38 protein-coding genes, 1 other RNA gene and 2 pseudogenes (1 of these 41 running past the window's edge) are annotated in these 57,671 nt (G+C 53.4%); 18 read left to right on the forward strand and 23 right to left on the reverse strand.

The genetic code is table 11. The features are described from left to right. Positions 1-265: 265 nt before the first annotated feature. A complete protein-coding gene (locus QEH53_RS13775; protein WP_309023790.1) occupies positions 266-2,863 on the forward strand; it encodes a PVC-type heme-binding CxxCH protein in 2,598 nt (865 codons plus the stop codon). A gap of 26 nt (positions 2,864-2,889) precedes the next feature. Here QEH53_RS13775 and QEH53_RS13780 read toward each other — a convergent pair whose 3' ends face one another. Together QEH53_RS13780 and QEH53_RS13785 are read right to left on the reverse strand one after the other, a co-directional pair. Beyond that, on the reverse strand, positions 2,890-18,648 hold the full coding sequence (locus QEH53_RS13780; RefSeq protein WP_309023791.1) for a putative Ig domain-containing protein: 15,759 nt from the start codon (positions 18,646-18,648) through the stop codon (positions 2,890-2,892). A gap of 188 nt (positions 18,649-18,836) precedes the next feature. Continuing rightward, positions 18,837-19,658: a metallophosphoesterase gene (locus QEH53_RS13785; protein ID WP_309023792.1), complete on the reverse strand. Its 822-nt coding sequence runs from the start codon at positions 19,656-19,658 to the stop codon at positions 18,837-18,839. A 96-nt stretch (positions 19,659-19,754) separates the two neighbouring features. Between QEH53_RS13785 and QEH53_RS13790 the strand changes: the two genes are divergently transcribed. Next, the gene (locus QEH53_RS13790) at positions 19,755-19,973 is read left to right on the forward strand and encodes a hypothetical protein (RefSeq protein WP_309023793.1); all 219 of its coding nucleotides are present in this window, start codon (positions 19,755-19,757) and stop codon (positions 19,971-19,973) included. Between the two features lie 4 nt (positions 19,974-19,977). Here the strand turns inward: QEH53_RS13790 and argA are convergent, their stop codons facing one another. After that, on the reverse strand, positions 19,978-21,291 hold the full coding sequence (gene argA / locus QEH53_RS13795) for an amino-acid N-acetyltransferase (protein WP_309023794.1): 1,314 nt from the start codon (positions 21,289-21,291) through the stop codon (positions 19,978-19,980). 94 nt (positions 21,292-21,385) lie between these two features. Beyond that, positions 21,386-22,126, reverse strand: coding sequence for a hypothetical protein (locus QEH53_RS13800; protein ID WP_309023795.1), 741 nt, complete (start codon positions 22,124-22,126; stop codon positions 21,386-21,388). Between the two features lie 167 nt (positions 22,127-22,293). Here QEH53_RS13800 and QEH53_RS13805 point away from each other — a divergent pair, with 167 nt between their 5' ends. The 9 genes from QEH53_RS13805 to QEH53_RS13845 all read left to right on the forward strand — a co-directional run bounded on the left by QEH53_RS13805 (position 22,294) and on the right by QEH53_RS13845 (position 29,810). Beyond that, the gene (locus tag QEH53_RS13805; protein WP_309023796.1) at positions 22,294-24,060 is read left to right on the forward strand and encodes a proline--tRNA ligase; all 1,767 of its coding nucleotides are present in this window, start codon (positions 22,294-22,296) and stop codon (positions 24,058-24,060) included. A gap of 14 nt (positions 24,061-24,074) precedes the next feature. Continuing rightward, entirely contained in the window at positions 24,075-24,383 is a 309-nt protein-coding gene (locus QEH53_RS13810) for an ATP-dependent Clp protease adaptor ClpS (RefSeq protein ID WP_309023797.1), read from the forward strand. Then, the gene (locus QEH53_RS13815; protein ID WP_309023798.1) at positions 24,370-24,891 is read left to right on the forward strand and encodes a hypothetical protein; all 522 of its coding nucleotides are present in this window, start codon (positions 24,370-24,372) and stop codon (positions 24,889-24,891) included. The genes QEH53_RS13810 and QEH53_RS13815 overlap by 14 nt, the downstream gene beginning before the upstream one ends. A 3-nt stretch (positions 24,892-24,894) precedes the next feature. Then, on the forward strand, positions 24,895-25,389 hold the full coding sequence (locus tag QEH53_RS13820) for a hypothetical protein (protein ID WP_309023799.1): 495 nt from the start codon (positions 24,895-24,897) through the stop codon (positions 25,387-25,389). 56 nt (positions 25,390-25,445) lie between these two features. Then, positions 25,446-25,628, forward strand: a non-coding RNA gene (gene ssrS, locus QEH53_RS13825) — 6S RNA. Between the two features lie 71 nt (positions 25,629-25,699). Beyond that, positions 25,700-26,038: a hypothetical protein gene (locus QEH53_RS13830; RefSeq protein ID WP_309023800.1), complete on the forward strand. Its 339-nt coding sequence runs from the start codon at positions 25,700-25,702 to the stop codon at positions 26,036-26,038. A 131-nt stretch (positions 26,039-26,169) separates the two neighbouring features. Further along, positions 26,170-27,069: an aldo/keto reductase gene (locus tag QEH53_RS13835; protein WP_309023801.1), complete on the forward strand. Its 900-nt coding sequence runs from the start codon at positions 26,170-26,172 to the stop codon at positions 27,067-27,069. A gap of 62 nt (positions 27,070-27,131) precedes the next feature. Next, the gene (locus QEH53_RS13840) at positions 27,132-29,324 is read left to right on the forward strand and encodes a DNA polymerase domain-containing protein (RefSeq protein ID WP_309023802.1); all 2,193 of its coding nucleotides are present in this window, start codon (positions 27,132-27,134) and stop codon (positions 29,322-29,324) included. Positions 29,325-29,348: 24 nt separating this feature from the next. Continuing rightward, complete coding sequence (locus QEH53_RS13845; protein WP_309023803.1) at positions 29,349-29,810, forward strand: cupin domain-containing protein; 462 nt, start codon at positions 29,349-29,351, stop codon at positions 29,808-29,810. Positions 29,811-29,893: 83 nt separating this feature from the next. Here QEH53_RS13845 and QEH53_RS13850 read toward each other — a convergent pair whose 3' ends face one another. Together QEH53_RS13850 and QEH53_RS13855 are read right to left on the reverse strand one after the other, a co-directional pair. Next, positions 29,894-30,652 carry a hypothetical protein gene (locus tag QEH53_RS13850; RefSeq protein WP_309023804.1) on the reverse strand — a complete coding sequence of 253 codons (759 nt, stop codon included), beginning with the start codon at positions 30,650-30,652 and terminating at the stop codon, positions 29,894-29,896. Further along, positions 30,649-32,313 (reverse strand): FAD-dependent oxidoreductase, encoded by a 1,665-nt coding sequence (locus QEH53_RS13855; RefSeq protein ID WP_309023949.1) that lies wholly within the window; start codon positions 32,311-32,313, stop codon positions 30,649-30,651. Before QEH53_RS13855 ends, QEH53_RS13850 begins: the two co-directional genes overlap by 4 nt. 53 nt (positions 32,314-32,366) lie before the next feature. Here QEH53_RS13855 and QEH53_RS13860 point away from each other — a divergent pair, with 53 nt between their 5' ends. Next, positions 32,367-32,900 (forward strand): shikimate kinase, encoded by a 534-nt coding sequence (locus tag QEH53_RS13860; protein ID WP_309023805.1) that lies wholly within the window; start codon positions 32,367-32,369, stop codon positions 32,898-32,900. Continuing rightward, positions 32,897-34,099, forward strand: coding sequence for a tRNA epoxyqueuosine(34) reductase QueG (gene queG, locus QEH53_RS13865; RefSeq protein ID WP_309023950.1), 1,203 nt, complete (start codon positions 32,897-32,899; stop codon positions 34,097-34,099). Before QEH53_RS13860 ends, queG begins: the two co-directional genes overlap by 4 nt. 36 nt (positions 34,100-34,135) lie before the next feature. Here queG and QEH53_RS13870 read toward each other — a convergent pair whose 3' ends face one another. Next, positions 34,136-34,534, reverse strand: coding sequence for a thioesterase family protein (locus QEH53_RS13870; RefSeq protein WP_309023806.1), 399 nt, complete (start codon positions 34,532-34,534; stop codon positions 34,136-34,138). Between the two features lie 97 nt (positions 34,535-34,631). Next, complete coding sequence (locus QEH53_RS13875; protein WP_309023807.1) at positions 34,632-35,819, reverse strand: glycosyltransferase family 4 protein; 1,188 nt, start codon at positions 35,817-35,819, stop codon at positions 34,632-34,634. A gap of 216 nt (positions 35,820-36,035) precedes the next feature. Here QEH53_RS13875 and QEH53_RS13880 point away from each other — a divergent pair, with 216 nt between their 5' ends. Further along, entirely contained in the window at positions 36,036-36,905 is an 870-nt protein-coding gene (locus tag QEH53_RS13880) for a phosphopantetheine-binding protein (RefSeq protein WP_309023808.1), read from the forward strand. Positions 36,906-36,950: 45 nt separating this feature from the next. Then, a complete protein-coding gene (locus tag QEH53_RS13885; RefSeq protein ID WP_309023809.1) occupies positions 36,951-38,240 on the forward strand; it encodes a beta-ketoacyl-[acyl-carrier-protein] synthase family protein in 1,290 nt (429 codons plus the stop codon). Positions 38,241-38,246: 6 nt separating this feature from the next. Here QEH53_RS13885 and QEH53_RS13890 read toward each other — a convergent pair whose 3' ends face one another. From QEH53_RS13890 to QEH53_RS13910, 6 genes are all read right to left on the reverse strand, one after another. Continuing rightward, the gene (locus QEH53_RS13890; protein ID WP_309023810.1) at positions 38,247-38,639 is read right to left on the reverse strand and encodes a DUF1318 domain-containing protein; all 393 of its coding nucleotides are present in this window, start codon (positions 38,637-38,639) and stop codon (positions 38,247-38,249) included. 28 nt (positions 38,640-38,667) lie between these two features. Beyond that, on the reverse strand, positions 38,668-38,868 hold the full coding sequence (locus QEH53_RS13895) for a hypothetical protein (RefSeq protein WP_309023811.1): 201 nt from the start codon (positions 38,866-38,868) through the stop codon (positions 38,668-38,670). 80 nt (positions 38,869-38,948) lie between these two features. Continuing rightward, complete coding sequence (locus tag QEH53_RS13900; RefSeq protein ID WP_309023812.1) at positions 38,949-41,882, reverse strand: YdbH domain-containing protein; 2,934 nt, start codon at positions 41,880-41,882, stop codon at positions 38,949-38,951. 82 nt (positions 41,883-41,964) lie between these two features. Then, positions 41,965-42,807: an HAD family hydrolase gene (locus QEH53_RS13905; RefSeq protein ID WP_309023813.1), complete on the reverse strand. Its 843-nt coding sequence runs from the start codon at positions 42,805-42,807 to the stop codon at positions 41,965-41,967. A 52-nt stretch (positions 42,808-42,859) separates the two neighbouring features. Continuing rightward, on the reverse strand, positions 42,860-43,339 hold the full coding sequence (locus QEH53_RS24195; protein ID WP_345785725.1) for an Rrf2 family transcriptional regulator: 480 nt from the start codon (positions 43,337-43,339) through the stop codon (positions 42,860-42,862). Then, positions 43,321-43,563, reverse strand: a complete 243-nt coding sequence (locus QEH53_RS13910) for an Rrf2 family transcriptional regulator (protein ID WP_309023814.1) — start codon at positions 43,561-43,563, stop codon at positions 43,321-43,323. Before QEH53_RS13910 ends, QEH53_RS24195 begins: the two co-directional genes overlap by 19 nt. A 511-nt stretch (positions 43,564-44,074) precedes the next feature. Between QEH53_RS13910 and QEH53_RS13915 the strand changes: the two genes are divergently transcribed. From QEH53_RS13915 to QEH53_RS13925, 3 genes are all read left to right on the forward strand, one after another. After that, positions 44,075-44,467, forward strand: coding sequence for a hypothetical protein (locus QEH53_RS13915; RefSeq protein WP_309023815.1), 393 nt, complete (start codon positions 44,075-44,077; stop codon positions 44,465-44,467). Between the two features lie 436 nt (positions 44,468-44,903). Continuing rightward, a complete protein-coding gene (locus tag QEH53_RS13920) occupies positions 44,904-45,449 on the forward strand; it encodes a PH domain-containing protein (protein WP_309023816.1) in 546 nt (181 codons plus the stop codon). Next, positions 45,446-46,960, forward strand: a complete 1,515-nt coding sequence (locus tag QEH53_RS13925) for a PH domain-containing protein (RefSeq protein WP_309023817.1) — start codon at positions 45,446-45,448, stop codon at positions 46,958-46,960. Before QEH53_RS13920 ends, QEH53_RS13925 begins: the two co-directional genes overlap by 4 nt. 318 nt (positions 46,961-47,278) lie before the next feature. Here the strand turns inward: QEH53_RS13925 and QEH53_RS13930 are convergent. The 9 genes and pseudogenes from QEH53_RS13930 to QEH53_RS13975 all read right to left on the reverse strand — a co-directional run. Next, positions 47,279-48,753, reverse strand: a pseudogene (locus QEH53_RS13930) (N-6 DNA methylase). Between the two features lie 518 nt (positions 48,754-49,271). Continuing rightward, on the reverse strand, positions 49,272-49,475 hold the full coding sequence (locus tag QEH53_RS13940) for a hypothetical protein (protein WP_309023820.1): 204 nt from the start codon (positions 49,473-49,475) through the stop codon (positions 49,272-49,274). Continuing rightward, entirely contained in the window at positions 49,420-49,722 is a 303-nt protein-coding gene (locus QEH53_RS24200) for a Fic family protein (RefSeq protein WP_345785723.1), read from the reverse strand. The genes QEH53_RS13940 and QEH53_RS24200 overlap by 56 nt, the downstream gene beginning before the upstream one ends. Continuing rightward, on the reverse strand, positions 49,722-50,747 hold the full coding sequence (locus QEH53_RS13945; protein WP_309023821.1) for a DNA-binding protein: 1,026 nt from the start codon (positions 50,745-50,747) through the stop codon (positions 49,722-49,724). The genes QEH53_RS24200 and QEH53_RS13945 overlap by 1 nt, the downstream gene beginning before the upstream one ends. A gap of 129 nt (positions 50,748-50,876) precedes the next feature. Continuing rightward, positions 50,877-52,238 carry a restriction endonuclease subunit S gene (locus QEH53_RS13950; protein WP_309023822.1) on the reverse strand — a complete coding sequence of 454 codons (1,362 nt, stop codon included), beginning with the start codon at positions 52,236-52,238 and terminating at the stop codon, positions 50,877-50,879. 318 nt (positions 52,239-52,556) lie between these two features. Next, positions 52,557-52,919 carry a GxxExxY protein gene (locus QEH53_RS13955; protein WP_309023823.1) on the reverse strand — a complete coding sequence of 121 codons (363 nt, stop codon included), beginning with the start codon at positions 52,917-52,919 and terminating at the stop codon, positions 52,557-52,559. Between the two features lie 112 nt (positions 52,920-53,031). Further along, positions 53,032-55,889 (reverse strand): annotated as a pseudogene (locus QEH53_RS13965) (DEAD/DEAH box helicase family protein). A gap of 105 nt (positions 55,890-55,994) precedes the next feature. Continuing rightward, on the reverse strand, positions 55,995-57,359 hold the full coding sequence (locus QEH53_RS13970) for an alkaline phosphatase family protein (RefSeq protein ID WP_309023826.1): 1,365 nt from the start codon (positions 57,357-57,359) through the stop codon (positions 55,995-55,997). A gap of 77 nt (positions 57,360-57,436) precedes the next feature. After that, positions 57,437-57,671: the final stretch of a 3-dehydroquinate synthase gene (locus tag QEH53_RS13975; RefSeq protein ID WP_309023827.1), read on the reverse strand. It continues 923 nt past the right edge of the window; 235 of the gene's 1,158 nt are visible here — the last part of the coding sequence; its start codon lies beyond the right edge, outside the window; the stop codon is at positions 57,437-57,439.

Genomic DNA, 57,671 nt, shown 5'->3' on the forward strand with positions numbered 1-57,671 from the left:
GCCGCCGATGGTAGTTGGACGTCATGTCCTGCGAGAGTAGGTTATTGCCAGATTACGGCCCCCGTTTCCCAAAAGGAGACGGGGGCCTTCTTGGTTTCTAGAGGTGACTTACCGTTAAGTTAAGAAAAACTGCCTCAGAGATCTTGGCGGATTGCTAAGGCGGCAAGATTTTGCATGTTTTTGACGCATGTTTTCATTACCCCGTTTTTGTATTGTACCATTCTTTATCGCGTCCAGCTATTCGCTAAATGCTCAACCAACTCAGGTGCCGACTAATATCCTCTCGACGGTGGGCGATTTGGAAGTGACGGTTTGGGCTAGTTCTCCGGACTTAAGGAATCCAACTAATTTCGATGTCGATCGAGACGGCAGGATTTGGGTCGCGGAAGGTGTGAACTATAGGTGGAGCAAGGGCAGGGATCCTAAAGGGGATCGCATTGCTGTGCTGGAGGATTCCGATGGAGATGGAAAAGCAGATAAGAGCTGGACCTTCGTACAGGAACCAGGGTTGATAGCCCCGCTCGGCGTCGCGGTTATTGATAATAAAGTCTATGTTTCTAACACTCCCGACCTCATCGTTTACACGGACGTAGACAGGAATCTCGTTTTCGACCCTCGGGTAGACAAACGTGAAGTTCTAGTTACTGGATTCAACGGCGTTAATCACGACCATTCACTTCACTCCGTCACTTTTGGGCCAGACGGACTGTTATACTTTAACCACGGAAACAGCGGTGCTCTGGTAACCGATCGTGGGGGCAAAACCATTAGAGTGGGCAGCGCCTATGACGGACTTCTCAGTGGCGAGTCCGAGCCTCTTTACGGGATTTATCCCAGAGAGTATGCGGGGGCGAAAAGCGATGACGGCCACGTGTATGTGGGTGGTTTCGCTATGAGAATGAAAGAAGATGGCACTAACTTAGAGGTGATTGGTCACGGCTTTCGAAACTCCTACGAACAGACAATAAACTCAGCCGGTAACATTTTTCAGAATGACAATGACGATCCGCCAGCCTGCCGTACGAGCTACCTCTTGGAGTACGGGAACACGGGCTGGTTCTCAAGAGATGGGCTACGTTATTGGCAAGCGGATCGACGTCCAGGGCAAAATATTCCGACGTCACAATGGAGACAAGACGATCCGGGCGTGATACCCGCGGGCGACGTTTACGGGGCAGGAGCTCCAACCGGCATCGCTTATTATGAAAGCGACGTCTTAGGAAAGGACCTACGCGGAATGCTGCTAAGCTGCGAGGCAGCTCGTAATGTGGTGTTTGGCTATTTGCCAGAGGTGGATGGAGCAGGTTTCAAGTTGGAACGTTTCAATTTCTTAACTTCGAACAAGGAGGAGGAACTCGCAGGCACAGACGGCAAGGGCGGGCGTGTCTCTGAAGAGATCAAAACGTTCTTTCGACCTTCGGATGTCGTGGTTGGTCCGGATGGCGCCATTTATGTCGCTGACTGGTTTGATCCACGGGTCGGTGGCCATTCAGATCAGGACAAGACAGCGAGCGGGACGATTTATCGCATTGCCCCTAAAGGCTTTATGCCGGAGGTCCCAGAGTTCGATCTTTCTAAGACTGACGGACAAATCGAGGCTTTGAAGAGCCCAGCTGTGAACGTCCGGGCGCTTGGGTTCAAAGCACTGAAGGCGAATGGAAACGACTCTGTCTCGGCAGTGGAAGAACTGCTGGACGGTGAGAACCCATACATTCGCTACCGGGCGATCTGGTTGCTCGCGCAGCTCGGGTCACAAGGAGTTTCCGTTGTAGAGTCTTTGGCCGGAGCGGAAGATGCTACGGTGCGCGCAACGGCGTATCAGGCGCTGAGAGCGGTCGATGGTTATGACCATCTTAAAGTCGCCAAAAGCTTGGCTTCGGACGAGTCAGCAGAAGTAAGACGAGAGATTGCGGTTTCGATGCGAGATGTCCCGTTCGAACTTTCTAAAGGAATTTTGCTTGATTTAGCCAAGTCTATTGACGGAACGGATCGGATGGCTCTGGAAGCTTGGGGAATCGGCTCTATGGGGAAAGAGGCGGAAGTCTACGAATTAGTAAACACAACTCTTGGGGAAGAGGATCCTATTAATTGGAGTACGAGGTTAACCTCCCTACTCTGGAGGTTGACTCAAGAGGGCTCTGTGCCGGGATTTTATGAGAGAGCGTCTTCAGAAGAACTCACCGAGACAGATCGCTTGAACGCATTGACTGCAATTGCCTTCACCTCATCACAGGAAACCGTCGAGTCCTTGTTTGACCTAATTGACGATGAGGGAATCGTCGGTGAGACAGCGAAGTGGTGGTTGTTGAACCACAGAAACTCTCGCTATGCGGGGTTTGGTGTGAGTGAGAGGTTAAAGGCGGAGGGTGTATACGACCCTGAAACTATTGTGGTTAGCGGAAGCGTCATTCCGCAACCCAGTGAAAAGAATTATCTCCCGGTGGATGACGTTATAGCACTTGAGGGAGACGTTGAACGTGGCGCCGCAAAAGCAAGCGCATGTTATGCGTGTCACAAGGTGGGAGAAGCCGGTGTTGAGTATGGGCCGGATTTAAACGGTTGGGCCTCAAGGCAAAGCAAAGAAGCAACCATACGTGCAATTGTTAATCCATCCGATGACATCGCTCATGGTTTCGGCGGCAGGGAAGTGATTCTAAAGAACGGAACGATCATTCACGGTCTTATCGAATCCCAAGGAGACCCACTGGTGATTCAGTCTATGGGCGGAGTCCGGCAAATGATCCCTGCCGATAGAGTTGATAGGATAAACTGGTATAACCGTTCCCTTATGCTCTCTGCTGACCAACTAGGACTGAGCGAACAGGACGTCGCCGACATTGTCTCCTATTTGGACTCGATTTAGGGAGCTGGGCAAGACTGGAATCGTATTCAAAAAGTAGGAGTGTCCGTTATATCGGTATCAATATAGAGGTGAGTATTAGAAATCGAATCATATAGGTGGTTGTAGTCTACCCCGTTTATGGTCTCGGTTCCTTGGCTTAGGTACGATTCATCGTATTCGACAGAATCGTCAGAATCGCCGTTGATAAATAGGCTATTGTTCTCGTCTGTAAGATCCAAGACATCTTCGGCGCTTAAGCGTATGGAGTTGGATCCTGAACCTCCGATATTGAATTGCTCAATGTTAGACAGTTTGGAGGTGTCAATAGCGGTAAAGTCCAGGTGTTGATTGCTCGCTTCAAGTATCAAACTATCGTATCCATCGCCTAAGTGGTATTGGTCGGCGTGATTGATCATTTGGGTAGTTACGGTGTCGTCTCCGCCACCAGAATTCACCTGATCCTCTCCCCAGCCTGTATCGATGGTGTCGTCTCCCGATCCCGTGATGATTACGTCGCTTCCATCGCCTCCGTATACGGTATTATTGCCATCGCCTGCGTCGACGTAGTTGTTTCCTCCGAGTACATCGATCGTGTCATTTCCAGATCCCGTTGTGATGTTATCATCGCTCCATGTGCCTGTAATGTTTTCGTCGGGATCCTTGGATACTACTTCCATGGAGAAGGTATCAGAAGCGGTGGTGGTCCCGTCGGAAGCGGTCAGCTTGACCTCGATTGTCGACGATGCTTCCCCGCTCGGATCACCAGAGAAGGTCATGGTTCCCGGATCGAATGTTAGCCAAGTGGGTAATGGAGATCCGTCACTCAGACTCGCTGAGTAGCTTAAACTATCCCCAGCATCCACGTCGCTAAATACGTCAGACTCGACCGTATAGCTAAACGAAGCGCTGTCGGCTGTTTGGTCTGCGAGCTCACCGGCCCGGGCACTTTCGTCGGGTCCGTTGCCGCTGTTGAAGGCACTCGGAGAATAATTCGCGTCGGTGGTGAGTACCAATTTGTCAATCGCGACCCCATCTTCTCTCGCCCAGATGTTGATTGTGTGTTCTCCGGGTTCGGTTACGGTGATAGCAACGCGGGCTGAACTGCCTGTCTCGGAATTCCCCCAGCCGTTGGATCCTTCGGTGAAACCTGTGATACCGCCTGCACCGGTAACCTGCTCGTTGTTTAAACCGATGTGTAAAGAATCGTCGGATCCCCAATCGCCACCGTCGACGGTCGCGTCAGCTTTTACCCAAACATAGTAGGTGCCCGGGGTATCGAAGTTGACCACGTACGAAATCTCGGAGCTAGCCTCGGCACCAGTCTCTTGGAGAAGGTCGGCGTCACCGCTCGCCATGTAGACGCCGTCGAAAGAACCCGAGTGGTCATCCCAAGTGTCTTCTCCGCGATCGGTTTTCTGGTGATAGTTTTCGGCCTCGATAGAGACGAGGCCGGAGCTTTCTTGAAATGCTTGGATGGGGCCGTCGTTGGTGTTCGCAGTCGTGACATCGAAAGTCTCAGATACGGATGCGCCCGATTCATCAGTAGCTGTCACCTTGAGAGAGATGGTACCGACGTCGGCATTGTCGGGCGTTCCGGAGAACGTACCGGACTGGGCATCGAAGGAAAGCCAGTCGGGGAGTAGTGAGCCGTCAGCGAGGGTCGCGATGTAGGTTAATGAGTCGCCTGCGTCCTCGTCGATAAATGTGTTCTCCGGAACGGTAAAGGTGAATTCGCTATCTTCGGTGGCACTCTGATCTGCGATAGGCGTCGCAACTGGTCCGTCATTTGTATTATTTACCTGAATACCAATTGTGCTGCTGGCAGTCGAACCTGCCTCGTCGGATGCTGTGACCGAAACAGAGATTGAACCGACGTCTCCATTTTCTGGAGTGCCTGAAAGCTCTCCGGTTTGGGAGTCGATTGACAACCAATCCGGTAGAGGCGCGCCACTTTCAAGAGTTGCGGAGTAGGTGAGGCTTCCCTCTGCATCCGCGTCCGAGAAACTTTCCGAAGCGTCCAAAGAGAAAGTCGAGTCTTCATCTATTGTTTGGTCTGACAAACCTATCGATTCAGGACCTTCGTAGACGTTAGTCACATTGATTGTGATCGTTTCCTGATAGGTGACACCCGCTGAGTCCGTCACTTGTAGGGTCACTTCGTGAGAAGATTGACTCTCGGCATCGAGGAAAGCTGCATCTTTTAGCTTCAGTATCCCATTTTCTATTTCGAAAAATCCTGATGTATCATTCGCTATGCTATAATTTGCAGTGTCGTCGGCGTCTGGATCAGTGCTTGAAAGCTGAGCAATTAAAATTCCCGGTTCATTTTCTAGAACATTAGCCACAATGTCTCCGTTTCCACCTGTCGAGATAGCTGGTGGCGTAGTCGAATAAGTAGCGGATACAGAAGCACTTAGTCCATCAGCACCATCATCGTCTAGGTTGGTTAGGACCAATTCGTTGTCCCCGTCAATTAGCGATGGGGTATTGAACACTGCACCCTCGAGACTCAGTTCCTCGTAGCTGGTCGAGGTTTTAGAACGAGTACCTAAGACCTGTAACTGCCCGTCTGTGATCACAACTTTTATTCTAGCCAGACCATTTTCGTTCGCTACCCACGAATTGGACAAAGTAGAGCCATCTTCGAACTTCAACATGCTTTGTGAAGACGAATCAAATACGTTTGATTGAAGCTGAATCGTTTTTTCTGAAATCGCTTGCCCGTTGATCTCCAGCTTCAACGAGTTGTCGACAGTATTGAGCTCAAGTACAATCTCTCGATTTCCATTGGTTGAATCGCTCAGATCTACCACTGAAGTTACTTCTCCACCTCCGTCTCCGATGGAAATAGAGTCGTTCGTAACATTTGCGCTTAGCGTTTCGGATGGCATTTCGGAAAGAGAAATGCCTGTAGGATTGTCGTTAGTGTTGTCTACCTGGATATCGAAGGTATCGGCAGCAGTGGATCCTGCACTGTCGGTAGCGGTGACCGTGACGGAGATAGAACCGACGTCTCCGTTTTCTGGAGTGCCCGAGAGTTCGCCCGTGACCGAGTCAATGGAGAGCCAGCTTGGGAGTGCTGATCCGTCTTCGAGGGTGGCTGAGAACGTAAGCGTGTCGCTTGCATCTTCATCTGCAAAGTTTGCGGAGACATCGAGAGAGAAGGCTGCATCCTCGTCGATCGTCTGGTCTGAGATCATCGTAGCAGTTGGTCCGTCATTTGTGTTCTCGACTATCAGGACAAAAGTATCCGTCGCGGTCGCACCAGTACTATCGGTGGCTGTGACCTGCAGTGAAATTTCGTCTACTTGGTCGTTGCTCGGAGTTCCTGTGATTTCTCCTGTGGCGGTGTCGATTTCCATCCAATCAGGAAGTGGATCGCCATTCGCCAAGGTCGCTGAAAATGTTAGGGTGTCGCCTGCGTCTACATCCTCGAAGTTGGCGGAAGCATCAAGAGTGAACTGACTGTCCTCACTTACGTACTCGCTGGTGAGACCGACTCCTTCCCCATCGAGCTGGATGTTGTCGATCGAAAAGAACTCTGTCGCGTCAGTGGTTCTCGCTTCGAAACTAATGACAATTTCACCGGCTCCGAAAGTGTTACTAGACAAGGAAATGGTTGTACTCCCGTCTCCGGAAATACTTCCGTTCTGGTCCACCAAGGTCGCGGTTTGACCGTTGGAAGTAACCTTTAGGACAAAATAGTCACGCCAATCACCGCTACTCTCCATCGCTCCTTCGCTCTTCAGGTCAAACGTCAATTGAAGTTCGCTATGTTCGGATATATTAATCGGATCGGACCGCAGGATAACTTTTGAACCCTGATCTCCCGCGGTACTCGATGATTTTCCAAAACTGTATTCTCCCTCTGAAACTCCGTGGTTTTCTTGATTCTCCGCGGCAGAGTCATCGGTCGACCAGCGTGCTCCTTCTGTGTCGCCATTTGAGTAGGTTGAGAAATCTTCCTGCCAAATTGTTTTGGTGGTAGAATTGACCGTTGGCCCGTCGTTTGTGTTGTTTACCTGGATACCGAGGGTGTCGGTAGCTGTTGCCCCTTCGGAGTCGGTTGCTGTGACGGTGACGGAGATTGACCCTACGTCTCCGTTTTCTGGGGCGCCGGAAAGTTGGCCGGTTACCGCATCGATTGATAGCCAACTTGGTAGGGCGGAACCGTCTTGTAGGGTTGCGGAGTAGGTTAGGGTATCTCCTGCATCTGGGTCCGCAAAGCTTTCAGATACATCCAGGCTGAAGCTGGCATCTTCATCAGTCGTTTGGTCGGAAAGGGATGTTTCTACGTATGGTCCTTCCTGTTTGTCGGTTATCGAGATCAGATGGTGTTCAGAGTAGCTTGCGCCTGAATCGTCGGTGATCACGATAGTGATAGAGTGGCTCGAATTCGTTTCGTGGTCGAGAGAGGCGTTTTCGGTGACAGTTACTTCACCGGTATTCGAGTTAATTTGGAATTTTCCTTCAGCGTCATCAGAGAGTGAATACGTCAACGAATCTCCTATATCTTGATCTGTGCCGGTAGCTGATAAGACTACGCTGCCTCCTGCCGAATTCTCGTCGATAGCAGTGACCGAATGCGGAACAGTAGAACCGTGAAAGCCTGAACCATTTGCCTGGCCAGAGACTAGATCATGACCATTTCCACTGCTATCCGTCCAAGTCCCATCGGCTATGTTTCCAGCCTGCCAGATCGCTTGTTCCGAGCCGTCGGTTGTTTGAAGCTGCGTGAGACTATTGTCTCTGATTTCCTGTTGGGTTCTTACGTCGTTGAAGATTCTGATCTCTCCGAACTTGCCTTCGAAATTTTGTGCAGCGACGAATCCGGACTCTAAGCTGTCCTGTTCTTGACCAAACACTAGCACTCCGTCTGAACCTAGGGAATAGCCCGTCTCGAATCCTGTTTGTGTAGAAATTAATTCTCCGTCAACGTACACGTTAAGCGATCCGGTTTCGCTCTCCCAAGAGACGGATAGTTGATGATCTGCCCCGTTTGTCAGATTTATATTAGGGGTTTGTATTGTAGTTTGAGTTCCTCCTAAGAAGACACTAATCTCGCTCTCAGCGGTTATACCGACTAGGAGGTCATTCGATTCTCCTGGAGATGCATAGGAGAGTAGCGTGGTTATGTCATTAGCTCCGGATACTGCTAGATCATCAGTCGAAAATTGAATCTCGACAGTGAATTCTGATGCTCCTGAAAAGTATGAGGGTGCGCGATCGACAAGGTACTGATTGTTTGTATCGTCTTCGTTGATCGATGTCATGCGATTCGCGGACTCGATACTCAGGTCGATTGGAGCGTCATTCGTATTGTCGACTTGGATACCGAAGGTGTCTGACGCAGTTGTTCCGGCGGAGTCGGTTGCGGTGACGGTTACGGATAGGGAACCTACGTCGCCGTTTTCCGGAGAGCCGGATAGTTCACCTGTTAACGAGTCTATTGATAGCCAACTTGGTAGGGCTGAACCGTCTTCGAGCGTTGCCGAGTAGGTTAGGGCGTCTCCTGCGTCTATGTCCGAGAAGTTTCCTGAGACGTCGAGTGAGAATGCGGCATCCTCGTCTGTGATCTGGTCCGCGATTGCGGTTGCTGTCGGACCGTCGTTTGTATTGACGACCTGGATGCCAAAAGTATCGGAGGCTGTCGCCCCAGCTGAGTCTGTTGCGATGACAGTAACGGAGATTGACCCTACGTCGTCGTTTTCGGGGGTGCCGGAGAGTTCGCCGGTGGCAGCGTTGATGGAGAGCCAGCTCGGTAGCGCTGCTCCACCTTCGAGAGTTGCAGTATAGGTGAGGGTATCGTTTGTATCGACGTCGACGAAGTTGCCGGACACGTCGAGTGAGAAGGCTGCGTCCTCGTCAGTCGTTTGGTTAGATATCGGAGTGACGGTGGGCACCTCATTTTCGTCAGTCACAGTCACTGTGAACGACTGGACCGAGGTGGAGCCATCTGCAGAACTTGCGATGACTTCGATGGTGTGGCTAGGTGCCGTTTCGAAGTTAATTTTCGAGGCGTCGGCGACCGTAACAACACCGGTCGTTGGATTTATTTCGAATGCTCCGCTTGGATCGCTGCTCAAGGAATAGCTTACGTCGCTATTCGTAACATCGGAGTCAGATGCGGAAGCGGTTATTCCCACTGTATTTCCATTAGAGGAAAACTCAGAAATAGTATTACTCGCATCGTCGGTGTCAGAAACGGCTGATACGTCGGATTCGTCGATGTCGGAGACGGCGAGGGTGAACGTTTCATTAGATGTGGAACCGTCGCTTGAAGTGGCGGTGACTTCTATCTCGATGCTGGCCTCGGTCTCGGCGTCAAAGGACGCTCCTTGGGCGACCTTAACGGTGCCGTTTGCGTCGACGGTGAATCGTGAGTCGTCTACCGAGTAGGCTACTGTGTCTGTGACGTCGGAGTCTGACGCGGATGCGGTAACCCCCACCGTAGAACCTTCGGTCGCGTTTTCCGCAAGGGTGTTGGTTCCCGCGTCGGAGTCGGTTACTGCGGATACGTCCGCTTCGTCGACGTCGTTGACCGCGACAGTGAACGTTTCGTTTGATATGGACCCGTCGGCGGAAGTTGCGGTTACGACTATATCGATGCTGCCCTCTGTTTCCGCGTCGAAAGACGCTCCGCCTGCGACTCGAACTGTTCCGTCGGAATCAACGGTGAACCTTGAATCGTCAACGGAGTAGGTGACGGCGTTGTTTGATCCGTCTGCGTCTGAGGCAGAAGCGACGATTCCGATGGAGTCGGCTTGGGATGCGTCCTCGTTGACTGCGTTGGCGGTCGCATCAGTGTCTGTGACGGCGGATACGTCGAACTCGTTGTCGTCGCTAACGGCGATGCTGTAGCTCTTGGTGGATGTGGACCCGTCGGCTGAGGTAGCGGTGACTTCGATGGTCTCGGAGGTGGTGGTTTCGTAGTCGAGCTGGGTTGCGTCTGCCACGGTGACGACGCCGGTGCTGCCATCGATCGTGAAGGCTCCGTTCGCGTCGTCCGAGAGGGTGTAGCTGACGCCGTTGTCAGTCGCGTCGTCATCCGATGCGAAGGCTGTTATTCCTACGGCGTCGCCGTTGGATGTCGCTTCGGAGATGGTCTCTGCTCCAGCGTTGTTGTCAGATATCGCGGATACGTCTGCCTCGTCGATATCGCTGACCGCGATGGTGAAGGTTTCGTTGGAGGTAGAACCGTCCAGGGAAGTGGAAGTAACGACGATGTCGATGGACGGTTCTGTTTCCGTGTCGAAGGACGCGCCTGCGGCGACCTTGACCACGCCGTTAGCGTCTATCGTAAAGCGGTTGTCGTCCACCGAGTAAGTGATTGAATCACCTGCGTCCGCATCGCTTGCAGACGCGGTTATGCCTACGGTCGCTCCCTCGGTGGCATTTTCCGCGATGGAGTTGGCGTCCGTATCGGTGTCAGTGGTACTGGATACATCAAACTCGTCCACATCCGAAACGTTTATGGAGAAAGTCTTGCTGGATGTTGATCCGTCGGTGGAGGTAGCGGTTACGACGATGTCTATGCTGGCTTCGGTCTCCGTGTCGAAGGACGCACCAGAGGCGACCTTTACGGTTCCGTCAGGGTCTACGGAGAACCTGGCGTCGTCGACTGTGTAGGTTATGGTGTCTGAAGTGTCAGCGTCGGAAGCTGTAGCGACCACGCCGGCTGTGGTACCTTCTGATGCATTCTCTGCGATGGAGTTTGCATCGTTGTTAGTGTCGGCGACGGCGGATATTCCATCGTTGGTGCCTGCGATTGTGACGGTCAGTGTCGAGCTGCTCGAAGCTCCAGCTGTGTCTGTTATCTGGTAGGTTATGGTGTCAGTGAGCGTCTCGCCGACTCCGAGAGCTTGTACGCTGGCAAGTGAGTTATCGATGTTGTAGGTGTAAGCACCATTTTCCGTGATGGAGATGGTACCATACGAAGCCGTACTGTTTGACGTGACGGTGATGGAGTCCTTCGCGTCCGGGTCTGAATCGTTCGTGAGAAGGTTACCAGATATAGTGATTCCGTCTTCGGATGCGGATGCGGTATCGAGGGTGGCGACCGGTCCGTCGTTTGTGTTTTCGACTACAAGAGAAAATGTGTCGGTTGCGCTCGCTCCAGCGGAGTCTGTCGCGGTCACCTTCAAAGAGATCGTGCCGACATTTTCGTTTTCTGGCGTTCCTGAAATGACGCCTGTAGCTGTATCGATAGTAAGCCAATCTGGCAACGAGCTTCCGTCTGCTAAGGTCGCTGCGAAGTTAAGCGAATCATTTGCATCCACGTCAGAAAAGTTGACTGACGCGTCTATGGAAAAGGCTTCGTCTTCTAGGACGGTTTCTCTTGTGAGTCCGATACCGGTGCCATCAAGCGCTATGTTGTCTATGATGAAGCTCTCGGCAGCACTGGTAGTTTTAGCTTCGAAGCTTAACGTTACCTCGCCGACCCCGTACGTCGCGCTGGTTAGCGAAATAGTTTGATAACCGTCAGGATCGGTTGCGATAGAGCCATTGTGCTCGAAGAACTCGAACTTGTGACCTTGCACCGTGGCGAACAGTGAAAAGTGATCTTGCCAATCTCCAGAGCTTTGCATCTCCCCAACGGTTTTAATATCGAAGCGAAAGGTAACATTTGTTTGCTCCGATAGATTAATCGGATCACTCGTGAATACGATCTTCGAACTGGTGTCGTTGGCGGAATCGGTGGCTTGCGAAAACGCGTATTCCCCATTGGTTACACCGTGATTTCCTTGGATCGAGGCTGATGTGTCATCCGTGCTCCAACTGTCGCCTTGCTGTATTCCGTCCGCTAGGTCGTCGAAGTCCTCCGACCAGAGCGACTTTACTGCCGCGTTTACCTGTGGACCATCGTTGGTGTTTTCTACCGTGACGCTAAATGTATCCGAGGCGCTAGCTCCTACTGCATCCGTCGCGGTAACCTTGATTGAGATTTGGCCGACATCGTCATTTGCGGGAGTACCAGAGAGCACGCCTGTTGCGGAATCGATAGTGAGCCAACTGGGAAGTGGTTGCGCATTTTCCGTCGTCGCCGTGTAGGTAATGGTATCGCCAATATCAGCGTCGTTGAAATTGTTACTGGTATCTAGGCTAAATGCGGAGTCTTCAATAGCCGTTTGATCCGAAATTGAAGATGCGACGGGGCCGTCGTTCGTATTTTCTACTTGGATACTGAATGTGCTAGAGGCATTGGCCCCCGCGGAATCGGTCGCAGTGACTGTAATCGAGGCTGATCCAACGTCGCCATTTTCCGGAGTGCCGGAGAGTACTCCAGTCGTCGAGTTTATCGAGAGCCAATCTGGAAGGGCTGTTCCGTTAGCGAGCGTAGCGGAGTAGGACAGCGAGTCGCCGAAATCCACGTCGTCAAAGGACGAGGCTGTGCTGAGCGAGAATGCTGCATCCTCGTCAGTGGTCTGGTCCGCGATCGGAGTAACGGTCGGTGCCTCATTGATGTTTGTCACCGCCACGGAAAAGCTCTCAACCGCAGTGGATCCGTCCGCAGAAGTAGCAGTAATTTCGATAGTGTGGCTTTGCTCTGACTCGTAGTTTATTCCGCTGGAGTCATCGACGGTGACCACACCTGTTATGGGATCGATGGCGAACGTCCCGCTAGGGTCATTGGAAATCGAATACGTAATAGTGTCATTCTTGGCGTCCGCATCTGAAGCGGAAGCGGTAATACCAACCGCTTCGCCATTTGATACGTTTTCAGAGATGGCGTTTGCATTTTCGTCGGAATCGGAAATTGCGGATACGTCGAACTCGTCTACATCGCTTACAGCGATTGTGAACGTTTCATTTGAAGTAGACCCGTCGGAAGATGTGGCGGTGACGACAATGTCGATGGAACTCTCTGTTTCGGCGTCGAAGGACGCTCCGGCAGCTACTTTTACCGTGCCGTTAGTCTCCACGGTGAATCTGGCGTCGTCTACCGAGTAGGTTACGGTGTCAGTCGCGTCGGCATCGGATGCTGCTGCGGTAACTCCAACTGTTGTTCCTTCTGATGCGTTTTCGGCAATGGTGTTAGCGTCGGCTTGCGCGTCTGTGACAGCGGATACATCGAATTCGTCCACGTCTGAGACGTTAACGGTGAAGATCTCGTTGGATGTCGAACCATCTGAGGAGGTGGAAGTAACGACGATGTCGATGGACGGTTCTGTTTCCGTGTCGAAGGAAGCACCTACGGCGACCTTGACTACGCCGTTTTCGTCTACGGTGAATCGCGCGTCGTCCACCGAGTAGCTGACATCGCTGTTAGTAGCATCGGAGTCGGTCGCGCTTGCGGTGATGCCGACGGTCGTTCCCTCGGTCGCGTTCTCGGCGATGGTGTTCGTGTCGGTATCCGTGTCAGTGGTTGCGGATACGTCCGCCTCGTCGATGTCGCTGACCGCGATTGTGAAGGTTTCGTTGGAAGTCGATCCGTCCTGTGAAGTGGAAGTGACGACGATGTCGATGGACGGTTCGGTTTCGGTATCGAAGGAAGCTCCTGCTGCGACCTTGACTACGCCGTTTGAGTCGACCGTGAAGCGAGCGTCGTCCACTGAGTAGCTGACCTCGCTGTTTGTAGCGTCCGCGTCGGTTGCGTTCGCGGTGATCCCTACGGTTGTTCCTTCGGTGGCGTTTTCGGCGATGGTGTTCGCGTCCGTGTCGGTGTCCGTTGTCGCGGATACGTCCGCCTCGTCGATGTCGCGGACCGCGATGGAGAAGGTTTCGTTTGAAGTGGAACCGTCTGTTGACGTTGCGGTGACGACGATGTCGATGCTGCTCTCGGTCTCGGCATCGAAGGAAGCACCTGAGGCGACCTTGACAGTGCCGTCTGAGTTGACGGTGAACCGGGAGTCGTTAACCGCGTAGGTAATTGAGTCGCCTACGTCGGCGTCCGTTGCGGATGCTACAACTCCTACGGTTGTTCCCTCGGCTGCGTTTTCGGCGATCGTGTTCGTATCTGAGTCGGTGTCGACAACGGCGGTAATCAAATCGTTGGTTTTCGCTACGCTTATTGAAAATGTCTGTTCTGCGGTTTGTTCGCCGTCGCTTGCAGTGACCTTGATGTTCAAGGTTCCGACATTGTTGGTGTCGGGGGTTCCGGAAAACTGACCTGTCGTTTTATCGAATGTTAGCCATGCGGGAAGTGGCGAGCCACCGGAAAGGGTCGCTTCGAAAGAAAGTTCGTCCCCGACGTCAACGTCAGAGAAGTTCTCGGAAACGTTGAAGTTGAATTCAGAGTCTTCTTGGCTGGCTTGATCCTCGATGGTAGTGGCTATTGGCCCATCATTAGTATTCGTAACTTGGATGCTGAATGAGGATTCGGCGACTCCCTCTCCATCAGTGGCAGTTACGGAGAGTGATATCTCGCCTACATCGCCGTTTGTGGGCGTGCCTGAGAATTTGCCTGTTTCTTCATCGAAGGATAACCAGCTTGGCAGTGCTGATCCGTCTTGTAGCGTTGCGGAGTACGATAGGATGTCGCCAGCGTCTATGTCAGCGAAGTTACCGGAGACGTCTAGCGAGAATGCTGCGTCCTCGTCTGTTGTTTGGTCTGCTATCGCAGTAGCGGTTGGACCGTCGTTTGTGTTGTCGACTTGAATACCGAAAGTTGAAGAAGCAAGGGCTTCTCCGTCTGATGCAGTGACGGTGACGGAAATGTTTCCGACGTCTTCGTTCGTCGGAGTGCCGGAGAATTGCCCGGTCTCCTCGTTGAATGATAGCCAGCTTGGCAGTGGGTCGCCGTTCTCGAGGGTAGCTTCGAAAACAAGCTCGTCGCCGGAATCGATTTCTGAGAAGCTTCCGGATACATCGAGGGTGAAAGCGGAATCTTCGCTCGAGATTTGATCTGTAATAATGGACGCAACGGGTCCGTCGTTTGTGTTCTCGACCTCGATCAAGAAAACGGAATTGGCAGTCGCTTCGCCATCGGAGGCGGTAACTCTGATCGAGAGTTGCCCTACGTCTCCGTTTGCGGGTGTGCCCGATAGTTCTCCGGTAATAGAATCGATGGAGAGCCAGTTGGGTAGCGGGTCTCCGTTCTCTAGGGTGGCCGAGTAGGATAGCGTGTCGCTTGCGTCGACGTCTGCGAAGTTTCCGGACACGTCGAGCGAGAAGGCTGCGTCCTCGTAAATGGATTGCTCGGAAATGGCGGAGGCAATGGGTCCGTCGTTCGTATTTTCTACGGCGATTGAGAAACTTCCACTGGCCGTTGCCCCGCTTTCGTCGGTTGCGGTGACGGTTACGGAGATTGAGCCGACATCTTCGTTTCCGGGGACGCCAGAGAGCTCGCCTGTGATCGAGTCGATCGAAATCCAGCTGGGCAGTGCGGATCCGTCGGAAAGGGTTGCTGCGTACGTGAGTGAATCAGCGGAGTCGATATCCTCGAAGTGGGCAGCGGCGTCCAAGCTGAACGAGCTGTCTTCTTCGGCATCGACAGGCAGGAAATCGGAGATGACTAGGGGTCCGTCGTTGGTATTCTTAACTTCGACAGTGAATAGGTCGGAAATGGAAGATTCGCCATCCGAGGCAATTACGCGTATGGATAGAGGGCCGACATCGCTATTGGTAGGGGTACCGCTAAACGTTGCGGTAAATGGATCGAAGCTCAGCCACTCGGGAAGTGGTGAATTGTCTTCCTGAAAGGCCGAGAACTCGAGTGTGTCGAAAAAGTCTGGGTCGCCGAAGTTGGAGGATACATCGAGCTCGAACCCAGCATCTTCTGATGTAGTGATGTCTTCAATACCGGCGGACACGACCGGTCCGTCATTCGTATTTTCGATTGTTATGCGGAGGTTCGCAGAGACGCTTTCGACTCCGTCCTTCGCGTGGATCTTGACGTGCACCTCGCCGACATGGGCATTCTCGGGCTTGCCGGATAGCTCGCCTGTTAGCGGATGAATGCTGAGCCACTCCGGAAGTTCACTTCCGTCAGCTAGGGTTGCTGAGTAGGTGAGCTCGTCACCTGAATCGACATCACTGAAAGCGTCCGACACGTCGAACAAGAATGGAGCGTCCTCTTTTGCAGTTTGTTCGGGTATAAACGTGGCTACCGGACCGTCGTTGGTATTCTCGACTTCGATCGAGAAAATAGCGTTGGCGTTTTCTGATCCGTCGGAGGCTACAATTAAAATGGAAAGCGAGCCGACATCTTCGTTTTCAGGAGTTCCAGAGAATATCCCGGTTGATTCGTCGAAGGCCAACCAGTCCGGCAGTTCGCTGCCGTTCATTTGGGTTGCGGAGTAGGTGAGGGTGTCGCCTACGTCGATGTCGGAAAAGGTATGGGACACGTCGAGCGAAAAGCCGCTGTCTTCCTCCACCGTTTGGTCGACGAGAGCGGTAGCGCCGGGCTTGTCGTTGGTGTTGTCCACCATGATCGCAAAAAAGTCGTCTGCGCTTTTCTCGCCATCGCTCGCTGTCACCTGGATGGTGAGCATGCCGACGTCGTCGTTGGTGGGAACTCCGGAAAATTGGCCGGTTGCCGCATCGAACTCGAGCCAATCTGGCAAATCGGATCCGTCGGGAAGCGTAGCTGTGTAAGTGAGCTCGTCGGCGAGGTCGCTATCCTTGAAGTTCGAAGCGACGTTGAAGGAAAACTCGCTGTCTTCGTCGGTATTCTGATCGGTGATGGGCGATTCGAGTTCGGGGGCGTCGTTTTGGTTTCCGACGTGCAGAGCGAACGTATTGGAAACACTTTCGCCTGCTTCATCGGTGGCGGTGACGCGGATTTCGATGTCCGAGTCCTCGCCTTGAGGTGGCGTGCCGTTGAGTTTTCCAGTGGCTTCGTCGATGGAAACCCAATCAGGGAGTTCGCTGCCGTCGGACAAGCTGGCACTGAAGGTTAAACTGTCGCCGAATTCGCCGTCTTCGTCTGAAAAATGAGACCCTGCGTCGATGTCGATGGAATCGTATTCTCCGATGGATACGTCTTGGATCTGTGTAAACGTTGGGCGGTCGTTTACGTTTTCGATCTCGAGCGTGAAGTTAGTGGACGTTTTGGCACCACTTGAATCTGTCGCGGTAATTTGGATACGATGTTCGCCAATGTTCTGGTATGAAGGGATTCCGGATATGAGGCCTGCTTCAGGATCGAAGCTCAGCCATTTCGGAATATCGGCGCTTAGGACAAACGAATCACCAGAGTCGGAATCCGCGAAGAGACCCTCAGGGAGCTTAAAAGAGAATGCAGCGTCTTCGTTGGCGGTTTGAGCTGCGATGGAGAAGGTGGCGACAGGTTCATCGTTGATGCTCTCTATATCTATAGAAGCAGTGGCGGCTTTGGATGGCCAGTCTGTACCGTCGAAGCCGGACCATTGGAAATCTGTATGGCCGTTCCAGTCTTCGTTGGGCTGGAAGGCGAGGTTAGAGACTTCTGCTATAGGAACAATTTGGCCGAGAGCGACCGGTTCTCCCGAAATAGTGAGGGTCCCGTTTCCGGGTAGGGAATCGATGCGGACGGACTCGAGCGTGTCATCGCCATCCACGTCGGAGAAAGCTTGTTCGAACGTCTCTCGCTCGAAGGGGACAGCGTTGTCTTCGCCACCTGAAAGCTGTATGTTAGAAATTTCTGGGGCGTCGTTTGCGTCGCTGGGACGGAGCGTGATCGTGCGTTCGAGTCGGGTGCCTTCCTCGTTTTCGATTCGCACGGTTAGGGAATAGGTCTCAGCTGCGTTCTCAAAGTCGATGGCGGTTCCGTTCTTGAGCTTGAGGGTGGAGCCCTCGATTTCGAAGAGGCCGGATTCGTCTGAAACAATGCTGAAGCTGAAGGGGCCTTCGATCTCGTTTTCAGCACCGATGGCGTCCAATAAGCCGATATTGTACCCAGCTTCGTTTTCGAGGACGTTGCTGTTGCTCAGAGAAAGGGTTACGTTTTCGTCGTTGAAAGGGTCAGGCAAGACCGCGGTGAGCTCACTGCGGTCGATGAGTTTGTCGTCGTCCGAGGGATCGGTTACGACGATTTCGATTTCGACTTGCTCACCAGCGTTGCTCTCATCGATTTCGACAATGACTTCGACTTTGCCGGTTTCTTCGTCGACGACGGTTTCGGAATCCACGACATCGCCGTTACCGTCCAAGACGACTGCATTTACGCGATGGCGTGCGATCTCCACGAATTCGGACACTAGAACTTCGTCGCTAATGTCGATGGTAGTGAGGCGGAGTTCTTTTCCTTCAGAACCCACGGTGACGTGTTTTTGAGCGTCCGACTCGTCTGCCAGGGCTTGGCTCGAAGAGCTTGCGTACAACTTGTTTTGTTCTTCGACGGCAGAAAGCTCTGCGAGTCTGGCTTGCTCATGCTCGCTGTCTTGCGCTCCGAGAGCAGCGAGGGAAAGGCTTTGGAAGTAGTTGCGAAGGCTTTGGTTTTCGCTGCCATCAGCATTTATCTCGAAACCGTCGAATGCAGAGGTGTTTTGCGAGAGGGCACTGATGATCGAGAGTAGGGTGACGCTTTGAAGGGCGACATTGCCGCTCGCTTCCTCGAGCTCGAATTTGATCGCTCGCGGTCCGTCTGTGATTTGCTCCTCGGATGACGCTCGTTGCCATTCAAGGAAATTGCCTGCATTGATCGATGTGCCGTTCGGAAGCTCGAGTTCCGTTTTCTCGGCGAGAAGAAAGTTCTTCAGCAAGTAGGAGGATCCGTCTTTCGTCAGGACTAGCACATCGTGCCCTTGGGGGACCATCTCTGCGATGTCGTCTGGGTTGGTGAGTTTCAATGAATCACCTTGGCTGAAGTCGAGGGACTGACCGTGGGAGAGTTCGAAATTGTTAGCGGCAGAATTATCTCCAGAATAATTGAAGCGGAAGCTCATGTGGTAGTGGTCGATCGAGGTTACTGAATCTGCGCGCGAGGCGCCTATTCCTCATCGGATCTCCCCTTTGAAAACTTACTCTTTTCGGCGGGATTTAGCACAGACTCCCGCAAGCCCGCGGCTTTTTTTCCCTAGCGGTCACTAGGATTAATTACTCACTGAGCGGGTAAATTCCTTCAGCAGACGACCTACAGTTCGAAACTAGCGACGACCTGACCAATTCTGATGTCGTTCTGTCGCTTATGTATTTTGCGAACGGATAGACTATTTTCCTCGATGTCGATGCAGCGGCTGCCGGGCCAAGGAAAGTATGATCCGAGATTGATCACCGTTTGTTGGCCTCGCTTCCAGATACCTGGTTTGTGGGTGTGTCCCACGACGATGAACTTAGGGGATAGTCCGAAACGCTCGGCCAATGAGACGGCTCGGTATGGAACCTCCCTCCAACTTTTGAGGATGCGGAAAGGAGTGGTGGGAGGCCAGGCTTGGTGGAGGAAGATCTTCAGCTTGCCCCAGAGGGTAGGGTTGTACTTTTTGTCATCCTTGTGGGCTCGGGATGTGACGAGCTTGTGGAGGTGAAGATAGTCGTGGAGATCTTGCTCTGTTTTGCCAGTGGCCTCTGGGTCGATGATGGCGGCATGCTTGCGGAGGTTGGCGATGTTCGAGCTCCAAGGGGCAATTTCCGGAAAAAGTCCGTCTCCATGGGTGATGAAGACTTTTCCATCGAGGATGTTGAGTGAGTGGATTTCGGAGATCTCCGGGTCGTGGTTTCCAGTGATGACGCTAACTTTGCAGCCCCATTTTTGCATTTCCGTCTCGAAGCGTTGTTTTTCTCTGATGGCGTCGTAGTGATCCACGTCAAGATCGCCATACTTCAGTTCGAGGGTGTCCCCGTTAAAAATCAGCCAATCAACGCCTTCGGCGAGAGGCGCGAGCGCTGCCAGGTCGTCGATAACACTGGCTCTATGGCCAACGTGCAGATCGGAGACGATGCGAATTTTAGAGGACATTTAATGTTAAAAAGATGAAACGAAGTAATCGGATGCAACCCGAGTCCCTAAAGAGAGCAAGCGGGAAACCGATGGATAGGTGACCATCACTCCACTATGAAAGCTAAGAATTTCGAACAGTTGCTAGGAGGCACGTTTGCCTCAAACCTCTCTCGGGACGCAATGATCGGCCTAAACAGCCTCGGGCGTAGCATCAATGAAAAGTCGGCTGAGGATGAGCTTTTCGAAACGGCCATTCGCAAGGCGAACGACGAACAGCTCCGTAAGCTCGCTCGTCTGCGTATCGACTCTGCTGCATCCAAGCATTTGGATTAGGGCTTTAGGCGAAGCTTTTTAGGAGTACCTTCGACTGACGCTGGTTTGCGTCGTAGATCGCCCGTCTGGTGAGCGGAAGGGCGTCCGGGCCTGCTTCTTCGAAACCGAGAAGGCTCGTGAAGAAGTTCTGAGTTTGCGTGGAGAGAGCGATCACGCGGCGCGCTCCCTCTTGCTCGGCTAGCTGGCAGGCAAAGCGGACGAGCTTTCGCCCGATGCCCTGACGTTGGTAGAATGGGTGCACGAATAGCGAGCTGACCTCCCGTAGCTCCGCATCTTCCCCGAAACGGTCGAGCAGCACGCAAGCCATAATGTTTCCGTCCACCTCGTAGACGTAGTAATTGTGGATCTTCTCTTCGATGGATGCCATCGAACGCTCCATTAGCTCTTCGCGAGCGACACCGCTGCGTGTGAGGTGGTAGACGAGTGGAACCTCGTCTCGGGTCGCTCGGCGGATTTGCTGGTACTCGTTTCCGTAAATGAGCGTTCCAACGCCTTCGTTGGAGAACACCTCTCGAATCAAGCCGTCGTGGATGCGTCCGTCGAGGATGTGGATACGTGAAATTTCCGCTTTTACGCCTCTTAATGCCTGCACGGCTTTGCTTTTAAGGGCTGGCGATAGCTCGCTGAAATGAGGAGCGGCGACGAATTCTTCGAGCTCGGCGACGGGGATTTGCTGGGTCAGGCGTCCGTCTTGGCTGAACCCGTTTTCCTGGGAGAGGAATAGAATCTTGGTCGCGCCCATCGCGATGGCGGTGTCGACGGCGAGGGCGTCTGAGTTGATGCGCAGGGTATGTCCGTTGCGATCGAAGCCGATGGGTTGGATGATCGGGATGATGTTCTTGGAAATGAGATGCCGCAGGAAATCGGCATCGATCTGGTCGGTCTTACCGGTGTTTAGTAGGTCGACTCCCTTTAGGATACCGACGGGCTTTGCCTTGACGGAATTGGTGATCGCGCACTTGAGCTTCGCCTTTGTGAGCGCTTCGAGGATCTGGTGGGAGACGCGGGAGGAGGCGCGGATGGCGAGGTCGAGGGTCGGGCCGTCGGTGGCTCCGCTTCCGTCGACGTTGCTAGGCGTAATGGACTTCGTAGCGGAGAGGTCGGCGAGCTGTTTGCCGATGCCGTGTACAATGACGACATTGATCTGCAAGCTGCGCAGGACGGCGATATCGAGTAGCAGGTTGGGCAGGTTGTCGCTTTCGATGATAGAACCGTCGAGTGCGACTACGAAAGTTTGTCCCAGAAATCTGGGTACATAGTTAAGGATGCCGCGCAGGTCGGTTGGCTTGATCGTCTGTTCGCTCTCGCTTGCGTCCATGGTTCGTAAAGGTGCCGCATTCAAGCGAATGCAGGGGTGGAAGCAAGGAGAGAGTGGGATAGGCTAAATCTCGGTGGGGCAGTGTGGGACTGCTCTAGTTCTCTTCGGTTGAAGTTGGTCCGTCTTCGCGGTCTTCGTCCACTGTCGCCTTGCTGGGGTCGAGATTTTGGATCTGCCATTCGGCTAAGCGGTCCTGATTAATGAAGCTAACTTTTATCGAGTCTGCAGCGATAGGATCGGTGGGTATGAGGAAGGTAGTAGGCGTCGGTTCGCCCTGGAGCAGGCTCGGGTCCACATCCTCCATCTTCTCGACGAAAAGGGTGGCGAGGATGAAGAGTTCACCTTCCTTGTAGAAGGTGAGGATATTGAGCAGCTCGCTCGTGGCGAGTGGCTCGGGTACGTGGAGGCGAATCGGTAAGGACTCGCCCGGAGTAAGGCTGTCTGGAGATTCGGTCCTGATAAACCCAGGAACGAGTACTGGGCGTCCGGCCATATAGTACTTGAGTTGTTCGGGGATGACGAGGTCGAGCGCATCCTCGTATTCGCGGGAGCTGGAGCTAGCGGGTGAGTTAATATTGGCTTCCTCGGTAGCGCGAGTCGTCTTGATACTGTACCAATCGTAGAAGTTCTTTTCCACGATTGCGTTCTTGCGATCCATCATGGCTTGGAAGGGCTCGAAGGCAGTGCCCTCCTTGCGGTACTCGAAGTTGATCCAAGTGTAAACTCCCATGAAGAGCACGATGGCTAGGGCGATCGGCCACATGGGCCACGGCTTGCGGTCCGCGATGCCGCTCGGCAGCTGGTTCTTGGTTTCAGGCTTTTCGGGAGTGCTCATGAGCTTGCCTAGGGAGCGCGAAATGGAGCGGAGTTAAAGCCAGAAATCGAGAGCGAGAGGTTTCAAGCGGGACGGAATCGCATCGTGTGGCCGTTTCCCTTGCGAGCCAGCCATATTTAAGGATTGTGTGGGAGGCGAGGCAGCGCATTTTTTGGCCCTCAATCACCATGGACTACTGGAGCAAGCAATATATCCCAACCCTCAAGGAAAGCCCCGCGGAAGCGGAAATCGACTCGCACAAGTTGCTCCTTCGAGCGGGACTAGTGCGCAAGATAGGCAGCGGCATCTATGCCTTCTTGCCTTTGGGAGCCAAGGCTTTGGATAACGTGAAGCGCCTTTGCTGCGAGGAAATGAACAGGGCGGGCGCCATGGAATTGCTGATGCCTGCAGTTGTGCCAGCTGATTATTGGAAGGCAGGTCCTCGCTGGAGTGCGGCCCGCGAGATCATGTACCAAGTGGCTAGTGCCGGAGAAAATGCGGAATTTCCCGAAGAACCCGCTTTCGTGCTCGGTCCAACGCATGAGGAAATAATCACCCCTCTCATCGGCAGCGAAGCGAATAGCTACCGCGACATGGGAAAAACGTTTTACCAAGTGCAGACGAAGTTTCGTAACGAGATTCGTCCTCGCTACGGACTGATGCGCGCTCGCGAGTTCATCATGAAGGACGGCTACAGTTTCGATGCGACTGACGAAGAAGCCACCGAGACTTACAAGAACATGGCCAAGGCGTACGAGAAGTTCTTCGCTCGCTGCGGCTTGAAGTTCATTTCCGTCGAGGCTGACACCGGTGTAATGGGCGGCGCCTTCTCGCACGAGTTCATGGTGCCTGCTGAAGTGGGCGACGACGATGTAGTCTACAACATCGAGAGCGGTTACGCGGCAAATGTGGAAAAGGCAACCAGCGGAATCATCCCTGCTGATCTCGAAGACGCGGCGCCGGTTGGCGATATCGAAAAGTTTGAGACGCCTGGCGTTAAGACTATCGAAAAGCTCGCGCAGGAGTTTGAAGTCCCCGCCGACCAGCAGTTCAAGACCTTGCTTTTCGTTGGTGACGACAAGCTCTTCGCAGTCGTCGTTCGCGGTTGCGACCAAGTCGAGGAAGCGAAGCTCGGCTCGCTTGGCTATGCTTTGATCCGTCCTGCGACTGTGGACGAGATCTTCGAAGGGATGGGCGCTTATCCAGGAAGCTTGGGCGCGGTGAAGGGCACTATCAAAAACCGCGAAAAGCTCGATGGCGTTTACGCTGACGAGGCAATACGTTTGGTAGGTAACGGAGTGACTGGAGCCAATGAGAAGGCGATGCACTTGAAAAACGTTAACGTCACGCGCGACCTCGACATCGATCGTTTTGGCGACTTCCGCAAAGTACAAGCTGGCGAGCCTTGTCCGGTGTCGGGTAAACCACTCGAAATCCAGCGCGCGATCGAAGTGGGGCACATCTTCAAGCTCGGTACCAAGTACAGCGAAAACGAAGAGTATGGCGCTCTCTACGTCGACAAGGATGGCAACCGGCAGCCTGCGGTGATGGGGTGCTACGGTATCGGGATTTCTCGTACACTGCAGTCGATCATCGAGCAGAAGCACGACAAGAACGGTATCGTTTGGCCATGGTCGGTGGCGCCTTACCAAATCATCATCACCGTTCTGGATCCTGGTATGGAAGAAGCGGATACGTTGGCACTTGAATTGGGGCAGGCTGCGGAAGCCGCTGGAGCGAGCGTGTTGGTAGACGACCGAGCGGAGCGCCCTGGCGTGAAGTTCAAGGATGCTGACTTGATCGGTATCCCGCTGCGAATCACCATCGGTGGTCGTGGCCTCAAGAATGGCGAAGTCGAGATGAAGTGGCGTGATGAAGAGTCATCCCAGAACGTCGCGATCGGGGATGCGGTACGTGTCTTGCTCGAGGGAATCGAGGCGAAGTCGAAACTGTAGACATACGATATTTGATGGTAGCACCTGTAACCAGTGTTGGATCTCCGGCTGCGGATACGCAGACGAAAGACGAAACGGCCCTTTCAGATGTGTGGGGCGTGATTGTGCTCAACGATCCCGTCAACCTGATGTCCTACGTGACTATGGTGCTCGAGCGCGTGTTACGCATGTCTCGGACCAAAGCGGAGCAGCACATGATGGAGGTGCATCACAAAGGTCGTTCCCTCGTTTGGAAAGGCAATCGGGAGAAGGCGGAAGGATACGTCTTCCAACTTCAAGAATGGCACCTGAACGCGATCTTGGAACGTGATGAGACAGATTGAAATAAGGCTAGATCCCGCCCTGGTCGAGTCGTTGCTCAAGACCATCCGACCGGTGCTCGATGCGTTGCAGGACGAATTGGCGACTCCGGCGGAGTTTCCGGACGACGATGAGCTGCTGGAAGATTTTTGGACGAGCGATTTGCTCAATTCCCAGCGAGAGGAGCTAAAGATCATCGAGAATCTCTTTGATGACGAGTTCATGCTCAGCGGTCGGGCTTTGATCGCGGCAGACGAGATGGACAAGGTAATTCGTGCGTGCTCGGCGATCCGACTCAAGCTGCGCGAAAGGATGCTGGAGCCGATCGGCGATTCGCAACTGGAAGAGGGAAACCTCGAAGGTGTCGAGTGGACGGACGAATTGCAAATTGGTTACGCCGCCTACGCCTTGTTCGCGAGCTTGCAGGAGCTGATCATTTCTCAGCTTTCGGAGCCTGTGGAAGACGGGTCGGAGTCGGAAGACGATCCTGACTGGAGCGCGGACGATGAAGACTTGGAGGACGAAAGATAGTAGATGAGCAGTTACTCTTGTATCCACTGCGGCGAGACGGCTGCGAAAAGCCACGACTGTTGCTCCTCTGGGTGCGACCTCGCTCGCCGATTGCCGCGAGGCGAGACGGACTTGCCGGCGACTTGGCAGCTCGGAGTGGCTTTGGCCTGGGGATTCTTAGTGTTCAATCAATTGCTCTTCGCGGGTATGGACCTCCTTGCTCTCTCGAAGAACGAGACGGAGAACGCCGCGAAGTTTGCTGTGCTTTCTCTGGTTGCGGGGGCGGTAGTGCTGTTGGTGAACGGCTTTTTCTTTGTGATTTCGAAGCCTAAGCTGTTCAGCGATTGGCAGGTGCTGGCCATCAGCGCGGGCATTGCTTTCGTGGGCGGATATCGCCTAGGTGAAATCTTTGGCGAACCTCAAGTTCTCGGCTTTTTGCTCGGCAACTTGCTGATCAGTGCGTGGTTAGCTCGCGGGCTGTTTCGCGGTCCGGCGTCAAAAAAGAAGCAAAACTTTTAGGGTCATCGCATTGGGGTTGACGCGTTGCTGGTGTCGCTGAATATCCAAGGTCTTCGCGTACCCTGCGGTGTTCGAGGTGCTGATAAAACGCTCATCGCCTACTTTACCTTTACGGGAGTCTCGAAGGATGGTTGATGCTAAGCCGTAAACCGGAAAGCAGAGGTTGTCCGACGGTCGCCCACTTGTATTTAAACAGGACTATGAGCCCCTTTGGCATACGGCACAATGGTGGGGTACGCGTCTTTTTTTTTACGAAGAGTGATTCATTAGATTGCTCTTTCGCTTAAAGGCTTGGTAGAGGTGGTCTTATATGGACCCGAAAATCTATTCCCTAATCCACGTCTTTTCGATCCTGATGCTCAGCGGCTCGATCTTCTACATCGCTGCTAATCCGCAGAAGCATAAGAAGGCAAAGATGATGGCCATCAACGGTACCGTTGGCCTGATTGCCCTCGTGGGTGCTTTTGGTTTGATCGCCAAACTCGGCTACAGCTATTCGGCGGGTTGGATCATCGTCAAGCTAGTGGCTTGGCTCTTCCTCATGGGACTAGCAGGTATGGCTTACAAGAAGCCAAAGGGATTTGTTCTCTCAGGTCTGATTATCGCGGTCGGCGTGGCGGTTTACATGGTCTACTTTCGCCCGTTTTAGCTTTGCCTTCTCGGCGCAATTTTCTCCGGCCTCGAGGCGTTTCGCCTTGGGGCTTCTTTGTTTCTGTCTGAGCTGAGCGAGGACTTGCCTCAGATTAGAGAAGCTTTCGCAAACCCCAACCCAGCTGATATATGAAGCGTAGAGATTTCCTTGGTCGTGTCGCAGGGGCTGCCGTGGCAGCGCCATTGATCGGTTCTGTCGCCTACTCTAAGCCTCGAGGAACGTTGCCGGAAATCCCGAAGGTGACTTTCGAAAAGTCTGGTATCACGACTACGCGCCTCGCTCAAGGTACGGGATTTAATGGGTGGGATCGGCAATCTGACCAAACGCGTCAAGGTTTCGAGGAATTCGTAAACTTGCTGAGGCACGGGTACGACCGAGGCATTCGCTTGTTCGATTTGGCGGACTTGTATGGCACTCACTACTACTTCCGCGAAGCTTTGCGCTTCATCCCGCGAGATGAGGTGACCATCCTGACCAAGCTTTGGTGGCGCTACAACGACGAGAACCCCAAGTCAATGAGCTTGGACGAACAGCGTCGTTCGGCCCGCACCGCAGTGGAGCGGTTCCGCATGGAACTGGACGTAGAGGTGATCGACATTCTGTTGATGCATAATGTCATGTCGCCGGAGTGGGACGAGGATATGGCTGGCTTTATCGAGGTGTTGCATGAGTATCGGGACAGAGGTGTCATTCGTGCTCTTGGAATGTCCTGCCACACTTTGAGCGCTCTCGAACGAGCCGCCGAGACGGAGTGGGTGGAGGTCGCGTTGACTCGTATCAATCCTTATGGAAAACACATGGACGGCACCCCCGAGGAAGTCATGCCGGTGCAGCGTCGCTTCAAGGAGCGCGGGGCCAACGTGATCGGGATGAAGATTTTTGGAGCAGGTGGCTTGGTCGACAAGCGCGAAGAGTGCATGGAGTTCGCCCAAAATCTAGGATACCTAGATTCCATGACAATTGGGGCTCGGTCACCAGAGGAGATCGACGACAATATTCGACTGATGGCGAAGTACCCCGCTAAATAAGGGAGCAGCTGGCGTTGGTGATTTGCGTGGACGCAGGGTGAAACTCCGCGCTACGGTTTGGAATGACTGGCTCTGTTTTGGAATCTCTTTGCGGTGTGTGGATAAGCCCGGAGGGCGTAGCTCATTTGACTTGGGCGAATTCGACTGGAGAGCGTCGGGAGGAAACGAAGCCCTTTGTACCCTTTGTCTGGGGACGGGAAGAGTTTGCGTCGGCAGAGACCGAAGGTGTCGTAGCGGAGAGTTTGTCAGGGAATGGTGAATACAACCATCTCGTCCGGTTCGACTCCTTGGATCGTTATCGTGGATTTGTAAAAGAGCATGGTCGTGGTGGCTCCATCGATTGGATACGTTTGTTGGAAAGCCAATTCCTGATGGAGCAACGGCTCCGGCTCTTCGATGGAATGAAGTTTGCCGATCTGCGGCGGCTTCAGCTCGATATCGAAACAGCCTGCGAAGTAGAAGGGGCTTTCAGCAGCCCAACTCGAAAAGGGGATCGCGTGCTCGCGATCGGGTTACGCTGTGGGGACAAGGTCGAAACGCTTGTTTTGGAAGAGCGCACTGACGCAGCGGAACGCGCATTGCTCAAACAGTTGAACGAGCGTATTCAGAGCCTGGATCCGGATGTGATAGAAGGGCATAACATCTTCAAGTTCGACCTCGATTATCTGTGGCGCCGTGCTAGGCGCTTCAAGCTTGGGAGTCAGTGGGGCCGCTATGGCCAGGATGCGAGCTTTCGCAAGACACGGATTCGTGTGGCGGAGAGAATGATAGACTATACGCGTTGTGATATTCCCGGTCGGGCCGTGGTCGACACATATTTGCTGGTGCAAATCTTCGATATCACTACGCGCGAACTGATGTCGTATGGTCTGAAGGACGTAGCAAAATTCTTTGGCGTGACTTCTCAAGAAGGCGAGGAGCGGACATACATCGAAGGAGCAAAGATCCAGTACATGTTCGATGACGACCGAGAGACCTTTCTGGACTATTTACGCGATGATTTGCGGGAGACCGAGGGAGTCGCAAATCGCTTGTTACCCACTTATTTCGAACAGGCGAAAGCGTTTCCGACGACACTGCAAGAAGCCTGTTTGCGCGGTTCCGCCAGCAAAGTGGACCTCGTATTTCAAGAGGAGTACTATCATGCGCGTGCGACTTGTCCGATGCCTGGCGAGGTGAGTTCCTTTGAAGGAGGTTATACCGCGAGTTTCGCCGAAGGTATTTACGAAAAAGTGCTGCATTTCGACGTGGCTTCGCTGTATCCGAGCTTGCTCTTGCTGATCAATCGAAACCCCAAGCGTGATCATCTGCAGGTTTTCATCCCGATGCTCAAGCGCCTACGGGAATATCGACTTAAATATAAGAAGCTGGCTCGAGAGATTGAAGATCCGTCATTGGCGGGTGAATACGATGCGCGACAGACTAGCTTCAAGATTTTGATCAACTCCTTTTATGGTTACCTCGGTTTCTCCGGAGCACGGTTTGGCGATGCGGAGTTGGCAGCGGAAGTCACGGCCAAGGGACGCGAGATCTTGCAGTCCTTGATCGCGTTTTTTCGGGAGGCGGGTTGCGAGCCGCTGGAGGCGGATACGGACGGCATCTATGTCTCGGCTGGGAAGTATTTCGATGACGAAGCACGCTTGCTCGCGAAAGCGCAGGAGATATTGCCCGAAGGAATCGAGCTCGAGTACGATGGAAAATATGTATCCATGTTTTGCTACAAGGCGAAGAACTATGCATTATATGATGGCGAAAAGGTGACGATTCGTGGATCGGGGCTGCGTTCTCGGGGAATGGAACCGTTCTTGAAAGATCTCACTTGGAAATTGATCTATAGTCTTTTGGGCGCGACGAAAGAGGATCCGGTTCGAGTGGCTCTAGATGTCGAGACTCGAATTAAGGATCAGGAGCTGCCGGTAGAGGAAATAGCCAAATCCGAGGTTCTGAGCCAAAGTCCAGAGGCATACAAAAAGAAGATGGAGACAGTGGGAAAGCCGCGTCGCGCTTCGGCTGAGGTGGCCTTGAAAATGGAAAAGGCAGTGGGAATGGGAGATCGCGTTTCTTACTTCATCCAACCAAAGAAGACGGGGCAAAGCTCTGATTGGCAGCGAGCGTATCCGGTGGCCGGATATGACAAAGAGGAGCGTCCTTACGACCCCGTCTATTACGTCAAAAAGCTCAATGATTGGCGGAAACGATATGCAACTTTTTGTCCGGCCTTGATGGAGAATCCGGATCAAGGCGAATTATTTTAACGCGGACTGGTCGGAGCTACGGTGATGTGGAAAGAGGAATTAATCGAACGCTTGGGGCTGGAGCGATTGGACCATGAGGGAGGATGGTTTCGGCGTATTCATACCGGAGCGAAGGATGAAGGCGGTCGGGCCTGCAGTACGACTATCTATGCCTTGTTTACGCGAGAGGAATTCTCGGCACTGCACCGCTTGGATGCGGTGGAGCAGTTCTTCTTTTTGGATGGGGATCCGTTTGAGGTGTTTCGAATCGGAGCGAATGGGGTGGGCCGAACTGATGTCTTGGGTAGGGAAACACCGCATCTGGTTTTCGAGGCGGGGTGCTGGTTTGGAGAAGGGCCGGAGGCGTCTGGGGCTCTGGGCTGGACCTTGATGAGCTGCGTGGTGACGCCGGGATTTGAATGGGACGGGTTTGAAATCGGAGAGCGGAATGGGTTGTTGGCTGCGTATCCGAAGTTTGGGGAAGAGATTCGGAGGCTGACGCGGTGATTTTTTAACCACAGATATCACTGATTTTCACAGATGGATTTTGAAGATGGATGGTTGGCGTTGCCTATGGGGATTGGAGCGATTTAGGTTACTAAGTCTTCAATTATTCGGCAGTTCTCTGTTTTTGGTTCTCCGCGTTTCATTAAATTTTCGATCCGCTGCTTGATCGGGTTTGGGTTAGGGTCGACGATGACCACTTCTTCGAATTCTCGAATTGTAGCCCCAAGGAGCATGCCCAATTCAGGATCGAGTTCGGAGATTGAGATGCCGTAGAGGATGAGACGTTTGCATTTCAAAAGTTCGCGTAGAGCTTCCTCGTGCTGTTTGATCGATTCCGTTTGTTGTGCCTCGTTCCAATACGGTTCTCCCATTGCCTCTGTGGGGAGGTATAATGTTTCGGGATATGCTATACTGCCGTGGAGGTGCAGTACCTCTCCGTTGTACCCGTATGTCGTCAGTGTCTTTTCAAGTTGGAGATCCCAGTTTGTTGTCAATGGAACAATTCCGTCTGTCTTTCCGGAAATGTGTTTAGTGTAAATTTCTGAGAAGTAGCGCCTGAGATGAATATCTTGGGCTTGGTGCAGTTCTTTCGCTATTTTTGCTTTTATTTTAGATAGATCATCTGATGCTTTCTTAAGGACCTTACGACATTCTTGCTTTTGGGGATCTTTCAGGCCTTTTTGCACTAGTTGGCGGGCAAAAAAACGCAGTTGATAAACCTGCGTCGAGAAAATGAAATTGGCTAGATGGCCCTTCTCCTCACTCAGGTCAAGGGCACGAAGAACCGGAGCCCAGCCGTTTTCTATGGACCCTGCTCCTGTCAATAATGCGGTGGTTTTCATGTTTTGTTCTCCTTGTGCTTTTTGACGAAAAGTGGGTAGGGGGAGCTAGGATTATTCTGGGGATGCTCGACGATGCACTTTTGGTATGAGTCTTCAGGAAGGGCGTGAAACCATTCGAGGACTTGATCGACTTCTTGTTGGGCGCCTGAATGGGTAGGGTAGAGAGTGACGGACAGGATGCCTGCGGGCTTGAGGATTTCGAGGCTGGCGCGAAGAGCGGTTAGAGTTGTGGAAGCTTGGGTGATTAACCTGGTGTCAGCTCCGGGCAGGAAACCAAGGTTGAAGACGATGGCGGCGATTTGACCACGGTGCAGGGCAGGGACCGTCTCTAGAAGGGTTTCGTGGCCAGCTTTGAGGAGCGTGGTTTGCAAGAGGAGGTTTTGTTTAGCCAGCCGCTGGTAGGTGGCGGAGATAGCTTGTTCCTGTATGTCGTAGGCAAATACATGTCCGGAAGGGCCGACTTTTTCAGCGAGCCATTGGGTGTCGTGGCCGTTGCCTGCAGTGGCATCGATGGCGGTGTCACCGGGCCTAAGATTGCCGAGGATGGTTTCTTTGACGACGTTTGTTGCGATCCAGCGTTTGGCCTTGCTGGCGGGCTTTCTTATGAATCTTGAAGGGAGGACTTCGAGAGGGATTGTGGATCTTTGGGAGAGGCTCTTGATGAGGGCGTCGGCGAAATAGGGGATTTGGAGGGAGCCTTTGCTGCCGAAGCCGTTGAAGGCGATGAGATGCGGGTGTTCGGGGTGTGGGCCGACGACTGGGTAGGCTCCTGCGGTGGCGGGGCGGACGCCGGCTTGGATATCATCGAACTGCCAGGTGTCGGTACCGAGTTCGGCGTCGAGGAATTGTTTCAATTCTTGGATACCCGCATGGTCGGGAGTGTCGGTGGGATCGTCCCAATTGTAGGTAGCTCCGACTTGGATGCTGCCATCGTGGCGGGGTACGATGAATTTTGATTTCAGGATTATTGGGCGGCTTGGTTCCGAGGGGTGGGTTTCGGGTGGAGAATGGAGTTTGATGGTGGCGATGATGCCTTTTGCGGGTTTGTAGGGGACGAACTGGAAATGAGGGTTGCGGGTGGCGAGGTGGCCTTCTGCGAATATCGCGAAATCGGCGGTGTAGTCACGGAAGGCTAAGCCCTTTTCAGTGAGGTGGACTTTGTCGTAGTTAAATGTTGATGACAGGAGGCTGTCTTGCTGAGCAAGTTGGGCTTGAAGAAGTTCGAGGAGAGCTTTGGTGTCGAGGTAGCCGGCGTTGGGGATGGTGAAATGGGTGTCATCTGAGAAGCCGACCCACCGTTGGTGATCGGGATCGCCTTTTCGTTTCTGCCAGATCTGGGCTTCTTGCTGGTTGGAAAAATAGCGGTGGATGGCGCGTGGGTGGAAGAGAGAGGTGGCGTGTTGTTGTTCGAGTTGTTGGTAGTATGCCTTGGCGTGAGGGATGAGGATGTCGGCTTGCCAGACAAGCTTGAGTCGCTTGCCGCCGATAGGGTTTATCAGGCCGGCGGCGACACGGGAGCAGCGGGAGTGCTGGGGCGCGTCCACGAGCAGCACCTTTTGTCCGTTGGCAGTGAAGCGTTCTGCGAGGATCGTGCCGGCGAGGCCACCTCCGAAGATGATTGCTGTGAGTTGTTTCGGAATGGGAGTTTCGGGTTCGTAAATTTGGGTAGACTATGAGGGGCGGTAGCTTTTGGGTGCAAGGCTGCCTTATGAAGATGAAAAAGAAGCCAAACCTTTACCTCGTGGGATTTATGGGGACTGGAAAAAGTACGGTGGGTCGACAGGTCGCCCAGCGTATGGGTTTGGCATTCGTCGACAGTGACCACGCGATCGAGGTTTTGCAGGGGAAATCGATTCCGGAGATTTTTGCGGCGGAAGGGGAGCACGCTTTCCGTGAAATGGAGAAATCTTTCATAGAATCCGGGCATACTGCTGAGGGAAACCTTGTGTCATGCGGGGGAGGCCTAGCGGTGCAACCAGGTATGATGAGGCTGCTGAAGTCGCGCGGGTTGGTGTTTTCGCTGATCGCTACGGCCAAGGGAATTTACGAGCGCACGCGTCACAATTCCAACCGTCCGCTGCTTCAGGTCGAGGATCCACTGTCGGAAATTGAGAAGCTACTGGCAGTACGTGATCCTATCTACCAGAAAGCTCATTGCTGCATCCTTACGGAAGGCCGTACAGTGAGCGAAGTGGTAAGTCATGTATGCCGATCCTATAAACTTGAGTCAGCTCAGTGGACAGAATGATTTCAGGTCAGGAGAAAGAGTCGTTTCGAGAGTCGATCCTGGGTCTAGGTTTCGATGCGGTCCGGTTCACGGATTTGAGTCCGGTGTCGAATGATCGGTTGAAGGAATGGATCGCGGCTGGCTATCACGCTGACATGGAGTGGATGGCTCGTTCGATAGAGAAGCGTTTGGATCCGAGCCTGGTGTTGGAAGACGCGTGCTCGGTTATCATGTTGGGGGTAAACTACCTGCCTCCGAAGGAGGAGTCAGCACGCACCCAGACGGGTTTTGCGAAGTATTCGCTGTATCGAGATTACCATGACACGGTACTGGCGGGACTAAGGTCGCTCGGCGCAATGTTAGAGGAGCGGTTTGGCTTGGGCTCACAGGATTATCGTTTCTACACAGATACTGGACCGGTGATGGAACGCGGCTGGGCTGCTGCGGCTGGTATGGGCTGGCAAGGCAAGAATGGTATGCTGATTTCCAAGGAGCATGGGAATTGGCTCTTGCTGGCGACGGTATTTGTGAGTTTGGATATCGAGGCAGATGAGGGCTTGAAGAAGAATGCACCCTCTGAAAAGTCGAACCACCTGGGTTTGTTGTGCGGGAAGTGTACCCGCTGTATGGACGCCTGTCCGACGGAGGCGATCGTGGAGCCAGGGATTTTGGATACGCGGAAGTGTATTTCGTACCAGACGATCGAGAATCGAGGGACGATTCCGGTTGAACTCAGGGCGAAGTTTGGCGGGCGTGTCTATGGTTGCGATATTTGTTTGGATGTCTGTCCGTGGAATCGCTTTGCCGAAGCGGGGCGTTTACAGCTTTTAGAGGCTCGCTATGCTCCAGTGGACTTGGGGCTTTTGGAGCTGTTGCGTTTGGACGTGGCGACCTATCAGGAGGTGTTTCGGAAGATGCCCCAAAAGCGTACGAAGCGCAGCGGATTGCGTCGCAATGCCTGCGTGGCTGCGGGGAACCTGCTGAGGTGCGAGGACTGGTGGCCGAAGGAAGCGAGCGATGCGGAGCGGGACGCGTTTTTGGCGGAAGTGAAACGAGAGTTGGTTTCGATTGCGGAGAGCGATGACGAGCCGATGGTGCGAGGACATGCTGTCTGGGCGGTGTATCAACTTTGTGGTGACGATGCGGATGAATTACTCGCTGAGGCGAAAGACGGTGAGACCGACGAAGGCGTCTTGGCGGAGTATGTGGATGCGGGGTGATCTCGCAACGCGGGCGGGGTGGAACCCGTCCCTCCGTTAAAATTTGTTGTCGATCGCTTCTCGGAAAAAGGCGGGGGGCTTGGTGGGGCGGCCGTCGGGGGTTATAAAAGCGTGAGTGGTGCTGGCGGTGGCTAAGAGCTCTTCGCCGCGGGTCAGTTGGTAGTCGATCTTGATTTTGATGGACGGCTTTTCGGTAATACGGGTGTGAATGGTTACTGTATCATCGTATTTAGCAGGGCGTTTATACTTCACGCTGACGTCGAGGACGGGAAGCATGAGTCCGCGGGCTTCGATTTCCTTGTACGGAAGGCCGTTTTCTCGCAGTAACTCTGTACGGCCAATTTCCATCCATGGTAGGTAGTTGGCGTGATAGACTATACCCATCATGTCGGTTTCCGCGTAGCGTACTTGGATTGTGGTGACGCTTTCGATCATGGGAGGAGAGAATGACGGATTGAATCGCGTGACAATAGTCTTCGTTCGAAATCGAGCTAGGCTCGTTGCAAACTAGATGCTTTCTTAAAACGATTCTTCAGGAGCAGAGCTCGACGGCTTGCTCCGATTCGTCGAGAGACGGATCGATGGTGATGTCCCAGCGGTTGAAGAGGAGGTCGGCCGATTGCAGCCATGTGTTGCGGCGTGCCCACTTCTTGCCGTTGCGTCCCATTTTTTCGCGCAGCTCACGATCTTGGATTAGGGTAGAGAAAGCGGCCGTGAGCTCGGATTGGTTGCCTGGTTCGACGAGAATTCCGTTCTCGCCGTGGGAGACGGCCTCGGCAACGCCTCCGATGCGGTGGGCGATGATGGGGAGTCCGTGGGCTGCAGCTTCCAAGTAAACAAGCCCAAAGCCTTCGACGCTCTTACGGAAGTTGACGCTAGTCATGGAGAAGATGTCAGCTCTGGCGTAGATGTCCTCGAGCTCTTCGGTCGAGACGTCTCCGAAAAAAGAGACCCCGAAGTCCATCTTTTCGGCGAGCGACCGGAGCTCTGTTTCGTAGCCGTGTTTCTTTCCGGTGCCGACGAGCCAGAACGTCACCTGCCGGCGAAGCTGGCGGGGAAGTTGGGCGAGGGCTTCGAGGATGAAGGCTTGGCCCTTTCGCGGATGGATGCGGCCAACGGTGAGGATGTGCACCTTTTTTGAGCTGCGGTTTTGCCGGTTCTCGAGTTCCGCGAAGTCGGAACGTAGGGCGCACGGGGTAAGAAAAGTCTTACATTTGGCCTCGGGAAAATGCTGTTTCAGTAGGCCATGGGTATATTCGGATGGAGTGCTGATGCGGTCGGCTCGCTTAATGAGGGCGTTTACGGCCAGGCGTTTTCCGGGATTGGCGGCGAAGGTTTGGATTTCGGTGCCGTGGAAGGTGAGGATGAGCTTGCGCGGTTTGAAGGACTTGAAGAATTGCAAGTAGCACATTGCGAGGACTGGACCAGGGTCGCAGAGATACACGATCGCATTTCTCAGGCGTCGACGCTCCCGGATCATTTCCATAGCGAGACGGGCTTGGCAGGAGAGGTCTTGGCTGCCTTTGAGCTCGAGTCGGCGAATGTCGAAAGGGAAGTCCGAGTCTTCCGGAGAAGCGGTTTTTGGGGCCCAAACCTCTACGGTGCGGCCTAGTTTGACGGCAGCTCGGGCCATTTCTTCCGTGAATGTGGCTATCCCACCCTTTGTCGGGGCGAACTCGTGTGTGAGTATCAGGATCGGTGCGCTGGCGGCGTGTTCCATTTTAAGAGATTGCCGGCGCTGTCGCGGGCTGGTTCGGATTCTGAATTAATTGCAGGCAATGAGCATGGGCTAATCAACTCTAAAAGCGGGCGACTATTCCTAGCCTAATCAATTAAGGGGTTCCATTGTTGGACGGGATTGCGCTACTGGATGTGGGGTTGGCCTCTCTTTTGCTGTTTACAAGGGCAAGCGGCCGTCCTTTTTTACACGCTTCACATGTCTGAGCAGACTACCAAGCCAAACCAGCACGCAAGACCCGCCGAACAAAGTGCAGACGACCTCCTGAAGGAGTCACTCAAGCGCTGTTCTCCGGAAACAATTAAGGCTGCCCTCGCGTTTCGTCAAAGTGGCGACGTCAGCCTCGTCCCGACGGTGGTTCTAGGCATTATAGAGCGATTCCTTGAGCCAGAGGTCGTCGACACCCTGAAAGATGGCGATGATTCGGTGAAGTTCATGGAAGACCTCGGCATGGATTCGCTCACGATGTTCGAGGCGATTATGATGGTAGAGGAGTCCCTCGGGGTGAGCATTAAGAACGAGGAGCTTTGGGATTTGCGCACGGTCGGCGACTTGAAGGCGTTCATCGCTGCCAAGCTCTCTGGTGTGGAAGTGGACGCCAAGGCCAAGTCGTACCCAATCGAGCAAATTGCGGCGGTGATGCCCCAGCAGGAGCCGTTTCTGTTTTTGCAGGCTGCTGAAATAGATGGACCGAAGGCGAAAGGGACTTACAAAATCTCCGGTAAGGAAGCGTTCTTAGCGGGACATTTTAAGAATAATCCAGTTTTCCCTGCTTCGATTATGCTCGAGGCCCTCGGGCAGCTAGGAGTTTTCCATTTTCTCTCGACTGATGAAGCTGCTCTGGAATCGGTTGGAGACTCGATCTTTTTCACCGGTGCGGACGGTGTGCGATGCAGTAGGGTATGCAAGCCGGGCGACACTCTCGAGTTGAGCGTAGAATTGAAGCGTCGTCGCGATCCTATGGTGGTTTATTCGGGTAAGATCACTGTCGGCGGAGAAAAGGCTGCGACGGCGGAGGAGATTACTTTGATCGTGGCTCCGGCTGAAGAAACACCTGCCAAGGCTTGAGCCTAAGCTTAGGCTCGACTTATTTAGGCTCGCGTCGTGTTTTCGTTGGAAAACGAAGCAGGTTTCATGGGACTTCAGCGAGTATTTGTAACAGGGATTGGAATTGTGAGCAGCATCGGAAACGATGTGCAAACAGTGGTGGATAGCTTGCGCAGCTTGAAGCACGGTTTCGAAGCCTTCACTCCGCAAAATGCCAGCATCCCGAGTCAGGTTAAGCTTGCTGGGACCGTAAAAGGGTTCGACGTGAGTTCTCCCGATTTCGAGGATTGGACCTTGCCCGCTCCGTATCGGATTCGTCGAGACGTGATGCGCTCTCTACCTCCGCATGGTCCTTACGTGCATGTAAGCATGGCTCAAGCGATCGAGAGTGCCGGGCTAGAGGAGCCGGATATCTCGAATCTGGATACGGGAATATATACGTCTTCGGGGGGCTCGACCCGATTGATCCACCAGAACACGACGCGGCTGCATCAGCTCGGCCCGATGCGTTGCCCGCCAACTGGTATCGTGGCCTCTATCGCGGGGACATTGAGCTTCAATTTGGTGGCTCAGTTCAAGATCCGGGGAAATTCATGTGGTTTTTCGTCCGCTTGCGCCTCATCGGGCCATGCTATGGGCTTCGCCTATGACGACATCGCATTGGGGCGGCAGAAGCGTATGTTCGTGGCGGCAGGGGAGGATTTGAACGACGAATCTCTGCTACCATTTTCCGGTATGCGAGCTTTGTCCTTGGAGAGTGATCCAGCCCTGGCTTCCTGTCCCTTCGATAGGAGGCGTAATGGTTTTGTAAGTACAGGAGGAGGTGCAGTCCTGGTACTCGAAAGCGAGGAAGAAGTGCTGCGCCGCGGAGTAACGCCCTACGCCGAAGTCCTCGGATGGGGACAGGCTAGCGATGGACACAATGTAGCGATGTCTCATCCGGAAGGGGTTGGCCTCGTGGAAGCGATGCAACGCGCCCTGCGTTCTGCCTCGCTAGATGCCAGCCAAGTGGACTACATAAATGCCCATGCGACTTCGACTTTGGTCGGAGATTTAAGCGAAGGGCGTGCTATTAAAGAGGTATTCGGGAAACAAGGACACGGGCCTCGCGTTTCGAGCACGAAAGCGTTGACGGGTCATGGGTTGTCTTTGGCTAGCGCTTTGGAAGCTTCGATCGTGTCCCTATCGCTGAAGGAACGTTTCACCCCGGGGTCTGCTCATATCCGAGAGCTCGATCCCGAGTTTGAAGGAGTGAATGTGATACGTGAGACCTTGGACGAGGGGCCGCGTATTGCTTTGAGCAATAGCAGCGGCTTCGGCGGGGCGAACGTATCGCTCGTGTTAAAGAAGGTGTAAGGCGGGCTAGCTTTTGCGGGACCAGGCACCTTGAGGGTCCTGGACCCAGACGCCTGCGGCAGACTTTTTGCGGAGCTCTTCGGCGCGACCCTGGCCAACTACGGTGGCAGTGAGACCAATTCGTTGGCCGACGAGGGTGTATAGGGCGCGGCGGTCGGCGTTTTCCTCGTTCATGAGCTTGATTTCGTCGGGCTTTAGCATGGCCCGTTGCTCGAGCAAACCAGCGTTGTTTTCGCCGACTTTCCCGGCGAGCTTGAGAGCATCGACAGCGGCAACCCGCTCGATGATACGCTGCTTTATGGCGTCTTCATCAGACGACTGGGCGATGGCGAAGCTCGGTACGAGAGCTAGGAGTAAGGCTAGAAGCGGAAGGATGCGAGTGAGGGAAAGTGTTTTCATGATCGTTTTGACGGTTGGGTGAAGAGGCTTATTCAGATTCGTTTACGGTGCTGGAAGCGGCGTCGATATCGCCGAAGACATCGGCGAGCTCCTTCTGGAGCTTTACCTGCAAATCGATGGTGAGGTTCATGTAAATCGGGTCAAAGCTACTATGGGTACGCACGTTGATGCAGCCAGTCGCGGCAATGGCGACGAGGGCTAGGGAGGAGAGAGCTACGATGTATTTCACGAGATTTGGATAGGGGTTAAGTGACAGAAGCTTGGGACCGCCGCGATGGGGGCTTGTTTCTTGTTTAGACGTTATGCGACTTAAAGTGAATTTAAGCGAATGAGAAAATTGTAGAGCTCGCTGAGGGATCCGCGGACTTGAGTGTCGATGACGACCGGAATGTCTCCCACGCCCGAGTGTGCGACGCCTTCTAGACGGATGCGGATAGGGGTCTTGGGGTCATCTTCCGGAAAGAGTTCTGTTTCGAAGGTCGTGATGGTGATGTCTCCGAGCGCCTGCTCGGCTGCGAGATCTGGATTGACTTTGAGGAACTTGAGCAATCGATCCGATAAACTGGATTTTTCTGGCTTAGGACTGTTGTCGGTTAGAAGTCCGGTCGTATTGTACTTGAGCGAAGCGAGGGTTCCGTCAGGCAGACGAAGATCGCCGCGCAAGAGCTCGAAGTTGCCGCTCCTAAGGCGAAAGGGCAGGTAGCCGCTTACTTTCCCCTGCATTTGCCCGTCGAAGATGTCGATGTAGCTCGCGATTTGGGCAAGGTCAAATGAATGCAGTTCTAAGCTGCCTTTGAAGTCGGAACCGTTGAGAGGAATTTGAGTGGAGCCAAGCTTTGCCTGCCCGCCGAAGAGCGACACATTTGCGGAATCGATGGAAAGTGTTTCGCCTCTGTGGATCCTGAATTGGCTGTCGGCTTGGATCGATCTGAGGTCGCCGGCCTCGATGTCTTCTATGTGAATAGAGGAAGAGGCATCGCCGCTGTCGACTTTTGCAATGGAGGCCAGCTCGATGTCGATGGTAAGCCCCCCAGCCTTGACCTGGGAAGCGGGATAGGAAATCGTGCCTTTGCGAACCTTGAGCGAGAGTGAGCCGTCAGCGTTTTCTGAACTCGCACGAAAAGTGCCATTTGCGTGTATATCTGCGGAAACGGAGAGTCCGGCAAGTTCGGGCTTGAAACGTCCTGGCAGGTCGGAGTGCACGATGCTTACGGGAACGAGAGTGTATTCACCCGACAACGACAGATTGGTGAGTGGAGCGTTGATTCTGTGCTGGCTGTCAATTTGTAAGTTGATTCCATCGAGCATCGTCGAGGCTTGTGAGCGTCCTGTTAGTTGGGTGAGCGTTCCACGGTGCTCGTTTTCGATGTAGACTTGATCAAGTCGGATTTGATCGAGCTCGAGTATTCCGGCGCCGACATAGGAGGAGAGAAGAAGCTGGTTGTTTTCTGGATTGAGCGAGAAGCTGCCGCCGCTCCACTGCGCATTGAAGTCTGGAGTCGTCAGTTGGCTGGCTTGCCAGTCGACCTGGGCTGCAACCTGCAATAGAATTTCGGTCAGTGCCTGCTCGTCGGAAAGATCAATGAGTGAGAGTCGGGTACTGTCTAGGTCTAGGAAATCAAGTTTAGTTTGGAGCGAAATGCCGGTTCCAGATACAAACTTAGATTGTATCGATATGTTGGATGCGTCGAAAATCGCGTTTCCCGACAGAGTGTCGGAGTCAGATTGCGTCTGGAGATTAACGCTCAAGTTCAGGACTCCTTGAAGAGTGGCGACATCTGGAATGGAAAGGAGCGGGCTGGATGGAATCGCGGCGAGAGTGAGTTGGATGTCGGTATGTGTGTCGAATACTTGGGTTTCTACGTTAAGGTCGGACGAGGGCATGATCGCTCGAGACTCCTTGATGACCAGCGGTTCCGGATGGAGCTTGCCTGCGAAGGACACGGAGATCGCTTCGTCCGTTGCCTCCGGAATCAACACGTTGCCGCGACCCCCGTGGATGAAGGCTGGGGTTGAGGTTGAGAGTTCAAGTAGACTTGTTTGGAAGTTGATTTTGCTGGTAGAGCCCGATGCGGAAATAGTGAACGGGGCTAGCTCGAAATCGCTGACTGTGAACTTGGTGTTCGAAATCAGGGCTCGCAGCGGATCTTCGTCGACATCGAGCTGGTAGCTGAGCTCGATGTCGCTGTGAGCACTGACTAGGTCTGAATCGTAAGTCCAAACGATTGGAAAACGTGTTTGGATCTCAACTACACTGAGGTCTTTTATATTTACGTCTAGTGCGATCTCTTGACGGGGCGTTACGTCCAGTGTGTCGCGAATAAGGCGATTGGGCGAGAATTCGAGGAGGATCGGGATGCGCGTGAAGTCGGTGAAGTACGTTGTTGCGGTGAGCAATGGGAGCGTTCCGAATATCTCGTCGTATTCAAAATCCAATTCAGAAATCTCGAACGAAAGGTCCAAAGTTGGATCCGCTGATTCTTGTTGTTTTAAGAGGGCTTGCAGGGAGAGAGGGCCGCTGTTGATCGTTGTGAGCTCGGGAACTTCGTCTTTCCAAGAAGGAAGGTACTGGTCGAGTAGAGAAATAGGATTCTCAAGCTCGAGGGACACACTCGCTTGGGTTAGAGTAGGCGATGCGAGCTTGGCCTGCAATTGGAGCGAGTTTTCGGCTTGAGCGAGCAGGGCATGGAAGTCTAGCGATTGCGGGCTGGTGGCGGTTGCGTTGGCTTCGAGGGAAAGGGGAATGGAGATGTCACCTTGCTTTAGTGTTAGGCTTGAATCGGAAATTTGGATACTTTGGAAGGGGAGAGGATAAAAGCTGGATAAGTCCAGCAGCTTGGCGAGTTCGGCAAGGGTGGGTGGTTCTGCTTGCTCGCCGGTGGCTCCCGCCGATTGCTCGGGGAGTTGAAGGGTGAAGGTAGCTCCGTCGATGCGGGCTTCCTGAATACGATTAGATTTCAGCAGCTCGGATAAGGAGAAGCTGACGACGATGTTGTTGGCAGCCAGCTCGGACCCGTCGAAGGCGATTTTCAACTTACCGACGCTCAGGGAATTGGTTTGTAAGTCTGTGACAGTGAGCTGCGGGTCCTCGATACCGAGCTCCTCTAGGTAGTCCTTGGCGAGTGATGTGAGCAGCCGGGTTCGTAGCCCCCAGAGGCAGACGACCCCGATGAGCAGCAGGGTCGTGAGAACGACAATCGTCCGGAGAAGAATACGGATTGGTTTACGAAAGCGGGGATTCACAAGAAGTGGTTAGGCGATCCGACAAATCTATGCCGAATTGGCTCCCGTTTTTCAATAGGTCCTTATGAAATCTGCTTCTTCTTTAGGATCCGTTTTGATAGTGGCGCTGCATTGCTTGGATGGCGCGGGCGAAGGAGGTCTCCGGTGGTCCGTCGGGTGTTACGAGAGTGGCGGCCTCTTTGGGGCCGGTCCAGGCGCGGTCCATTGCCGCGGAAAAACCGGAGAGTTCGAACATGGGAATGTCGTTGTTGCCGTCTCCGAAGGTAGCGAGCTCGGATGCGTCGATGCCGAGGTGTGCGATGAGGGGCTTGAGGGCGGAAGCTTTTGATGTTTTTGGATCCGCTTGCTCGAAGATGTTCTCCATCGATCGCACAGTATAGAGCTGGCTGTCGCGCAAGTATGGGTACTTTTGTACCTCGTCGAGTCGCTCGCTGGCTTCGAAATAGACTATCTTGAAGATGGATTCCTCAAGGATCGCTTCTGACGTGGTGGGAGTAGGAGTAATGCCGGCCAACTTGGTGTAGTAGTCGAGCCATTTGGAGGGAGGGGTTAGGGAGTAGAGCCCCGTTGCGGCATAAGCGACAATAGCCAGTTGGTTTTCGAGTCCGAAGTTGATGGCTGCTTTGGCGTCAGCAGTCGGCATGTGCGATTCGAAGAAGGTTTGTTCATTATCGACGTCGGACGCGTAGCCGCCTTGGGCGGAGACCATGTACCGCACTTCTGGAAGGGATCGAGCGAACGGCAGCATGCTTTGGTAGTGTCGACCGGAGGCGAGGATGATCTCTACGCCTGCCTCATGCATAGCTGCGATGGCGGCTCGGTTTTCCTCGCTGATGCTGTGATCCGGCGCGAGTAAGGTGCCGTCCAAATCTATGGCGACGGCGCGGATGGGATGGAAGGGAGACGTGCTGCTGGATGTGGTCATTTTGCCCACGAATGACACGAAGGAACCCGAAGCAGGGCGAGGATATTGTGTGTTACGAGTTCGGGGAGTGGAGTACCGAGAAGCCTTTGAGCTTACGTTCAGTGCAGGGTTTCCATACTCTGCTGGCGTTCTCTGAGTTTTGTGCAGGTTGTGGCGTCGCGAACGGCTTACTTCCAAAGGGGTCCCTTATTGGTCCTTCTTGCCCAAGTCGTTCATGAGTTCGGCGAGGAAGCCGTCTTTGGGGTCGGCGGGGCTGTCGTGCGTCGCCTTCTCGTTGGACTTGTCTTTTCATGGGCATGAAGTAGTTGTCGGCGCCGCTACGGCGAATCTTGCGTAGGGTGACCTCAACTACGTTTTGCAGGCTGTAGCGGTCCAGGATATTGGAAACGGCGTTGCGGACATCGATCATGAGCATCCGAAGCCCGCAGTGCACTTCGTCCGGACAAGAGCAGCGCTCATAGGCGGTCTGGCTGGCACATCTGATGGGGGCCAGTGGCCCGTCGAGTGTCCGGACTAGATCCCCGATCTCGATTTCGCTATGCTCCTAGGCCGCGTAATAGCCGCCCGACTCCCGCGTTGGGTGGCGACGAAGCCCGCTCGGTGGAGCTCGATCATGATCTGTTCAAGGAATTTGATCGGTAGGTTTTCGGCCTCGGCGAGCACGCTCAGCGGCACGACTTCGTAGTCTAGGGACTTCGCGATGACTAGGTCGATCATCGCCCGCGGCCCGTATTCCGCCCTTTTGGAAAGTCTCATAAAAGACTACTGAAAATTGTCGGAATTCAATCTCAAAGTTTAACGGTACTCGAAATTTGTAATCGCTCGGTCCAGTTTTGGGTCCGATGGGTTGTACTGACCGTGAGGGGGGCTGAGGAGGCCTCAGGCTTGCGGCGAGGTCGATCGTACCTCTAGAAACGGGCAAGGAGTTGGTCGTACACGTCGGTGGGGGACAATTGATCGGGAAGCTCGAACGGGGAAATGAAAAGGGGCCAGTCGGCTTTGTTTTGGGGGCAGGTGCCGTGGAAGCCTTTGACGAGGGTGGCGTCGAGGGGGGGGTGAGGTCGAGCATGGCGCGGAAACCGAGCTTCTTTTTCAACAGGAACTTGGCGATCTTCGCGGTTGAGGACTTGGGCGACGCGACAGTCGATCCAAAGTTGACAATGGTAGATTCCTTAGTCCTCACTTGCTGCTCATTTCGGTGAAAGTCCGGCATTATAAATAGAATCCAACCGACTCTCATCTCAATAGTTAACCACAGGAGATTCATATGAAGAGTACATTGCTATTGTTGACTTTTATCGCAGCGTTTTTCGCGAGCACGGCCGCCGCTGAAGAATTTACTATTCCCTTTGGTTTAGCCAAAGTACCTGATGCACGTTTGGCCTTTAGTGATGTATATGATTCCCCTAGCGGTGACAGGGAAGAATCGATAGCAAGATTTACAACTAAAGATTCTCGCCAAGAAGTGATCGGCTTTTATCGCAAGGCTCTCGAAGAAGCCGGATTCCAAACGTATTCGTCGTCTGACAAACCGGATTACGCTATGGTTGCCGCGAAGCGGGATGACGACCGCGTTACCATATATTTTAGAAATGAGAGCGATTGGGTCGAAGCGGACGAGAGTGAGATCTCAATTAAATGCGAGTACAACAAAGAGTGATAATTGGCAACTCGTTGAACCGTTCTTAACTCTACTTTGCTAAACTAGACTCTTGCTAAGATCTCCGTTCAAGTAGTTTAATTTCAGATACAAAGTTAAGCGATAGACTGATTTTTTCCACAAGGAGATAAAAAAATGACGCCGATCCGATACGCGGATCGGCTCGGTACAGTGCAAGCGGTTTTGGATCGAGCATGCCTTCGCCCAGGCCAAGGAAGAACTGAGGAGGAGCCGGTACCAGTTACGCAAGTGGCAAGGCTGGCACCACCGTATGGCATTGGTCTGCATAGCTTTTCTGTTCACTTTTGAAGAGCAGGTGCTGCTCGAGGAAGACCTGCCTTTGATAAGCGTGTGCTAGGTCACCGAACTGCTCGAATACTACCGCCTAATAAGAATCGAAACTGTTCAGGATTTTCAAAGACTGCCCCAATAAAGCATGGAAGAAGAAGCTAAGTCATTCTCGAATCCTCAACTCGAGATCGATCAACTCCCGCACTGGGGAGACATCGAGCTTGAACCGCTGGCACGCGCCGCTCCTTGGCCGCCCTTCTGGAGGAATTGCGTACCCTTCACTGTGCTTTTCGTAGCAGCCACGGTAGTCGTAACCACTTCGCTCCTTCCGCTCCTTGCGTATTTGGGAATATTGCTGCTGGGGCTTGTCCTCTTTCTTCTTTTGCAGTGGTACAACTTCACCGAGCATAAGCGTCGTGGAGTTGCCCTGAGAGAGGAGGATATCGTGTTCAAGCGGGGCCTATTCTGGCATCAGCATACGCTACTTCCTCTCAACAGAATTCAGCATATCGAGATTCACAGGGGCCCCATAGAACGGAAGCTCGGCTTGAGTAGCCTCAGGCTCTACACCGCTGGCGGATCCGGGGTGGACCTGCAGATCAGCGGCCTCGAGAGTGAGCGAGCGGATCGAATAAAGCAGTTCATTCTGGATAAAGCCAAAAACGAAGCACTGGGGCGCGTCTTTGAATGAGCTTACCTGAAGCCATCCCATCCAAGGATACCGGCTGGCAAAGGCTTTCCTCAGTCTCCATTGCGTACTTCGTTATCAAATTCACGATTTCACTCCTAAGGAATGCGATCCAGAGCATTATCCCCGGAATCGCAGCCATCTCGTTTTTTGCTGATAACAAAGTGCTCTGGTTCAGCGTGGCGCTCCCCGCCGCCTTTCTTCTTATCACGGTTTACAGCTTCTTCTACTACTGGTATTTCAAATTCAAGACCCATGAAGGAGAAATCTTGATACACCAAGGCGTATTCAAAAAGGAACTCCTCAACCTCGATTTTGATAGAATACAGAACGTCAATATAATCCGCCCCTTCTATTTCGCGCCGTTCAAGGTCGTAAACTGCATCGTAGAATCGGCGGGGTCCAACGCAGCCGAAATCGAGTTGCCGGGCGTCAAAGAAGCGTTTGCTATCGATACGAGAACCAGAGTATTCGAGGCGGAAAAACCGAAAGAGGAAAGAGACGACGAAGAGAACGAAGTCTCAAAATCCCCAGATTCTTCGATGGCTTGCCGGAAACTCTCGAACTGGGAGATGGCAAAATCGGGTTTAACCAGTTATTTCGCATTCGTCGCGTTGGCCGCCCTCGCTCCGTTTTCCGATCGAATTTTCAGTTTCCTGTTCGAATACGTGTATTCGGGCATACTCGCGCCATTCGAATCGATCCCAATCTTAAAAGCATTCGTCATAACGGTGTTAATATTCCTCACAGCCGCCTTGCTTCTACTGACTTTGATTGCTGGATCGGTAGTTGGCGCGTTGATACAAAACTACAACTACGAGCTACATGACAACAACGACCGGTTGGTTCGACTCACAGGATTGTTCGAACGAAAATCCACAACGCTTAAGAAGTCTAAAGTACAGTCCATCGTCATCACACAGAATCTTGCGGAAAAAATACTCGGACGCGTGCGGCTTCAATACCGTCAAGTGGGCACTAGCAACGAAACGAAGAGCGACTCCCACGTCCAGGTACCTATCCTAAAGCCTGACGCGAGTGGTACTTTCGCCTCAATCGTCTTTCCCGATTGCCCGCAACCTGGCTTCACAAAAATTCATCACAGCTACGTGAAACGAGTGTTTCTGTACTTCTGGGTGCTCCCCCTCACTATAATCGTATCCATTCCTAGCATACTGATAAGCGAATTGTTTCTTTTCGGACTCGTCCTGCTGATTCCAGGACTACTCGCAGTGATGCTGCGCTATCGCCGTTTTGGCTACTGGTTCACCGGCGAATACGGAGCGATCCGAGAAGGATTCATCGGAAACAAGACCACGATTTTCCCGATTCGGAAAACGCAGACCGTCAGAATCGCACAAAGTCGCGGCCAAAGGATCCGGAATCTCGGAAACCTGACGATCCAATTGGGTTCAGGCCCAGTAACCATCCCCTACCTCCCTATGAGCAACCTGAGCGAAATCGTTGATAAAACCCTCTACAAAACGGAAAGCAGCTCCGAGCCGTGGATGTGACACAGGAAGTGTAACCTATGTCCTCGGATCATTCCGAATGTATCACGATTTTGAATTCAACACTGTCCCTGCACCCCACGGTCCACAGTTAAAAGTCTTCAAAATTACAAGAGTATAGGGTCTGTTGCCCAAATGAATCGTTAGGGATATTCGAGGCAAGATGTCGGGAAGTCGTTGATAAATACATTTCAAAACGTCCTTTTCAGACTCGATATTGCCGATATTGGATTCCGGCAACAGCCCCTATAGGAACGACCCCTTTTATCGCTCCGAGTGGGAGGAAGCAGGAGCTCGCGAATCGCGAAAGGGGTGTAGGCGTTACTTTGTCAAAGAGGCTGCAACGGCACGGAAGCTGGCGAGGCCCGACTCTATGTTTTCGATGATTTCTTCGGCGAGGATTTCTGGTTCGGGGAGGTTGTCGAGATCGGCGAGGCTATCGTCTTTGAGCCAGAAGAGGTCGAGGCTGGTTTTATCGCGGGCGATGAGATCCTTGTAGCTGTACTTTCGCCAGCGGCCTTCGGGGTTTTTCTCGGCGTGCCAAGTTTCCTTGCGTTTGTGGCGGTTGCTGGGGTTGTAGCAGGTGATGAACTCGCGCAGGTCCTCGAGGCGCAGGGACTTCCGTTTGAGGGTGTGGTGGACGTTGGTGCGGTAGTCGTAGTACCAGACTTCCTTTGTGGCGACTGCCTTGCTGGCGGCTCGATTGTCGAAGAAAAGCACATTCGCTTTTACGCCATTGGCGTAGAAGATGCCAGTGGGGAGACGAAGGATGGTGTGGAGTTCGGTTGTCTCCAAAAGTTTCTTACGAACGGTTTCTCCTGCTCCGCCTTCGAAGAGCACGTTGTCAGGAAGAACCACGGCGGCACGACCAGTGGTCTTGAGCATGGAGCGGATGTGCTGCAGGAAGTTGAGCTGCTTATTGGAAGTAGTGGCCCAGAAGTCTTGGCGATTGTAGGTGAGCTCGTCTTTTTCCTGTTCACCTTCCTCGTTGGTGAAGGTCATGGAGCTCTTTTTGCCGAATGGGGGATTGGCCAGTACGTAGTCGAAAGTCTGAGACGGGGCACCGACAAGGGCGTCGGTGGAGTCGATGGGGCTATCGCCGTCGATTTCGCCGATGTTGTGCAGGAAGAGATTTATCAAGCAGAGGCGGCGGGTGCCTGCAACGATCTCGTTTCCGTGGAAGGTGTCGTTTTTAAGGAAGGCTTTTTGGTCGCGGTCGAGTTTTCCTTTGGTGAGGAAGTCGTATGCGGCGAGGAAGAAGCCACCGGTGCCGCAGGCGGGGTCGGCGATGGTTTTGCTCGGCTCGGGCGCGACGCATTCGACCATGGCGGAGATGAGGGCCCGGGGAGTGAAGTATTGGCCAGCTCCGGACTTGGTGTCTTCCGCGTTCTTTTCGAGGATGCCTTCGTAGATGTCTCCCTTTGTGTCGGCATCGAGTAGGATCCACTTTGTACTGTCGACCATCTCAATAAGGCGGGCTAGCTTGGCGGGGTCCTGAATCTTGTTTTGGGCCTTGGTGAAGATCTGGCCGAGCATGCCTTTTTCGGTGCCGAGGGCGCGAAGTGTCTCGATGTAGTGGGCTTCCAGTTCGGCTCTTTTAGTGGACGCATGACGCCCCACTGGAAACGCTCGGGTACGCCGATTTTTCGTTTGTAAGGAGGTTTTGAATACTCGTCAGCCATCTTGAGGAAGATAAGGTAGGTTAGCTGTTCGAGATAGTCGCCGTAGCCTACGCCGTCGTCGTGCAGGGTGTTGCAGAAGCTCCAGACTTTGGAGATGATGGTGTCAGTGGTCATGGGAGAAGGTGGTAGGTGTTTAGTTGGTAGGGACTTTCTTAAACCACAGATTACACAGAGTGCACAGAATGTGCCTGGAGGTTCGGGCCTTATTTAAACGAACGAAGGTTTAATGGAATAAGATCGGGTGTTATTCTATCGAAACTGATTTCGATTAAATAAGAGAAGGTCGGAGAGGAAATTGGGTTGAAGTTTTTTGTAGAGATGGGAGCTTCTTACGGCTCTCTTGTGGTTCGAAGGTTTTGGCTGAGCCAGGACTATTGAGGTAGGATCACCGGAGAGTTTTTGCTTTCTGCCTGTGACAGAAAGTCTGCAAAGGTTGGCGTGGAACCAGCCTGGTCGAATCCGCGTTTTTTGTGCTTGGAGAACGGGAATTCGTTTAAAGTAGACTTCAGGAGAAGGAGTCTCATTCGCCTTGCGATCAAATAACCATCAAATAAATAAAGCATTGATATTCAGTGTATTGAGTTTGTACCTGTCCTGACTCTTGTGGTCTAATCAAATAACCATGGTTCAGCCTAATGTTCGTTGTCGTCCGGTGAAATCGCATTAAAGATTTTCAATTTCAGCGATTCATCGTCCTCGTTGCCCGTTAGAATTGCAGTCATCCAATCCGCTAAGAGTGGCTTGTCGATATTCCCTGCAGCTACGTGGTAGCTGATGTTTTCAGCTTCTCGGATGAATGCGTCGATACTTCTCAGGTAGCCGTTGTTGAGAAGCATTTGAGCGGAGAGTGTGATGGCGATTCGTTTGTTTTCCGTCTTCGAAACAGTGAAACTTGCACGAGCAAAAGAAAAGGTGAGCGAGCTTTTCTTCGAGTGTTGGGTAGTAGTTGTCGTTTTGAATGTGCTCCAAAACGCTTTCGAGCTTTTCGATTTCTAGGGCACCTTGTGTGCCACCTCCGCTTTTTTCCACGGTGAGGGCGTGGACTTCAATGGCTTGCTCGATGGTTAGATAGACGTAGTTCACTACTCCCGCTCTTTGAGGCGTTTCATTACATCTTTGGCGTCTTCGAGACGCTCGGAGAGTTCTTTGCTTTTTTCGCCTAGAAACCGCTCGAATTCGTCACGCTTAAGTGGAGTGATGTAATCTTTTAGCTGGAGGTGGAGGGCGTCCCTGAAGGCGAGGTCGCGGCTGGCCATTTTGTTGCGAGCTCGTTCGACTTGTGGTTTCCAGAGGGCTTGGCTTTCAAATGTCTGGAACAGCTTATCGACTTCGCTTGGGCGTAGTTTGCGGCCGAGTGCTTTGCTCTCCTTTTCGAGAACTTCGGCGAAGCCGCATTCGTAGGAGGCGATGATGTCGAGGACTTCTGAGTAAAAGGTATCTCGCAGGTTCTCGCGTTTGCTGAGCTTCAAGACCTTGCGGTATTCTTGGGCCTTTTCTTTGAAGATGCTGACGTAGATACGGTCGGTGTAGATGGCGTATTTGATTTTGCCCATGTCGATGTAGTGATCGAGGGCGTCCGTAAACTGTTTGCGGTAATTCTCCTCGGCGAATACTGCGTGAATGAAATTCTCGTCGCGTTGGTTGATGTATTTGGTTCCGCCACCTGTCCGCTGGTTGATGGTGTCGATGACGATATCGAGCATGGTTCTACGGAGGATTCCTGCTCGGTCGGATTCCCTCATGAGCATGGCCAAATTAAGGAAGGCTCGGATGTCGAAAATGCCCAGTTGTGGCGTCTTATTTATGTTAACGAAATCTGTTTCGTGAACATCCGACTCTTGAATTGCTAACTTTAAGATCTTCAACTGGTTACCTCTTAAAACCTCGTAACCGTTTTTCTGCAATTCTTCAGCGTTTTTCTCCAAATAGTTGTCGATCGTGCGTGGGGATACTTCAAAGAATGAGGCGACTTGCTCCTTGAGAACGACCGTTTTGCCTTGGAAGGGAATGCCTTTGATCCCGGCGGCTTTTTCGATCTCCGACAGAGCGTAGGGATTGTTCAGAATGTTCTGACGGTCGATCTGTGATGTGGTGAGGTCTTTTGCCATCTTAGAGCGGGAGTTCGGATTGTGTGGGGTTGGCGGATTTGAGGGGACCCTTTCGGACAGTTTTCTTGGTGGCTCGTTTCTTTGGAGCTTTTTTTGAGGCCTCGGCTTCGCGTTGGGCTTGGATGCGGGCTAGGAGTTGGGAGGCGGGTTCGTCGGTGGGGGCTTGGGGGCGAGTTGGCCGCTGAAGGCTTTTTTGAGGATGGACTGGCGGAGGGCCTCGCTGCGGCGCAATGCGGCGTCGATCTCACCCTCGTTCTGCGCAATCACCTCGAACTGAGCGTCCAGCAAACGCACGATCTCTCGTTGCTCGGCGAGGGAGCAAATTGGGACTCGAAGCTCGCGGAGATTGGTTAGATTTAGTCCTGGCTTACCTGCTCCGTAGGCGGCTTTTTCTAGATCCTTTCGACCTCCCGATGGACTGATAATGTAGAGATAGAGAAATTTTGTGAGGCGGGGATCTAGGGTTCTGCAAAGGGCAACATGTTGACTGACGTAGGCTTCGCCTATGTCTCGGTCTATGTATCCAGTTTTTGTTACGTTAGCTCCGGTTATCGTAATAAGGATGTCGCCGGTTTGTGTAAGTGTTCGTTTACCTTCTGCTTTTTCAGGCAAGGTGACATACGCGATATCGGATAAATCCAGATAGTCTTTTTTTAGGTTTTGAGCTCTGATGAAAGTGCTACCTGATTCTGAGTAGTAAGCTGCCCAGCCTCGAGATCCTGAAGTTATATATTCGGTGAGTTCTCCGAATTGAATTGTTCGCCAGTTATCACATTCGTGAGGCTCGACTGTAGTCGGATCGGTTTCTCGGATGCGGGCTAGGAGGTGGTCGGGGGATTCTAGTTTGTCGGGGTTTTGTTGGCGCCAGGTTTGGGTGAGCTTGCCCTCGAATGCTTGTTTGAGGAGGGACTGGCGATAGACGCCGAGTTGCTGCTTGGCTTGGCGAAGGCTCGCCTCCCCAGCGTCCAACTCGCTGAACAACTCCTCGTTCTTCGCCACAATCCGCTTCTGCTCGTTGAGGGGAGGAAGGGGGATTTCGAATGCTTGAAGACTGGGGAACTCGATACTATGAACCGTGGTTCCTCCTTTTCTGCATGTATTCAAAATTTCACACTCGAATACTTTGAAAGCGTACCAGAGGAACTCGGAATCTGTAGCAGGACACGGTGTAATTGCTTTGATGTCTTGATTTACGGATACTGAAACCAAATTGACGGCGATTGGGAGCGAATGGGCGGGGATGCCGGATCGAGTTACGATGAGAAGAGAGCCTTCATCTAGAAGATTCGCGGAAGAGTTTTTAACTGCTGATTCGGTTATGAAATCCTGAGCCGAAGAGAGTTTCGGTTTTTTCATATCCTTGGGCGAAACCCATGGAATCGTTCCATCTGTCCAGAAGCTGGGATTCGATTTGCTAGGCGTTCCACCGCCACGCCATGTTCCAAGGTCGGATAGCTTAACGGACGCCCAATTATTCGGCAACTCGCTCACGCTGTCAGGTCCTTGCTGAGTTCGTCGATGAGGGCGTCAGCAATCTCATTCTCCGGTGCGTCAGCACCTATTCTGTGCATTCCGTGTACTCTGTGGTCCAAATTTCTTTTTTTAACCACAGAATGCACAGAGCGCACAGAATGATTTTCGAAGAGTGAAGATGAATGTGAATCGATTTTGTGTTTTAAGCCGATGGTTTGGTTTCTTCTGTCATCCAATCCATTTCCAATTCTATGTACTCTGTGGTCCAAAATATTTCCCTCTGTTTTCTTAACCACAGAATGCACGGAGTGCACGGAATGACTTGGTTGTATCTGATTAATTGGATACGCGTTTGATGCCGAGTTTTGCATGTTTGAAATTGAGGAGCAGGGCGGTCTTGAGTCCGGTGATATTGAGGTAGCCTAGCATTTGGGCTAGGTGGTTCTCGTTGAAATTGACGACGACTTTGGGGTCTACTATGATTTGGTTTTCGACGATGAGGTCGGGGATGAGAGTGCCGATGTGTTGGTCATCGTAATAAACTGGGAATTCTTTTTGGGATTCGGCGGTGAGGCCTTGTTTGGCGAGTTCGATGACGAGGGCGCGTTCGTAGAGTTTTTCGTCGAGTCCGGGTTTGAGTTTGTAGAGTACGGTGTGGGTAGCTCCTATTATTTTTTCGGTGAGTTCGTTCGGATTCATGGGGAATTTTTTAACCACAGAATACACGGAGTGCACAGAATTTTTGATTGGATTGTTTCGAGACTTAGATTCGCAGATCAATCCGTGTATTCTGTGTAATCTGTGGTTAAAACTAGGCTGTAAGATCTTTGTTCAACTCCTCGATGAGGGGGTCTATATTGTCGCCGAATAGTTGATACATTTTGCCGAGGCCGCCTTGGGCGTCGAAGGGGGCGTAGTCGAGGTCGTCGCGTTCGAAACGGAAGGAAGTAACAATGTGGTCGCGGATCATTTGCACGAAGTCTGTCTGGGCATCGGTGAGGGGTTGGCCAGCATTCTTTCGCAGAATCCAATCGCGGAAGTTGCGGCGCACGGTGTCGGTGAAGGGAGTGAGGGTTTGGTCGAGTCCGCTGGCGCGGCGGATGAGGGCGATGAGGGCAGTGAGCTCGGTGAGGGGGCGGGCGTTTTCGGGCAGGGAGTCGAGGCGGGCGTAGGCTTCCCAGACGCGGAGCGGGGCGAGGCGTGGGGCCTCGGACTTGAGGACAGCGAGCACGTCTTTGATTTGGGCGAGGGTGACTTCCTGACGGCGGTGGGGCTGCTGGTAGTAGATGGTGAGGGCGTCGAGCTGGTCGCGGTGTTGTTGGCAGAAGGTTTCGAAGTCTAGGATGTAGGCGCTGGATCGCTCGCGGGCTTCGGTATTCCACTCGGCGCGGAGGACGCGGTCGAGGGTGTCGTGGTCGATGGTCTGCATGTTGGCGGTGCAGGTTTCGACGATCTGGGTGACGACGGCTCCGGTGAGGGGCGTTTTGGCGGCGGCGACGAGCTGGCGCTGGGCGGTTTCCTTGGCGGCTTCGCCGGGATCGGCGTCTGGGGGAGTGCCAGTGAGTTCGCGGGCTTTTGTTCGATGGTCTCGCCGTCGATGGCGTGGAAAAGGGCTTTGACGAGCTGGCCGATGGTGGTGCCGCCCATGGCTTTAGCGATCTCGGCGTTTTGCTCGGGGTCGAGCTGGCGTTCGATGCGGGCGAGGCGTCCTGCTAAACTGGATACGGTGTCGGTATCGGTGGAGCCCATGACGACCTCCATGGCGAGGTCTTTGAGGGAAATGGAGGGACGGGTGATGGGCGGGCGGCTGGGCGTCTTGCAGGAGCGGGTGACGCCGATGGCGTCGACGATGACGTAGTGGGTTTTGGCGGTCTTGGCGGCGGAGGAGACTTTTCGCAGGCTGTCGTGATCGAGGGTGCGGGTGCCGCGTCCCTTCATTTGCTCGAAGTAGCCACGGGATTTGACGTCGCGCATGAAGAGGAGGCACTCGAGCGGTTTGACGTCGGTGCCGGTGGCGATCATGTCGACGGTGACGGCGATGCGCGGGTAGTAGCTGTTGCGGAATTGGGAGAGGACGGATTTGGGGTCTTCGGCTGGCTGGATGAACTCGTCCTCTACCTTTCGCTTGTCGTCGTTTTCGCCGAAGGTGATTTTCTTGACTCCTTTGACGCTGCCGAAGGTGACCTTTTTGCAGAAGGCGTTTCCTTCGCCGAACTCTTCGCGCACGATGTTGATAATGTCGTCGGCGTGGGAGTCGGTCTTGGCGAAGATGAGGGTTTTGGGGACTTGGAATTCGCCGTCGGCGTCGGTGCGGTCGGTGAAGATTTTGGGCAGCTGATCGCGGAAGGCGCGGATGACGGTGCGGATCTGGGAGGGGTTGACTACGTCGCGATCGAGTTTCTTGGCGGTGTAGGTTTTGTCTTCGTGGGAGCGTTCCCAGACGTGGCGGCGGGTGAGCTTCTCGCGTTTTTCCACGGGGCCTTTGAGGACGGTGCCGCCGCGTTGGCCGACTTCGGTCTCGATGAGATAGACTTCGCCCTGAACGTTGACGCCTTCGGCTACGGCTTGGTCGTGCGTGTATTCAGAAACGACGTTCTGCTTGAAAAAGGCGTAGGTGTTGGCCTCGGGGGTAGCGGTGAGACCGACGAGGAAGGAGTCGAAGTAGTCGAGGACTTGGCACCAGAGATTGTAGATGGAGCGGTGGCACTCATCGATGATGATGAGGTCGAAGAATTCCGGCGGGACCTTGGAGTTGTAGGATACGGGGAGCGGTTCGCGGCGGCGTCCGGTGCCTTCGTTTGGGTTTTGTTCTTCGGCGGATGCGTCGAGGTCTTTGCCCTGAAGAATCGAATACATGCGCTGGATGGTGGAGATGCAGACTTCGGCGTCTTTCGGGACATGGGAGGACGCAAGGCGCTGGACGGTGTGGAGCTCGGTGAACTTGCGGTTGTCGTCGCTGGGCGTGTAGGCGAGGAACTCCTGCTCGGCTTGCTCCCCGAGGTTTCGGGTATCGACGAGGAAGAGGACGCGGCGGACGTGGGCGTGTTTGAGCAGTCGGTAGATGGAGGTGATTGCGGTGAAGGTTTTTCCGGCGCCGGTGGCCATCTGGATGAGGGCGCGGGGGTGTGCCTTTCTGAGGGAGGCTTCGAGCTGAGTGATAGCGGAGATCTGACACTGGCGAAGGCCTGTGGGATCGAGCTCGGGGATGTCGTGGAAGCGGGTGCGAAGGGAGTGTTGCGCTGCGAGGGACTCGCGTAGGGTTTCGGGGCGGTGGAATTGGAAGACTTCGCGGGAGCGCGGCTTGGGATCGCGTTGGTCGGTGAAGCGGGAGATGATGCCGGTGGCTTCGTAGAGGAAGGGAAGCGGGATACCATTGTTTTGCACCCACTTGAGTTTGGCGGAGGCGTAGCCTTCGGTTTGGTCTTCCGCAGTGGTGATGCTTTGACCGGCTTCTTCACGCTTAGCCTCAATGACGCCGACGGGCTGGCTATCAACAAAGAGGACGTAGTCGGCAGGGCCGATATCGGTGGTGTACTCGCGGACGGCTTGGCCTTGGCCGGCATTGAAGTCGATGGTTGTCTTATCCTGAACGACCCAGCCGGAGGCGGCGAGTTGGGCGTAGATCGCGTCGCGAGCGACTTGCTCGGGATTTTGGTTGGGAGAGGACATTCGAAGAGTGGGAGGAAGCGTCGAATGCTAGACTCTGTGGGGATCGGAGCGTTTGCCAATCTAAAGGTTTTTACTTACGAGTGGCTGTTCGATGAATCGCGACTCCTACTTGTTGAAATGGGCGAGGAGGCGGTGGTGGACGCCTGTGGAGGTGAGTTGTTCGTCGGAGGTGATGGGAGAGATGAAGACGGGCCAGTCGGACTTGTTTTTGGGACAGGTGCCGTGGGAGCCTTTGACGAGGGTGGCGTCGAGGGGGATGACGTCCAGTAGGGCGCGGAAACCGAGCTTCTTTTTTAGGAGGAACTTGGCGATCTTGGCGGATGGGAACTTTAGCTTGAGATCGATAAAGAGTTCGACGGGGTCGTAGCCGGCTTTGCGGTGAATGTCGACGCAACGGGCGAAGTCGGGAGCAACGGCGTCGTCGAACCAGTAGTAGTAGGTGAACCAGGCGTTTTCCTCGGAGACTGCGATGAGATCTCCACTGCGCTCGTGGGCGATGCCGGCTTCGATTTGTTGTTCGCGGTCGAGGACTTGGGCGACGCCGGGCAGGGCGGCGAGGGTGTCGCGGACTTGGGTCTGGATGGTTGGGTCGTTGAGGTAGACGTGGGCGACTTGGTGGTCGGCGATGGCGAAGGCTTTGCTGGCGCCGCAGTCGAGCTGCTCGAGTCCGAGCTCGTCTTTGACGGTGATCCAACCTTTTTCTCGCAGGGCGCGGTTGATGTGGATGGGCTGGTCGACTTCTGTGATTCCGTATTCGGAAAGCAATACGACTTGCACGTCGCGGCTGGCGAAGTAGTCGAGCAGCTCTCCGACGACAGCGTCGATGGCTTGCAGGTCTCGGGCGATGTCGGGGTGGTTGGGGCCGAGACGCTGGAGGTTATAGTCGAGGTGGGGAAGGTAGACGAGGTTGAGGTGAGGGCTGTGTTTTTCTTCGACCCATTGGGCGGATTTTGCGATCCATTGGGAGGAGGGGATCCCGGCTTGGGGGCCCCAGAAGGTGAAGAAGGGGAAGTCGCCGAGGTCGGATTTGATCTCCTCGCGCATGCCCATGGGGTGGGTGTAGACGTCGAAGACTTTGCGTCCGTCGGCGGGGTACATGGGGCGTGGAGTGATGCTGTAGTCGACCGACGAATACATGTTGTACCACCAGAAGAGTTTGGCACAGGTGAAGTCCGGATTTTTTTCGCGAAGCTTATCCCAGATTTTGGGTTGGGAGACGAGGTGGTTGGATTGCTTCCAGAAATGAATCTCGGAGTAGTCGCGGTTGTACCAGCCGTTGGCGACGATGCCGTGCTGGGATGCGGTGGTTCCGGTGAGGTAGTCGGACTGGGCGGTGCAGGTGACGGCGGGGAAGGCGGGCTTGACGTAGGAGAGGTTATTCGCTGTCACGTATTTTTGAATACGGGGGGTGTGGGGGCCGATGTGCCCTTGGGTGAGGCCTACGATATTGATGACGGCGACGCGTTGCATGGCAGTTTAAAGTTTTGCCTACGAATCGCACTAATCAAATTTAAATCAGCGAAGATTCGTGTGATTGGTGGGGGGGACTAGCGCGGTAAGGAATTTATGGATTGAAGGATTTTTTCGGTGTCCATCTCGTGGACTTCGAAGCGTTGGCCGATTTTCTTGAGCAGGGTGATGGTGAGGAGTCCACCGAGATGCTCGCGGAATTCTTCGAGTCCTGCGAGGGTGGCGTTTTTTTCGTCGTCCGTTGTTTGCTCGAGCTCGGGCGCGTAGGTAGGTAGCTTTAGCTTCGTGATAAGGGAAAGGATGCGGTCGACA

This window comes from Pelagicoccus sp. SDUM812002, from assembly GCF_031127835.1.
Lineage (GTDB): Bacteria > Verrucomicrobiota > Verrucomicrobiia > Opitutales > Opitutaceae > Pelagicoccus.

Bases quoted from the DNA above. Each gene is read 5' to 3' on its own strand.
- QEH53_RS13780 (WP_309023791.1), bottom strand. From the start codon at position 18,648: ATGAGCTTCCGCTTCAATTATTCTGGAGATAATTCTGCCGCTAACAAT.
- QEH53_RS13785 (WP_309023792.1), bottom strand. From the start codon at position 19,658: ATGTCCTCTAAAATTCGCATCGTCTCCGATCTGCACGTTGGCCATAGA.
- QEH53_RS13790 (WP_309023793.1), top strand. From the start codon at position 19,755: ATGAAAGCTAAGAATTTCGAACAGTTGCTAGGAGGCACGTTTGCCTCA.
- argA (WP_309023794.1), bottom strand. From the start codon at position 21,291: ATGGACGCAAGCGAGAGCGAACAGACGATCAAGCCAACCGACCTGCGC.
- QEH53_RS13800 (WP_309023795.1), bottom strand. From the start codon at position 22,126: ATGAGCACTCCCGAAAAGCCTGAAACCAAGAACCAGCTGCCGAGCGGC.
- QEH53_RS13805 (WP_309023796.1), top strand. From the start codon at position 22,294: ATGGACTACTGGAGCAAGCAATATATCCCAACCCTCAAGGAAAGCCCC.
- QEH53_RS13810 (WP_309023797.1), top strand. From the start codon at position 24,075: ATGGTAGCACCTGTAACCAGTGTTGGATCTCCGGCTGCGGATACGCAG.
- QEH53_RS13815 (WP_309023798.1), top strand. From the start codon at position 24,370: ATGAGACAGATTGAAATAAGGCTAGATCCCGCCCTGGTCGAGTCGTTG.
- QEH53_RS13820 (WP_309023799.1), top strand. From the start codon at position 24,895: ATGAGCAGTTACTCTTGTATCCACTGCGGCGAGACGGCTGCGAAAAGC.
- QEH53_RS13830 (WP_309023800.1), top strand. From the start codon at position 25,700: ATGGACCCGAAAATCTATTCCCTAATCCACGTCTTTTCGATCCTGATG.
- QEH53_RS13835 (WP_309023801.1), top strand. From the start codon at position 26,170: ATGAAGCGTAGAGATTTCCTTGGTCGTGTCGCAGGGGCTGCCGTGGCA.
- QEH53_RS13840 (WP_309023802.1), top strand. From the start codon at position 27,132: ATGACTGGCTCTGTTTTGGAATCTCTTTGCGGTGTGTGGATAAGCCCG.
- QEH53_RS13845 (WP_309023803.1), top strand. From the start codon at position 29,349: ATGTGGAAAGAGGAATTAATCGAACGCTTGGGGCTGGAGCGATTGGAC.
- QEH53_RS13850 (WP_309023804.1), bottom strand. From the start codon at position 30,652: ATGAAAACCACCGCATTATTGACAGGAGCAGGGTCCATAGAAAACGGC.
- QEH53_RS13860 (WP_309023805.1), top strand. From the start codon at position 32,367: ATGAAAAAGAAGCCAAACCTTTACCTCGTGGGATTTATGGGGACTGGA.
- queG (WP_309023950.1), top strand. From the start codon at position 32,897: ATGATTTCAGGTCAGGAGAAAGAGTCGTTTCGAGAGTCGATCCTGGGT.
- QEH53_RS13870 (WP_309023806.1), bottom strand. From the start codon at position 34,534: ATGATCGAAAGCGTCACCACAATCCAAGTACGCTACGCGGAAACCGAC.
- QEH53_RS13875 (WP_309023807.1), bottom strand. From the start codon at position 35,819: ATGGAACACGCCGCCAGCGCACCGATCCTGATACTCACACACGAGTTC.
- QEH53_RS13880 (WP_309023808.1), top strand. From the start codon at position 36,036: ATGTCTGAGCAGACTACCAAGCCAAACCAGCACGCAAGACCCGCCGAA.
- QEH53_RS13890 (WP_309023810.1), bottom strand. From the start codon at position 38,639: ATGAAAACACTTTCCCTCACTCGCATCCTTCCGCTTCTAGCCTTACTC.
- QEH53_RS13905 (WP_309023813.1), bottom strand. From the start codon at position 42,807: ATGACCACATCCAGCAGCACGTCTCCCTTCCATCCCATCCGCGCCGTC.
- QEH53_RS13910 (WP_309023814.1), bottom strand. From the start codon at position 43,563: ATGAGACTTTCCAAAAGGGCGGAATACGGGCCGCGGGCGATGATCGAC.
- QEH53_RS13915 (WP_309023815.1), top strand. From the start codon at position 44,075: ATGAAGAGTACATTGCTATTGTTGACTTTTATCGCAGCGTTTTTCGCG.
- QEH53_RS13920 (WP_309023816.1), top strand. From the start codon at position 44,904: ATGGAAGAAGAAGCTAAGTCATTCTCGAATCCTCAACTCGAGATCGAT.
- QEH53_RS13925 (WP_309023817.1), top strand. From the start codon at position 45,446: ATGAGCTTACCTGAAGCCATCCCATCCAAGGATACCGGCTGGCAAAGG.
- QEH53_RS13940 (WP_309023820.1), bottom strand. From the start codon at position 49,475: ATGCTTCTCAACAACGGCTACCTGAGAAGTATCGACGCATTCATCCGA.
- QEH53_RS13945 (WP_309023821.1), bottom strand. From the start codon at position 50,747: ATGGCAAAAGACCTCACCACATCACAGATCGACCGTCAGAACATTCTG.
- QEH53_RS13955 (WP_309023823.1), bottom strand. From the start codon at position 52,919: ATGAATCCGAACGAACTCACCGAAAAAATAATAGGAGCTACCCACACC.
- QEH53_RS13970 (WP_309023826.1), bottom strand. From the start codon at position 57,359: ATGCAACGCGTCGCCGTCATCAATATCGTAGGCCTCACCCAAGGGCAC.